Source organism: Arthrobacter sp. D1-29 (assembly GCF_054130585.1).
On sequence record NZ_CP096383.1, the window covers coordinates 396650 to 454320 of the forward strand.

Here is a 57671-nt window from a genome sequence, read left to right on the forward strand (position 1 = left end):
GCCGCGAGCTGGCCCGGAAACGCTCAGCCACGGCAATTTTCGTCGGCAACGACCAGATGGCCCTTGGGCTGTTTCGGGCCTTCAGCGAGGCCGGGATCAGTGTCCCCGGCGATGTCTCCGTGGTCGGTTTTGATGACACCCCTGAAGCGGCCTACTTCGTCCCGCCGCTGACTACTGTGCGCCAGGACTTTGAGGAACTCGGCAGGCGCTGTGTGGATGCCATGGTGGGGGAGATCGAGCAGGGCGCCGCGGTCAGCGGAATTGTGGTGACGCCGGAGTTGGTGGTCCGCGGCAGCACCGCGGCCATCTAACAAGAGGCGCAAACACAACAAGCGCGAACGGGCAGCTGATGCCCTCAAAATCCGAATCTGAGGGAATCTGCTGCCGGTTCGCGCTGTGGGGTGTGAGGTTATGCGGTGCGTCTGGTGAACAGCCGCTGCAGCAGGATGAAGACCAGCAGCAGGCCGCCGATCACAATCTTGGTCCACCAGGAGCTGAGCGTTCCGTCGTAGGCGATGAAGGTCTGGACGATCCCGAGAACCAGGACTCCGACAACCGAACCCAGCACGTAGCCAACCCCGCCAGTCAGCAGGGTTCCGCCGATGACCACAGCGGCGATGGCATCCAACTCCATGCCCTGGGCGGCCAGGCTGTAGCCGGACAGACTATAGAAGGAGAAGAGGATCCCGGCAACCGCCGAGCAAAGCCCGCTGACACAGTAGACCAGGACCTTGGTGCTCTTCACGGCAAGGCCCATCAGCATGGCTGAGTTCTCATTGCCGCCGATCGCGTAGACCGTCCGGCCGAACCTCGTGTGGTGAAGGACGAAGAACGCAAGGCCCACCACCACCAGGGCGATCAGTACGCCTGGGGAGATGAAGAGCTCCTCGGACAGCGGGATCCGCGCCTGCGCCATCCCCGTGAAGAAGGGGTCCGTGACCGGGATGGAGTCGAGGCTGATCACGTAGCACAGGCCGCGGGCCAGGAACATCCCGGCCAGGGTCACGATGAATGGCTGGATGTCGAAGTACTGGATGACCAGCCCCATCAGCAACCCGAGGCCGCCGCCAATGACCAGGACGGCCACTATGACGATGCCCGGGTTCCAGCCGTTTTGGAGCATGCTGGCGGTCACCATCATGGAAAGCGCGACGACGGCGCCAACGGACAGATCGATCCCGCCAGTAAGAATGACGAAGGTCATGCCCACCGCAAGGACGATCAGGAAGGTGTTGTCGATGAAGAGGTTCAGGAGCACCTGGCCCGAGAGGAAACTTGGGTACATGCCGGCGCCCACGATGAACATCAGGATGAAGAGGGCCAGGGTAGCCAGGGTGGGAGCGTAACGGGCACCGGTGCGCATCCGGTTCCGGACGGTAAAGGCCTTGCGGGGAGTGGGCGGGGCCACTGTGGAGAGGGGAGACATCAGACTGCCACCTTTTCCTTGGTGCGGAGCGGACTTGCCGGTTTGAGGTTCCTGAACAGGTTCCTGGCCTTTGGCGCCTGCAGGAGGCAGACGGTGAGAACCACGATGGCCTTGAACACCAGGGTGACCTCCGGGGGAATGCCCAGCGTGTAGACGGTGGTGGTCAGGGTCTGGATGATAAACGCTCCCACCACGGTGCCCACCAGGCTGTAGCGTCCGCCGGCAAGGGACGTGCCACCGATGACGACGGCGAGGATCGCGTCCATTTCAATGTACAGGCCGGCGTTGTTGGCGTCCGCCGCCGTGACGTTCGAGCTGATCATGAGTCCGGCAATCGCCGCACAGAATGCGCTGAAGATGTAGACGATCCAGATAATGTTGCGGGCCCGCAACCCCGCCAACCGGCTCGCCACCGGGTTGATGCCAACTGCCTCAATCAGTGTTCCGAGCGCTGTCCGGCGGGTCAGGACGGCCGCCAGGATGAACACCACGGCGGTGATAAGGATGGAGACCGGAAGTGTGAAGAGGTAGCCGGCGCCTATTGCTTTGTAGCTGTCGTTGGTCACCGACACGATCTGGCCGTCGGTGATGAGCTGGGCGATGCCGCGTCCGGCCGTCATCAGCACCAGCGTGGCAATGATGGGCTGGACCCCGATGGTGGAAACCAGGAATCCGTTCCAGACGCCCAGCACCAGGCCCGCCACCACGGCGATGACCACCGCCACGGCGGCGGTTGCCGGCGAAGCAGGTTCCGGAGAAGCCGCGATGTAGGCGCAGGAGGCGGCACCGGCAATGGCAACCACGGCACCCACCGAAAGGTCGATGCCCCTGGAAGCAATAACCAGGGTCATGCCGAGGGCTATCAGGATGGTGGGGGCACCATTGCGCATGATGTCGATGAGGCTGCCGTAGAGATGGCCGTCCTGCATCCGCAGGCTCAGGAAGTCTCCCCGGAAAATCTGGTTGACTGCCAGCAGCGCGACGAGGGCCAGGACCGGCCAGGCCAGCCGGTTCTTCAGGATGGATTTCACTGGGCGCCTCCGGCGATGACTGTCAGGACGTCTTCGACGGAAACGTCGTCGTTACTGATTTCGGCCACCATGGCCCTGTCTTTGATGATGGCGATGCGGTCGCTGAGCCGGAGCACTTCTTCCAGCTCCGAGGAGATGAAGAGGATGGACATTCCCTCTGAGGCAAGCTTGTTGACCAGTTTCTGGATCTGCGTCTTCGCTCCGATATCAATGCCTCGGGTTGGTTCGTCCAGGATCAGCAGATCCGGGGACGTCACCATCCAGCGGGCCAACAATACTTTTTGCTGGTTCCCGCCGCTGAGATTGCGGATGAGGGCATCCGGGTTTGCCGGCCGGATGTCGAGGGTCTTGATGAACTCGGCAACGAGTTCATCCTGCACGCGGCGCGGGATCCGCCGTGCCCAGCCTTTGGTTGCCTGCATGGCGAGCACCAGGTTGTCACGGACGGTGAGGTCGCCGATGAGGCCTTCCTCTTTGCGGTCTTCGGAACAGAAACCGATGCCATGGTCGATGGCGGTGCGTGGGGAACGCAATTTCAAGGGCTGGCCCTTGACCGTGAGGGAACCCTCATCCGACTTGTCGGCGCCAAAGAGGAGCCGTGCCGTCTCGGTGCGTCCGGCACCGAGGAGCCCGGCCAGTCCCACCACCTCGCCGGGATAGATGGACAGGTTGATACCGGAGACGGATCCTTTTCGGCCTAGCCCCTCGGTTTCCATAAACGGTTGGGCGTTCGCCGCGAGCCTGGCCTGTGACCGGGTGGACGCCTGATCAAGTTCCTCCAGGACCTCGAGGTCCTTGCCGATCATTTTGGAGATGAGGTTCATGCGGGAAAGGTCGCGGGTCATGTATTCGCCCACGAGCTTGCCGTTGCGGAGCACCGTCATGCGGTCTGAAAGTTCGTAGACCTGCTCGAGGAAGTGCGACACGAAAAGGATGGCAACGCCGCGGTCACGGAGGTCCCGGATCACCCGGAAAAGCTGGTTGACTTCATCTGCGTCCAGGCTCGACGTCGGCTCGTCAAGAATCAGGACCTTGGCGTTGACTTCGACGGAGCGGGCAATGGCGATCAATTGCTGGACCGCGATGGAGTGTTCGGAAAGCAAGGACCCGGGTTCCACATGTTCCAGGTGGAGCTGGGCCAGGACCTCACGGGTGCGGGCGCGTACGCCGCGCCAGTCAATGGAACCGCGCCGCCGTGGCTCCCGGCCCAGCATGACGTTCTCTTCGACCGTGAGGTTGGTGCAGAGGTTGACTTCCTGGTAAACCGTGCTGATACCGGCCGCCTGTGATTCGGCAGGCGTGGAGAAGTTCTGCTGCTGGCCCAGGACGGTGATCCGGCCGGAGTCGATGCTGTAGACGCCGGTCAATGCCTTGATAAGGGTGGACTTGCCCGCCCCGTTTTCGCCCATCAGGGCATGCACCTCGCCTTGGAAAAGACGGAAGCTGACGTCGTCAAGGGCTTTGACTCCGGGGAATCCGATGGCAATGTCGGTCATCTCGACGACCGGAACGAGTTCGTTCATCCTAGATATCTTTTCTGTGTTGATCCGTGCAGTGGCAGCGGCTGGCGCGTTTGCTGGTGCTGCCACTGCACGGACGATCAGGTGAGCGGTAACTCAGTACTGACGGGTAGGCAGGGCCTTGGTTGCCTGTTCCTGGGTGAAGGTGGTTTCTTCGGTGACCACGCGCTCGGGTACCGTTTCGCCGGCGAGGACCTTCTTGGCCAGGTCCATGAGCTGGGTGCCCAGCAGCGGGCTGCACTCAACGATGAAGTTGATCTTGCCGGCGCTCAGGGCGGTCATGCCGTCCTTGACGGCGTCGATGGTGATGATCTTGATGTCCTTGCCCGGTACCTTGCCGGCGGCTTCGATGGCTTCGATCGCGCCGAGGCCTTCGTCGTCGTTGTGGGCGAAGACGACGTCGATGTCCGGGTTGTTCTTCAGGAAGGCTTCCATGACCTGCTTGCCGCCGCTGCGGGTGAAGTCGCCGCTCTGGGAAGCGATGATCTTCAGTTTCGGGTCGGCCTTGATGGCAGCTTCGAAGCCTTCCTTGCGGTCGTTGGCGGGGGCTGAGCCGGTGGTGCCCTGGATTTCAACAATGTTGACGGTGTCCGTGGCCGCCTTGGATTCGGCTACCAGCCATTCGCCGGCCTTTTTGCCTTCGAGAACGAAGTCGGAGCCGAGGAAGGTCTTGTAGAGGGACTTGTCGGCCGAGTCCACTGCGCGGTCGGTGAGGATGACCGGGATCTTCGCGTCCTTGGCTTCCTTCAGCACGGTGTCCCAACCGGATTCAACCACCGGAGAGAAAGCGATGACGTCCACTTTCTGCTGGATGTAGGAGCGGATGGCCTTGATCTGGTTTTCCTGCTTCTGCTGGGCGTCTGAGAACTTCAGCTCGATCCCGGCTTCCTTGGCCGATTCCTGGACCGACTTGGTGTTCGCGCTGCGCCAGCCGCTTTCTGCGCCGACCTGGGCAAAGCCCATCACAATCTTCTTGTCAGCGTCGCCGCCGCTGCTGGCGGCCTGGGTGCCGCCGCCGCATGCGGTCAGGGCGAGGGCTGATGCGGCCATGACCGCGACTAAAGTTTTTTTGAACACGATGGTCCTCCCGGAAGCGTGAATTACAGGCTGGCGGGAGTTTCTGACACCGCCATTGCTGCAAGTGAGCTGCTGCTCTGCCAGCAAGTGTGAACGCTAACAATCAGCGCGTCAAGTGCCGTTGGTCACAATTTGGACACTGGACGCTAATCAGGCTTCGCCAGTTCTTGCTCATCGGGATGCATCGTCCTACTTTCCAGTAGTGCCTCGCCCTAACTTTCGGAACGTAACATTTGTTAGCGCTCACATGCAGTGGGGCACCCCGGACCGAAGGAAGCCCCGGAGAGCTTCCGCTGGCCGGGGCTTCCCTGCACGCTGGTGGGATGCTTACCGGGCGGCGGTGACCTCGACCTCGAACTTGCAGTCGCGGGCCAGGCTTGTGACACCAACGGTGGCTCGCACCGGTGGATTGGTAGGGAAAACTTCGCGGAAGACTTTCTCCATCTCAGCGAAGTCTGACCAATCGGTGAGGTAGCAGACGCACCGCACGGCGTCCTGGAGTCCGAGTCCGACGCCGGTCAGCAGCTTTTCGGCGCTGGCGAAGGTGGCGCGGACTTCTGCTTCGAAGTTGGCCGGGTAGGTTTCCGGGCGGCCGCCGATGCTTCCGACCTGGCCGGCGAGGAAGACGAGGCCGTTGGCCTCCACCACCTGGGAGTAGGAGTCGCCTCCGGGCTGGACGCCGTCGATGGCGGGGATGGTTTTAGGCATTATGTATTCCGATCTTTGTTGGGTTGGGTAAACGAAGGGTTGTCTTACTGGGAAAGGCCGTTCGCGTCAGCGGGGCGTCCGCGGGCTGTTTTGCGTGCCGGTGCTTCAGGGGGCCATGAGTGAGGCGAACTTTTCCAGGTCGATGTTTCCGCCGGTGGCGATTGCGGCTATGGTTCCGGTGCCGATCCGGGTGGAGTGCTCGAGGACGGCGGCGGCTGCGACGGCGCCGCTGGGTTCGACGATGAGCCTGCTGGTCTCGGCCAGCCATCGCATGGCCTCGACTATGGAATCTTCGGAGACCGTCACGACGTCATCCACGAGGGCCTGGATGTGTTCCCAGGGCAGGTCGCCCACCATGGTGGAGCGCAGGCCATCGGCGATCGTGCGCCCGGTCAGCTCTCTGGACCACCGCTTCCGCTCACCGGTAGCAATACTCTCGGCGAGGTCACCGGCCAGCTCGGGCTCAACTGCGATCACGCGGATGTTTGGCCGCAGGCTCTTGATGGCCGCAGCTACGCCGGAGATCAGGCCGCCGCCCCCAACAGGGACCAGGACTATCTCGAGGTCATCGAGCTGATCCAGCAGTTCGAGGCCAATGGTGCCCTGGCCGGCGATGATCATGGCGTCATCGTCCGGAGGCACCACAGTCAGGCCATGGGCCGCCGCCAGGTCTTTGGCATGAGTCATGGTCTCGGTCGGAGGGCGGAGGATCACGGTGGCCCCTTCCTCCCTCGTGCCCAGGATCTTCGTTGACGGCGCGGTCTCCGGCATCACCACCGTGGCCGCGATCCCGGCGAGCCTGGCGGCCCGGGCCAGGCCCCGGCCATGGTTACCGGCGGAGTAGCCGATGACGCCGGCGGCCTTCGCGCGGTCATCGAGTGCAGCCACCGCGTTGGTGGCGCCGCGAAGCTTGAAGGAACCCGTGTATTGCAGCGATTCTGCCTTGATCCAGAGGGGCCGGCCGCCGGCTGAATGAGGGGGCATCTGCAACACGGGCGTGCGCAGGCAGGTGGTGCCGATGTGTGATTGTGCCAAGTACAGGTCCTCGAGGGAGGTCAGGCTCGTCGGCAAGGTGATGGCCATGGTCAGTCCTTTGTGTTGGCAAGTTTGGAAGGTCGGTATCGATGCAGTGGCTGGCCAGTACCGCGACCGCGCCAACCACCAAAGATGGCGTTGACCCAGTACGGCCGAGCCTTGCGGTACGCCGACAGGGGAAGGGTGAAAGTTCGTTCTGCCCACTTTCGCAGAGAGGACAATGAAGGACAAGCGTTGATTGGTGGGCAATAGTGTGTAGAGATGCTTCATGATCACAAGTCGCCCGCTCCGGGATCTTGCAGCAAGTGGAGCGTCATGTTTTGGCCAAAGCGGTACATCGCAGCGATCACCTGGCAGCGGTACTGCGGTGGATGCGACCCGATTAGTTGATGGCGCTGGATCTGCATGCGGAACGGTGCCAGCTGCAACAGGCTTAGGGGCCGCGCTGGGCTTTCCCCAATGGATTGAATAAAATCCATTCACCAAGGACCATGGGTGTTCCGGCCGTTTCGGTGAGGCTGGAGGCCTCGTTGTCCGGGGAGTTAGTGGTGGCCTTGACGCTGCCCGTGTTAGCGTTCACAATTAGTACTAGTCCTTTCCTTTCCAACGTAAGTAAAAGAGGTCCCCGCCTCTTCCTTCGGAGGCATCTTATGCAAAGCAATACACCTGAAATTTCCCCCGAATCCGGTGCGGAGAACTACGTCATCGGCGTGGACTACGGCACCCTGTCCGGCCGGGCCCTGGTGGTTCGAGTACGGGACGGCAAGGAGCTGGGAAGCGGCGTTTACGACTACCCCCACGCCGTGGTCACAGACGCGTTGCCCGAGGATGTGGCTGGCGACGACGGAAAAGGCGTCCGGCTTCCCGGCGAATGGGCACTTCAGGTACCCAACGATTACCGGGACGTGCTTCGGTACGCAGTTCCGGCAGCGATCGCGGATGCAGGCATCGACCCCGCCGGCGTCGTCGGAATCGCCACGGACTTCACGGCCTGCACCATGGTGCCGGTGAAGTCGGACGGCACCCCGCTGAATGAGCTGGAGGGCTTCGCCAACCGGCCGCACGCCTACGTCAAACTGTGGCGCCACCACGCGGCGCAGCCCCAGGCCGACCGGATCAACACGCTGGCAGCGGAGCGCGGGGAGGACTGGCTGCCACGCTACGGCGGGCTCATTTCCTCTGAATGGGAGTTTGCCAAGGGCCTGCAGCTGCTGGAGGAGGACCCCGAAGCCTACGCCGAGATGGACCACTGGGTGGAGGCCGCGGACTGGATCGTGTGGCAGTTGTGCGGCAAGTACGTCCGCAACGCCTGCACCGCCGGCTATAAGGGCATCTACCAGGACGGCCGGTACCCCTCGGAGGATTTCCTGGCAGCACTCAACCCCCAGTTCAAGGACTTTGTCAGCACCAAACTGGAACACACCGTCGGCCGCCTTGGCGACGCCGCAGGCTACCTGACTGCGGAAGCGGCGGCATGGACCGGCCTGCCGGAAGGCATTGCCGTTGCCGTAGGCAACGTGGACGCGCATGTCACCGCCCCTGCCGCCCGCGCCGTTGACGCCGGCCAGCTGGTTGCCATCATGGGAACCTCCACCTGCCACGTCATGAACGGCACCGAACTGCATGAAGTTCCTGGCATGTGCGGGGTTGTTGACGGCGGCATCGTGGACGGGCTTTGGGGCTACGAAGCCGGCCAGTCCGGTGTAGGGGATATTTTTGGCTGGTTCACCAAGTACGGTGTGCCGCCGGAATACCACCAGGCCGCGGAAGCAGCAGGGCTGGGCATCCACGAATACCTCACCGAGCTGGCCTCCCACCAGGCAATTGGCGAACATGGCCTGATCGCACTGGACTGGCACTCGGGCAACCGCTCTGTGCTGGTGGACCACGAACTGTCGGGCATCGTTGTGGGCCAGACCCTGGCCACCCGCCCGGAGGACACCTACCGCGCGCTCCTGGAAGCCACGGCCTTTGGCACCCGCACCATCGTGGACGCGTTCCGGACTTCCGGTGTCCCGGTCAAGGAATTCATCGTGGCCGGCGGCCTGCTGAAGAACAAACTCCTGATGCAGATCTACGCGGACATCACCGGTCTCCAGCTCTCCACCATCGGCTCCACGCAGGGACCCGCCCTCGGTTCCGCCATCCACGCCGCGGTGGCTGCCGGCAAGTACGCCGACATCCGCGAAGCCGCCGAGGCCATGGGTTCAGAACCCGGCGCGGTCTACACTCCCATCCCGGAAAACGTTGCAGCGTATGACCAGCTCTTTACCGAATACCGCACACTGCACGATTACTTCGGGCGCGGCACCAACGACGTCATGCACCGGCTCAAGGCCATCCAGCGCAAGGCCAAGCCGCAAGTCACCGCATCCACATCGGATACGGTGGCAGCAGAGTCCGACGCCGCCGAACGAGTTGCAGGGGTGTCCGCATGAGCACGCTGGAAACCATCGCCCGCATCCGCGGCGAGGTCTGCGCACTGCACGCGGAACTGACCAGGTATGAACTGGTGGTGTGGACGGCAGGCAACGTCTCCGCGCGTGTGCCCGGCCAGGATCTGATGGTGATCAAGCCGTCAGGCGTTTCGTATGACGACCTGACCCCCGAACAGATGGTGGTCACGGACCTTTACGGGGTTCCCGTGGATGGGGACGCAACAGGTGAGTGGGGCAATCCGCCGCTCGCGCCGTCGTCGGACACCGCGGCACATGCATACGTTTACCGGCATATGCCGGAAGTGGGCGGTGTGGTGCACACCCACTCCACCTACGCCACGGCTTGGGCGGCGCGGGGGGAATCCATCCCGTGCGTCCTGACCATGATGAGCGACGAGTTCGGTGGCGCCATTCCGGTGGGACCCTTCGCGCTGATTGGCGATGACTCGATCGGCCAGGGCATCGTGGAAACCCTGAAGGATTCCCACTCACCAGCGGTCCTGATGCAGAACCACGGCCCCTTCACTATCGGCAAGGACGCCAGGTCCGCTGTCAAGGCTGCGGTGATGTGCGAGGAAGTGGCACGCACCGTGCATATTTCACGGCAGCTGGGCGAGCCGATTCCCATTGACCAGGGCCACATCGACTCCCTCTACGCGCGCTATCAGAACGTCTACGGCCAGTAACAGCCGCCGTCCGCCATCATGTACCCACTTCAGGAGAATCCCATGAACACCGCAGCAAACACCTCCCTCGACGGCTTTGAGGTCTGGTTCCTCACCGGAAGCCAGCACCTCTACGGCGAAGACGTCCTGAAGCAGGTGGCGGCGCAGTCCCAGGAGATCGCCAACCAGCTCAATGCTTCCTCCAGCGTTCCGGTCAAGATCGTCTGGAAGCCCGTCCTGACCGACTCGGACGCCATCCGCAGGACCGCCCTGGAAGCCAATTCCAACGATTCCGTCATCGGCGTCACCGCCTGGATGCACACTTTCTCGCCGGCCAAAATGTGGATCCAGGGCCTGGACCTGCTGCGTAAGCCCCTCCTGCACCTGCACACGCAGGCCAACGTGGAGCTGCCCTGGGCGGACATCGACTTCGACTTCATGAACCTGAACCAGGCCGCCCATGGTGACCGCGAATTCGGCTACATCCAGTCACGCCTCGGCATTGCCCGCAAGACCGTTGTAGGCCACGTCTCCAATCCGGAGGTGGCACGCCAGGTAGGTGTCTGGCAGCGCGCCGCCGCCGGCTGGACTGCTGTCCGCACGCTGAAGCTGACCCGCTTTGGCGACAACATGCGTAACGTCGCCGTCACCGAAGGCGACAAGACCGAAGCGGAACTCCGGTTCGGAGTGTCCGTCAACACCTGGTCCGTCAACGAACTCGCCGACGCCGTCCACGGCGCCGCTGACTCCGACGTCGATAACCTGGTCGCTGAGTACGAGGAACTTTACGACGTGGTTCCTGAGCTCCGCGCCGGCGCTTCCCGCCACGATTCCCTCCGCTACGGTGCGCGGATCGAGCTCGGCCTGCGCAGCTTCCTGGAAGCCAACGGGTCCGCCGCCTTCACCACCTCCTTTGAGGACCTGGGCGCGCTCCGGCAGCTCCCCGGCCTGGCGGTCCAGCGGCTTATGGCATCCGGCTATGGCTTCGGCGCCGAGGGTGACTGGAAGACCGCCATCCTGGTCCGCGCCGCCAAGGTGATGGGTTCCGGCCTGCCCGGCGGTGCCTCCCTGATGGAGGACTACACGTACCACCTGGAGCCCGGCGCCGAGAAGATCCTGGGTGCACACATGCTTGAGGTCTGCCCCTCCCTCACGGCCGGAAAGCCCCGCCTGGAAATCCACCCGCTGGGCATTGGCGGCAAGGAGGATCCCGTCCGCCTCGTATTCGACGCCGATGCCTCCCCTGGCGTGGTGGTGGCGCTTTCGGACATGCGCGACCGCTTCCGGCTGGTGGCTAACGCCGTGGACGTAGTGCCCCTTGACCAGCCGCTTCCGAACCTCCCGGTGGCCCGCGCGCTCTGGGAGCCGAAGCCTGATTTTGCCACGTCCGCAGCAGCCTGGCTCACGGCGGGTGCAGCACACCACACCGTCCTGTCCACCCAGGTGGGGATGGACGTCTTTGAGGACTTTGCCGAGATCACCCGGACCGAACTGCTCACCATCGACGAGGACACCACCATCCGCCAGTTCAAGAAGGACCTGAACTGGAACGCGGCGTACTACAAACTTGCAGGCGGGCTCTAAGCCCGGACCCTGACCGCCGAATCCGGGCGGCGCCGCAGTGAGCACGAGTGCCTGCGGTGCCGCCCGGCCCCACTTAATGCGCTAAGGCGGCGGCAGCCGTAACGCTAGTGGTCGAAGTGCGTGCGCGGGGTGCCGCCCGGAAGCCTGTCCAGGATGCCCTCGGCAATCTTGCGGAGCTTGATGTTCCGGTGGCTGGATGCCCTGGAGATGATGCCAATCGCGTCGTGGTAAGAGCACCTGTTCTGAGCCATGATGACCCCACACGCGATGTCGATGGACGTCCTGCTTTCCAGTGCTGACCGTAAATCGGAGGCCGCGGCCCGTGCAGCTTTCAGTTCCAAAACGAGTTTCAGGCTGCGTGAGGCGAGGTCTGCAAAGGCGAGGGCATCAGCCATGACCTGTACCGGAAACACGTCAGGATTCCGGGCAAAGAATGCGATGGCGGACTGTGACCCCTCACCGAGTTTCAGCGGGACGCTAAGGACGCTGCTGAAGCCGGCAGCCTTAAACCCTGCCCCGTACCGCGGCCAGCTGAACCCGGCGTTGCCGCAGTTCACAGCGATGGGAGAGTTTGCCCGGATCGCTTGCGTCAGGGGACCTTCAGCCAGTTTTTGATCCAGCCGCGCCAAAGACTCGGTTTCCTGATCCGTCCCGATCGCCTCCGTGGTGCGCTTGATGCGCTGCAGGATCAGAGCGCATTGGATGGGAGCCCCGGTGGTCCGGGCCATGGCCGCTGCTGCCTGGTTTACCAATGTTTGCAGTGAGTCGGTGACACACTCCGCGCCCGTCACCAGGTCAAGCACAATGCCGTTGGGCCGCAGGGCAGCGTAGACAGTGCGCGCCCCATCCGCAGCGCGAACGGACACTTCCGGCCCGCCCAATGCTGCCTCCGCAGAAGAGTAAGGGACATTCATGGCGGCCTCAGGCATGCGGGGCCGGACGGGTGGCCGGCATTCGGTGCTCGAAGTAAGCCTGGCGGCCGGAAACAAGGCTGGAAGTAAGAGGGCCGGCGACGGCTGGGGGAGAGGCCTCGGTCTCAAAGACCTCCTCGTCGCCGGCCCCGCTAGTTACCCGGTTCCTTGGAATCGGGAATTCGCAGATTGTGAGTCCTGAACGCATATCCGTCTCACACCCCCTAGTGAGCCATTCAGTCTTTCCCTGAGACGAACCTAGTTCAGAGGGCACCCCTGAAGTATGCGTAATCGGTACTCGCTTTTCAGATTAGGTACTACTTGGGCCGGCATTAGGGTACTCGTCTGGGTGCGTGCACCAGGCGCATCTGGAGAGGCAGAAAAACTGGTTGCCAACACTCCTTGACGCAGGCGCCGCGAACGCTAACAATTGATTTCTATAACGTTGTAAAAATAGAAACGAGGACGTTTTCGTGGCCCTTTCAGCTGCAGCAAAAATCACCATTGACCCTGCCTTCACGGTGGGACCGGTCCGGCGGCGCACCTTTGGTGCCTTCGTGGAACACCTGGGCCGCTGTGTGTACACCGGGATCTTCGAGCCCGAGCACCCGCAAGCTGATGCGGATGGTTTCCGCACTGACGTGCTGGGACTCACCCGGGAGCTGGGCGTCTCAACGGTCCGCTACCCGGGCGGAAACTTCGTCTCCGGCTACCGCTGGGAAGACGGTGTCGGACCCGTGGAGCAGCGGCCCATGCGGCTCGACCTGGCCTGGCACTCCTCGGATCCCAACCTGGTGGGCGTCGACGAGTTCGCCACATGGTGCGCCAAAGCCGGCGTCGAACCCATGATGGCAGTCAACCTGGGAACGCGCGGGACGCAGGAGGCGCTGGACCTCCTGGAATACTGCAACATCGACGGCGGCACGGCCTTCTCCGACCAGCGGAAGGCCAACGGTGCGCAGGAGGGCTACGGCATCAAGATGTGGTGCCTCGGGAACGAGATGGACGGCCCGTGGCAGATCGGCCACAAAAGCGCCCTCGAGTACGGCCGGCTCGCCGCTGACACCGCCCGAGGCATGCGCATGATCGATCCGGACCTCGAACTGGTGGCCTGTGGCAGCTCCTCGCCCGGCATGGACACCTTCGGAGAGTGGGAGCGTGTGGTCCTGTCAGAGACGTACGAACTGGTGGACCTCATTTCCGCCCACCAGTACTTTGAGGATTTCGGCGATCTGCAGGAACACCTGGCAGCTGGCCACAAGATGGAGTCCTTCATCGGGGACATCGTGAGCCACATCGATCACGTGAAGTCGGTGAAGAAGTCCAACAAGCAGGTCAACATCTCGTTCGACGAGTGGAACGTCTGGCACGGGAGCCGCGCGGAATCCAAGTCACCCAGCGGCAAGGACTGGCCGGTGGCCCCCGTCCTGCTGGAGGACCGCTACACGGTGGCGGACGCCGTCGTCGTCGGTGACCTGCTGATCACCCTGCTGCGCAATACTGACCGTGTCCACTCCGCAAGCCTGGCGCAGCTGGTCAACGTCATCGCTCCCATCATGACCGAACCGGGCGGGCGGGCCTGGAAGCAGACCACGTTCCACCCCTTCGCCCTGACCTCCCGGCACGCCGCCGGCACGGTTCTGCAGCTCGCCGTCGAGTCCCCGCTGGTCAGCGGCGGGAAAACCGCTGATTTCGGTGCGCTTTCAGCTGTGGCAACCTTCGACGCCGGGGCGGGCGAGGCTGTGGTGTTTGCCGTAAACCGCTCGGCTACCGACGCCCTTACGCTGGATGCGGCCGTGGCCGGGCTGGGTAACGTCAGGATTATTGAAGCCCTTACCTACACGAACAAGGACCCGTACTGGCAGGCCACCGCAGATGACTCCACCTCGGTCCTGCCGGCCGAGAACGTTACGGCAAAGGCCGACGGCGGCCGGCTCACCACCGAGCTCCCGGCAGTGTCCTGGTCCATGATCCGGCTGGCCGTGGAGTCCTAGCCGCACCACCCCACCAACCTCCCTCCCCCGGGAGAGTTTTTGTCCAGATGTGGCGACTTCAAGTGGGTCAAAGTCGCCACAAATGGACAAAAACTCCCGGGGTGGAGGGCTGCCTATGACGACGGCTGCGGCAGATGGAAGGATGGGGGCATGGAACTGCATATCACCGGGGATCCCGCTGCTGACAAACTTTTGGGCGATGACGCATTTGCGCTGCTGACCGGCATGCTGCTGGACCAGCAGGTGACCATGGAGTCCGCTTTTGCCGGGCCGGAGAAGATCCGTACCCGCATCGGGTCCATCAGCCCGTCCGCCGTTGCCTCCCAGGACCCCCAGGCTTTCATTGAGGTGTTCAAGGAGCGGCCGGCAGTACACCGCTTTCCCGGCTCCATGGCAGGGCGTGTCCAGGCTCTGGCAGAAACCGTTGAGCGTGACTGGGGCGGCGACGCAACCAGCATCTGGACCCAGGGAGACCCCGACGGCTCAGAGGTGCTGCGGCGTTTGAAGGAGCTGCCCGGGTTCGGGGAGCAGAAGGCGAAAATCTTCCTGGCACTGCTGGGCAAGCAGTGCGGGCTCCAGGCGCCCGGATGGCGCGAGGCTGCCGGCCACTACGGCCAGGAGAATGCCTTCCTTTCGGTCGCCGACATCGTTGACTCTGAATCACTGGCCAAAGTGCGGGCGAGCAAGCAGGCGGCGAAAGCTGCCGCGAAGGCCGCCAAAAGCTGAGGTTTCATAACGTCGGTTATTCCCCACGGGTAAATTTCTGCAACGATGTAGGGAAACGAACCACAAGGAGAATCGCGGACCAATGGCAGTCACCATGAACGACGTCGCACGGGCCGCCGGTGTCTCGCTGAAGACAGTATCGAATGTACTGAACGACTACGAGTTCATCCGCCCGGCCACCAAGCAGAAGGTCCACGACGCGATCGCGGCGCTGGGATACGAAGCGAACCTGACAGCGCGCAGCCTGCGCTCGGGCAAGACGCGCATGCTGGGCCTGGTGCTGTCCGATCTCTCCGCGCCGTATTACGCGGAGCTGGCATCAAAACTGATGACGGTGGCCTCCAGCCGGGGCTACCGCGTGCTGGTGGAACAGTCGGGGGGCACAACCGACAATGAGCTCAGTGCGCTGCAGGGACCGTTCCGGCAATTGACGGACGGACTGCTGTTCACGCCTTTGGGGATGGATGCCGACGCCGTCGCCTCCCGCCGCGGCACCAAGCCGGTGGTGCTGCTCGGGGAACACATCCTTGACCCACGGTTCGACCTGGTCACCATGAAAAACGAAGAGGCGGCGAAGGCCGCCACGGCCCACCTCCTGGCGGGAGGCCGCCGTCGGATAGCCGTGGTGGGCGCTTCTCCGGAGGAGACGGTAGGCTCGCCCGGCCTGAGGCTGAACGGTTACCGGAAAGCCTTGGACGAAGGGGGCGTCGCTTTTGATCCCGCCCTGGTGGCATCCGGGGAATGGCGCCGGGATGCAGGTGCGGCCGCCGTCGCCGGCCTGCTGGACAGCGGCGTCCACTTTGACGCCGTGTTCGGCCTGAATGACGCACTGGCCCTGGGTGCCATGCATGAACTGCTGATCCGCGGGATCAAGGTCCCTCAGGACGTCGCCGTGGTGGGCTTTGACGATATTGACGAGGCGCGGTTCGCGTCGCCGTCGCTCACCACTGTTTCGCCCGGAATGGACGAGATCGCCGAACGTTCCATCGGGCTCCTCATCGACAGGATCGACGGGACGGAGTCTGCAGAGGACAGCGTTCACATCGAGGCGGGCTTTGTCCTGAAAATCCGGGAATCGGCACCCTAGTTTTTCCGGAAGTGGTCTGTTCGAAAGGGAAACCAATGGTAGACGTGCAAACCGAGACCGTCATCAACCGCCCCCGCGCGGAGGTGGCAGGCTTTGCCGGGGACCCAAGCAACGCGCCCCAGTGGTACAGCAACATCAAGTCGGTCCGCTGGGAAACCGCGCCTCCCCTTTCGGTGGGTTCCCGGCTGGCGTTCGTGGCCGAGTTCCTTGGCAGGACGCTGGAGTACACCTACGAGTTCACCGAGCTGGCACCTGGTTCCTCCCTGACTATGCGGACTGCGCAGGGGCCCTTTCCCATGCAGACCACTTACACCTGGCAGGACGCCGGGGACAACGCCACGCGCATGACCCTTCGGAACACCGGCAGCCCGGCCGGATTCTCCCGTCTCGCCGGCCTGGTGATGGCCCCGATGATGCGCAGGGCAATGCGCAAGGACCTGGCACGGCTGAAGGAACTGCTGGAGGCCCGCTGAGCAGTGGGTTATGTTGACGGCGTATCCTGTACGGCACCGGCTTGTATTTGAGGGGTGGTCACATGATTGCGTTGCTGGTCATCGATATGCAGAACGCCTACTTTGAGGATCCGGCGCTCGCCGCGAGGCAGGAACGGATCGTGGACGCGTGCAACGAACTGCTGAAAGCCTTTTCCTCCAATGGCCATAAGGCGCTGCTGATTGGCACCGAGCACGAGCGGGACAAGTCCACTTGGTCCCTTAACATGCTCGACGACGGCCAAGGCTTCATTTTCCGGGGCACCGAACAGGCCGAATTTGTTCAGGGCCTGGCCACCGATGGCCTGCCCCAACTGGTCAAGACCCGGGACAGCGCGTTCGTGGGCACCAACCTCCTGGCCAGGCTCCGGAACTGGGACGTTGACGAGGTGGTGCTGGCCGGCGTCTCCACCCACAACTGCATCGCCCAGACAGCTGCCGACGCCTTCGCCCGGAACATCCGGGTCACCTATGCCAAGGACGCGGTGGGATCCGAGAATGACCAGGCGGCTGAGGACATGCTGCGGATCCTGACGGCCGAGTACCGGCAGGCTGTCCAGACCAATAAGGAGATCCTGGGCAGGTTAAACGGCGTGTGAGCCTGCGCCGCCCTTTGCGGCAACAACCAGACTGTCTGAAACGTTCCGGAAACCTCCACGGCCTACGCTGGTCACACGCCAATTCCAGCGGCCGTTGAAGGGAACCTGATGCATCTGATGCCCCGTGAGCAGGAAAAGCTCATGATCGTAGTGGCCGCCGATCTGGCCAGGCGCCGGCAGGCCAGGGGTTTGAAGCTGAACTTCCCGGAGGCCGTGGCCATCATCAGCTACGAACTGATTGAGGGGGCGCGGGACGGCCGGACGGTGGCGGACCTGATGAGCTACGGCACCACGCTGCTGACCCGCGAGGACGTCATGGAAGGTGTACCCGAAATGGTCCGCGACGTGCAGATCGAGGCAACCTTCCCTGACGGCACCAAGCTCGTCACCGTCCACGATCCCATCCGCTAGGGGCAGGCATGATTCCAGGAGAGTACATCCTTCGGTCCGAGCCCGTACCGGTAAACGCCGGGCGAAAGGCGATCGACGTCGTCGTGGTCAATACCGGTGACCGGCCCGTGCAGGTGGGCTCGCATTTCCACTTCGCGGAGGCGAACGGTGCGCTGACCTTCGACCGGGCGGCGGCGTATGGGCGGCGGCTGGACATCCCGGCCGGTACCGCGGCGCGCTTTGAACCTGGCGACAGCAAAACCATCAGGCTCATTGAACTGGCCGGAAGCCGCGAAGTGTACGGCCTCAGCAACGCCATCAACGGACCGCTCGACGGCAGCAATCCTGGCGGCGGTCCCGGTTCCGGCAAGGAGGGGACAGCATGAGCTTCGACCTTCCGCGCAGGCAATACGCTGACCTGTACGGCCCGACGACGGGTGACAAAATCCGCCTGGCCGACACCGAACTTTTCCTGGAGATCGAAAAGGACCTCACCGTTTACGGCGAGGAAGTGGTGTTCGGTGGCGGAAAGGTGATCCGCGACGGCATGGGCCAGAACGGCCAAGCCACCAGGGACGGGAACGTCCAGGGCGCAGACGTCCCGGACACCGTCATCACCAACGCGGTCATCCTGGACTACACCGGCATCTACAAGGCGGACGTCGCGCTCAAGGACGGCCACATCTTCAGGATCGGCAAGGCCGGCAACCCGCAGATTTCCGACGGCGTGGACATCGTCATCGGGGCCAGCACCGAAATCATCGCCGGGGAGCGCAGGATCCTCACGGCCGGCGGCGTGGACTCCCACATCCACTTCATCTCCCCGGACCAGGTACCCACGGCCCTCAGCAGCGGGATCACCACCATGGTGGGCGGTGGCACAGGTCCCGCCGAGGGCACCAAAGCCACCACTGTCACGCCGGGAAAATGGCACATCCAGCGCATGCTTCAGGCGGCGGAGGGCCTGCCCATCAACATCGGGCTGTTCGGCAAGGGGCACGCATCCGCCGTCGAACCTCTGGCCGAGCAGATCCGCGCCGGCGCCATCGGGCTTAAAGTCCATGAGGACTGGGGCTCCACCACCTCCTCGATCGACACCTCGCTGAAGGTGGCCGACGAATACGACGTCCAGGTGGCCATCCACACGGACACGCTGAACGAGTGCGGCTTTGTGGAGGACACCATCCGCGCCATTGACGGCCGCGTGATCCACACATTCCATACCGAGGGTGCCGGCGGCGGACACGCTCCGGACATCATCAGCATCGCCGGGCTGCCCAATGTCCTGCCCGCCTCCACCAACCCCACCCTTCCCTACACGCGCAACACCATCGAAGAGCACCTGGACATGCTGATGGTCTGCCACCACCTGAACCCGGACATCCCGGAGGACGTGGCCTTCGCTGATTCCCGCATCCGGGCCGAAACCATCGCCGCCGAGGATGTGCTGCAGGACCTGGGCATCTTCGCCATCACGTCCTCGGACTCGCAGGCGATGGGCCGCGTGGGCGAGGTGATCACACGCACCTGGCAGGTGGCAGACAAGATGAAGAAGCAGCGCGGGGTGTTGCAGGACCCCCGCGGGGAGAGTGCCGCCAGCATGCACGGCTCCGAGGACAGCGACAACTTCAGGCTCAAGCGCTACGTGGCCAAGTACACCATCAACCCCGCCATAGCGCAGGGGATGGCGGACTCCATTGGCTCGGTGGAGGAGGGGAAGTTCGCGGACCTCGTCCTCTGGGACCCGGCGTTCTTTGGGGTGAAGCCGGAGCTGGTCCTTAAGGGTGGCCAGATTGCCTACGCCCTGATGGGTGACGCCAACGCCTCCATCCCCACCCCGCAGCCGCGCACCATGCGGCCCATGTTCGCGGCGTTCGGCAAGGCGTTGCAGCAGTCCTCCATCACGTTCCTGTCCCAGGCCGCGATTGATGCCGGCGTCCCGGAGGAGCTGGGGCTGGAGAAAGTCATCCGGCCTGTGTCCGGCATCCGCTCGTTGACCAAGGCCGACCTGAAATACAACGACGCCACCCCTGACATCCAGGTGGACCCGGAGACATACCAGGTGACGGTGGATGGCGAAGACGTTACGTGTGAACCGTCCGACGTGCTGCCCATGGCCCAGCGCTACTTCCTCTTCTGACTCCCGAACCCTTGATCTCGCGACCCCCTGATCTCCCGAACCCTTGATTTTCCGACCCGTGATCTCCCGACCCGTGACTTCCCGAGCAAAGTAGCCTGACATGATCATCGAAAAAGTCCTTGGCAACCTCCACGAGCTGCCCACCGCAGACCTCGCCGCCTACACGGGCATGCACCGCGAAAAGGTGGTTCTTCCCAGTGCGGAGCTGGTCAAGCGCATCCAGCGTGTCACCACGGACCACGGCCAGGAGCTGGGCATCCGGCTCCCCTCCGGCTCGGACGACCTGCGGGACGGCGACATCCTGCACGTCGCCGGGACCAACATGATCGTGGTGGCTGTGCTCCCCACAGACGTGCTGGTGATCTCGCCCGGGTCCGTCTACGAGATGGGCGTGGTGGCGCACTCCCTGGGCAACCGCCATCTGCAGGCCCAGTTCTTCGACGCGTCCTCGGAGTACGGCGCCGACGTGATGGTCTGCGCCTACGACCACACCGTTGAGGACTACCTCAAACACGTCGGAGTGCCCTACGCCCGCCAGGAACGCGTGATGCCGGTGCCTTTCCGCCATGCCGAACACAGTCACTGATCCGGCTCCTGCGCCGGCCTACCAGTTGGCGTTGCAACAGCTCACTGACTCGGCGCTCCCCACGGGGGCCTTTGCGCATTCTCTTGGCTTTGAGACGTACATCGACCGGGGGCTCATTCATGATGAGGCTTCTTTTGGGATCTGGCTCAGTGTGTTCACAAGGCAGCAGCTGACCTACTCCGACGGGCTCGCCATCCGGTTTCTTTACGAAGGCACCCCCCTCACAGAGCTGGATGAGCTGTTGTCCGCGCAACTGCTTCCCCGGCAGCTGCGCGAAGCCAGCATCAAGATGGGCACCCGCCTGCTCGAGATCGGCTCGGAAGTCTTCCCTTCGCCTGAGCTGGAACTGTACCGGGACCTGGTGATCACGGGCCGCGCTGCAGGCCACCAGCCGCTGGCGTTCGCCGTCGTCGCCCGTTCACTGGGAGTGCCCCTGAACGGGGCGCTCGCCGCCTACCTTTTCGCCTGCGTCACCTCCCTGACGCAGAACGCCGTGCGCGCCATCCCGCTGGGCCAGAACGCCAGCCAGCGGCTGCTGCGGAAGGCGGCCGACGACGTCGCTGCCGCCGTCCGGCAGATCGCTCACCTGACGCCGGACGACTTCGGGGCTGTCAGCCCCGGACTGGAAATTTCGCAAATGCGGCACGAACACCAACGCGTCCGTATGTTCATGAGCTAGCTGTGCTTTGAATTCAAAGGAGAACAACGTGTCTGAACCCATCAGAATCGGCATCGGCGGCCCGGTGGGTGCCGGCAAAACCCAGTTGGTGGAGCGGCTCACCCGTCACATGAGCGGCGAGATTTCCATGGCCGCCATCACCAACGACATCTACACCATCGAGGATGCGAAGATCCTGGCGGCCAATGGCATCCTGCCCGTGGACCGGATCATCGGTGTGGAAACCGGCGGCTGCCCGCACACCGCCATCCGGGAGGACACGTCGATGAACACGGCGGCCATCGAGGAGCTGAAGAGCCGGCACCCGGACCTGCAGGTCATTTTTGTCGAATCCGGGGGCGATAACCTCTCCGCCACCTTCAGCCCCGAGCTGGTGGACTTCTCCATCTACATCATCGACGTCGCCCAGGGCGAAAAGATCCCCCGCAAAGCCGGCCAGGGCATGATCAAGTCCGATCTGTTCATCATCAACAAAACCGACCTCGCCCCGCACGTCGGCGCCGACCTCTCCGTCATGGAGCGGGATTCGCGAGAGTTCCGCGGTGCGAAACCCTTTTGCTTCACGAACCTCAAAACCGACGATGGACTCGACGCCGTCATCTCCTGGATGAGGCGCGACGTCCTGATGCTCGACCTCGCTCCATGAGCACGACGGTCGGGTCCAGCCCGGCGCCTTCACCGGATATTGGGGGCCGTGCCCGTCCCCAGGCGCTCCCAATCGTCACAAGCTCGGATCGGGGCCCTCGCGCCAGTGGGCCCCCCACGAGTGCCACCACGCCGCGGCCCCCAATATCCGGCTCCACCGCCTCTGCGCTTGACGCGCCTCGCGGTGTGCTTGAGCTCGTAATCAGTGAACGGGGCGGGAGATCCGTTGCGTCCCGGCAGTTCCATGAGGGCGCTCTTCGTGTTTTGCGGCCGCACTATCTGGATGACTCTGGGCAGGTTTGTTATGTCGTGGTGAATCCTGGCGGGGCTTATCTTGGGGCGGATCTCTTTGTTGTGGATCTTGAGGTGCGGGACGGGGCGGACCTGTTGCTCACTACCCAGTCGGCGACCAAGATTTACCGTACCCCCGGGTCTTTCGCGGAGCAGCGGATGGCGGTGCGGCTGGGGGAGGGAGCCCGGCTGGAGCTGATGCCTGACCAGCTCATTGCGTACCGGGAGGCCAGCTACCGGCAACGGACGCAGATCACGGTGCGGCCGTCGTCGAGCCTTGTGATGGCCGAAGTCATCACCCCGGGGTGGTCACCGGAGGGGACATCCTTTCGGTACGAGGAACTGCGGCTGCGGAACGAGATCCACGTCGACACCGACAGCGGGGTGGAGCTGCTCGCACTGGACAGCGTGCTGATCCGTCCCCCGCTCAACGATGTCACTGGCCTGGGATTCATGGAGGGCTTTAGCCACCTCGGTTCACTGATGGTGGTTGATGCCCGGGTGGACCAGGCGCTCGCCGACGAACTGCTCACGCTCACCAACGAACACAGGGCCTACACGGGCGTCTCCCTGACCAGGACTGTGGCCGGAACCACCGGTGTGGCGCTGCGATCGTTGTCCAACAGCACGGGGGAGCTGAACCGCCTGCTGGCTGCATGCACCGCACTTCTCCGCAAACGCTGGTCCAGGCAGGAACCGCTGAACCTGAGGAAGTACTGATGGGAGCACTCACCCGGTTGGCCATCATGTACCGCGGGCGGGAAAGGCTGCCGCTTCGGATCCGCCTGGCCTTCACGTTCGGCGCGGTGGCCGCACTGCATGCAGCCGCCGCCGGACTTCTGTTGGCCGGCGGCTCAAGTGGCGGGCACCCGCTGGCGTGGGGACTGGTGCTCACCGCCTATCTTGCCGGCGTCAAGCACAGCTACGACTGGGACCACCTCGCCGCGATCGACAAACTCCACCCGCGCGTTCGTGGCGCGGCGGCAGGACCCCGTGAGCGTGGGCTTCGCCTTCAGCCTGGGGCACAGCTCGGTGGTTGTCCTGGCCGGCGTCCTGGTGGTGGCCGGCGCCGGCGCGGTGGGGCAGCTGATGGAGGAAGGCACAGCGGGAAACCTGGCGCTTGGCCTGATCGGCAGCGGGGTCTCGGGACTCTTCCTGCTGGCCATGGGCACGTTCAACGGCTCGGCCTTTGTCCGCGCGGCGCGTCTTTACCGGACTGTTCGGAATGGCGGACGCGTGGCCGTCGAGGACCTTGAAGCAAAGGGATTTGTGGCCCGGCTCCTGGCCAGGCCGCTGTCCCGGGTCCGGCGGCCGCGCAACATCTACGTCATCGGGTTCCTGTTTGGGCTGGGTTTTGACACCGCCACCACCATCGGCCTGCTGGTGATGGCGACGGCGGCCTCGCTGGCCGGTGTTTCACCCCTCGCCCTGGTGGCGCTGCCGCTCGCATTCACGGCGGCGATGACCTTGTGCGATTCAGCCAACGGGGTGGCCATGATGCGGATGTACACGTCCGCACTGGAGGATCCGCGGCGGAAGCTCGGGTTTAATGCCGTGGTCACTGGCATCTCGGCGGCCTCGGCGCTGTTTATCGCCGTAATCACCCTCGCGGGTTTCTTCAACGCCGCCCTCGGGCTGCAGGATCCGCTGACCACGTGGCTGGGCGCCGTGGACCTCGGGGATGCCGGGCTTATTCTCGTGGCCCTGCTGCTGGGGATCTGGGGCGTTGCCTCCCTCAAAGGGCAGTTCCGGGCAGCGGCACCCTGAGCGCGTTGACTCCCTCACTGAGGCTTACATCACCGGCACTTGCCTCACTGACGCCTACATTTTCAGAGCTTCGCCTTCAGCCCGCCGATAATCACGTCCAGTCCGAAGTCGAAGGCATGCCCGCCGCGTTCCTCCGGTGGGCCCGCGTTGCCCACCGCCCGCTTGAGGGTGGGGTAGCCCTCGGCCGGCGGATCCCAGACAACCTCCGGAGCCGCCAGGTCCAGGGCGGCGCCCAGTGCGAAGCTGTCGATGGTTGAGATGCCGGCCACCACATCCCGCCCACGGAAGCCGGCACTTTCCAATGCCAAGGCCAGATCCTCGTAGAGGCCGATGACGTCCGGATCGGTGATGGACTGCAGCACCAGCAGCGGTGCCAGCCGCGGATGTCGGGCAAAGGCGTCCCTGTAGGCGCGGATCAGGACCCGCAATGCGGCCTCCCACTCCTTGTGGTCTACCGGCGGATACGGCTCCTCGGTGATGATCCTGTGACGCAGCAGTTCCAGGATCTCGTCCCTGCCGCTGACGTGGTTATAGATGGACGACTGGCTGACGCCGATCTTCTTCGCCAGCTTCGGGAAGCTGAAATCGCCGCTTTCGTCAACCAGCTCCAGGGCGGCAGACGTGAGGGCCTCCACGGATATCAGCGGGAGGAGCGGGCGCCCCATGGGTTCTCCTGACTGCAGCTTTTGAACATCCAACCCAGCCTAGCGGGGCGGACGCAAACCGGGCCAAAGATAACAGATTTTCCAAACCTATTGTGCTCTGTGCCACACATCTTCATAATAAAACGAAAGGCTTTCGTTTATGAGGGCTTCCATGAAAGGACGGACCAGTGCCGGATACGCAAACCAGACCACAGTCGTCGTCCGCGGACGGCGCCCTCAAGCGCAATGCCCTGGGGACCGGCGGCATCGCCTTCCTCGTTATCTCGGCAGCGGCTCCGCTGACCGTTATGGCCGGGGTCGCCCCCATAGCGATCGGCGTCGGAGGCATCGGCGCCCCCGCCGGCTATCTCCTCGCGGGCCTTGTCCTCACCCTCTTCGCCGTCTCCTTTATGGCCATGACGCGCCACGTCAAGGCCTCCGGCGGCTTCTATACCTACATTTCGCTGGCCATGGGCAGGACCATGGGCCTGGCCTCCGCCATCCTGGCGATCGTTTCCTACAACTGCCTCCAGATCGGCGTCTACGGCCTCTTCGCCGTCCAGACCCACGACATGCTCAAGGTCCTCTTCGGGCTGGAGGTGCCGTGGCCGGCCATCGCGCTCGCCGCCGTCGCCGCCGTGTGGTTCCTCGGCTACAGGGGGATCGACGTCGGCGCGAAAGTGCTGGGTGTGCTCCTGGTCGCAGAGACCGGGATCCTGGCCGTGATGGGCGTCGGCATCCTCAGCAGCGGCGGGGCAGACGGCATCGGCATGGCTTCCTTCAGCCCGGATCAGGCATTTAGCCCAGGTGTCCTGGCCATCCTGGGGATCTGCTTCGCGGCTTTTATGGGCTTCGAGTCCACCGTCCTGTACCGTTCGGAGGCTCGGAATCCGGACAGGTCAGTGCCGCGGGCCACGTACATCGCCGTGGGCTTTATGTCCGTTTTCTACGCCTTCATCGTCTGGACGGTCGTGCAGGCCTATGGCGAAGGCCGCGTGGTGGAAGCTGCCGGGGAACTGGCCGGCGGGATGTTCTTCCAGACCATCAACCAGTACGTGGGTCCCTGGGCGGAAGCGGTGATGTACGTCCTGATCGTCACCAGTGTCTACGCCTCCCAGCTGGCCTTCCACAACGCCATAAACCGATACGTCTACATGCTGGCGCGCGACGGCGTGCTGCCGGCCTTCCTTGCCCGCACCCACCCCAGGTTCCAGTCCCCGCATCGGGCAGGCCAGATCCAGACCCTCCTCGCCGCGGTGGTCATCAGCATCTGCGCGCTCCTGAACGCCGACCCGTACCAGCAGTTGCTGATCTGGGTAAACACTCCCGGAATCTTCGGCATCGTTGGGCTCCAGGGCCTGGTTTCGGTGGCAGCCTTCCTCTACCTTCGCCGCAATCCCGCTGCGGCCACCCACAGATTTCTCATTCCCGTCAGCCTGGCGTCCGCCATTCTGCTTTTCGGAGCAGTGCTGCTCATCGGCCTGAACATCGAGCTGCTCACCTTTGCTGACAGCATCACCAACACCATCCTCATCCTGGTCATGCCCGTGGTCTTCCTCGCCGGACTCCTCACGGCCCGCTGGGTACGCCGCCACCGTCCCGAAACCTTCGCGCAGATTGGAAGCTTCGAAACCCATGAATCCTGACCTGATCATCCTTGCCGGCACCATCCATACGATGGAAACCAGCTCCACGGCCAGCCCGGCCGGGACACCGCCCCAGGCCGTGGCTGTCAAGGACGGCGTGATTGCCGCCGTCGGAACACGGGCGGAAGCTGAAAGCTGGCGGGCCGCAGAGGTCATTGACTTTGGCCAAGCCGTCCTGACGCCCGGCCTGGTGGACTGCCACATGCACCCCGTCCTGGGGCTGGAACTCACCCGCGGCTGTGACTTGTCCGGTGCCTCCAGCCTCGGCGAGGTGCAGGCGATCTTGCGGACTGAAACGTCAGCAACCCCCGCCGGCGACTGGGTCAGGGGCTGGGGCCTGGATCCCAATCTGTTCGGCTCAGCTGCTGCCCACCGCGGGCTGATTGACGACGTCGTCCCAGGGCGGCCGTGCCTTGTCCGGCTTTTCGACGGGCATTCGGCGCTGGCAAACACCCTTGCGCTCGATATCACGGGCATCACTGGCCCCCGTTCGTTTGACCAGGCCTCCGAGGTGGTCTGCGATGCCGGCGGGACACCCACAGGGCTGCTGCTGGAGGCAGCCGCCGTCGAGCTGGTTGCCCGTGTGATGCCCGCCGAATCCTTCGCCGCGCGGAAGGAGCGTCTGGCGGAGCTCTTCACGCAATTTTCCAAGTCAGGGCTGACGGGCGCCCACGTTATGGACTGCGGGGAGGGCTCCCTGGAGCTCTACCGCGCGCTCGAAAACGACGGCGGAAGCACCGACGGCGGCAGCGCCGGAGGAAGGGACGGGTCCGACGGCGGCCTTCCGCTGCGCCTGCGGATCTCGCCGTGGTGCATGCCCGGCAGCAGCCGGACGGAGTGGCTCGGGCTCGCTGAGCGGGTGGGAACCCTGGCGGGGCGGCGCTGGGAGGTGGCCGGCATCAAACTGTTCGTTGATGGCACGGTGGACAACGGAACCGCCTGGCTGTTTGAACCTGACGTGTACGGGGAGTCGGTTCGCCCGTTCTGGCCACGGCCGGAAGAATACGCCCAGGCCGTTCGGTTCTTTGCCGGCCGGGGCATTCCCACAGCCACCCACGCCATCGGCGACGCCGGGGTGGCCGCCGTGCTGGACGCCTTTGAGGCACTGCCGCCGAGTACTCCGCCGGCAGTGCACCGGATTGAGCATCTCGAAACCGTCCCGGACGCGCTGGTGGACAGGTTTTCCCGTTCCGGCCTGGTGGCAAGCATGCAGCCTTCCCACTGCACGCACTACTCCCGGGCTGACCAAACTGACAACTGGTCCACACGGCTTGGTGCTGAGCGGGCCAACAACGCCTGGCGGTGCGGGGACCTTCGCGCTGCCGGAGCCACCCTTGCCCTCGGCTCGGACTGGCCGATCGCCCCGTTCGAACCCCTGCCCATTCTGGCCGATGCGCAATTGCGCCGGCGGGCCGGCCACCCTCATGACGAGCCGATCCTGCCGGGGCAGGCTCTCACAGCCCTGCAGGCTTTAGAAGGCTATACGTCCCATGCAGCCCGCGCGGCAGGGGAGTGGGCGGTCTCCGGTTCCGTCACAGTTGGCAAGCGCGCGGATTTCACGGTGTTTGAAGTCGATCCGCTTCTTGCTGCCCCGGACGAGCTGGCCGCCGCCCGGGCAGTGGCCACCTTTGTGGACGGCGTGCCGCAGCACCTGGCGGTGGGGTCCGCCAGGTAGCCGTCCAGGGCCGGACCTAGGCCGCCAGGCCGTGGTCCGGCCTGCGGGGCGGACGCTTCCCGGCCGGGCCGCGGCGCCGTCGGCTTGCCTCTGCCACTACCCGTCCCCGCTCGGGCACGGTGGTATCGGCATGCACGTGGGAGCCATGGCCGATCAGGGCGCCGGCTCCGATCCGTGAATGGCTTCCGATATGAACGCGGCTGCCGATGACAGATCCGTGGCCTACGTACACGCCGTCGCCGATGACCGTGCGGTCGCCCACCTTCGCCTCGCGGTCGATCCAGCTTCCACGCCCTACGCGTGCCCCGGGACCGACTTGTGCGCCGGGTTCCACGTAGGTCATTGAACCGATGCGCGCACTTTCAGCGACGTCGGCCCCTGGCCCAACAAAGCCCCCTCCGTTGGGGTGCCGCAGGTAGCGGGTGACCTTGCCGGCATCATCTTCTACAGATTCGAACTTCCTGCTCATTCCGTTCCTTATTCAGGGCACGGTGGAGTTTCCCGCGCCACTATTGTTAACGCCTGAATGGCCCTAAGGATTCCCGGGAATGTCCTCATGTTGGGCCCCCGGACATCCACAGCCGGACCTCCTCAGTTGTGGTCAGGGTGCCGTGGAAGAAGCACCTCTGCCAGAACGTGGGGACAGGACTCCTGACACTCCCTGGAGGGGGTCCGGAATGGGAAAATAGTGCTCCAGCTGCCAGCCCTGGGTAGCCAGGGCGGTACGGCTGGTGGGATGGGACCACGGCGGGTAGACACGCAAGGCGCGTTTGCCGCCGTCGAAATCCTTCGACACCACGCCCCCCAGGACCAGGGCAGCCTGAGGGAACACGAATTGCCCCAATTCCCCGCCACAGCGGGTACTGACCACAAAGATGTCAATGCCGTCGGAAGTATCGAAGGGGCGGATGGGCCTGGCGCCGGCTTCAGAGCGCTGCCAGAGCGTGACGAACTGGCCAATCTTCGTTGGCGTGGTCCTGGCACTGCGGAAGACGGCCGTTTGACCGTGGACGGCGAACGTGTGGGCCCCGTAATCAGCGCTCTCCGGCGCGGCAGTGGGTTCTGACCAGGCCAGGCCCAAGGCAGTGTATTCGGCGAGGGTCAGGACCAGGTCCGGCGGCAGCAGCATCCCCGGATTTTACCTCTGCACGGAAAACGTCCCTTTTGCCGGGAAAAACCCCGGGGTAAGCTGTGCTCACCGTCTCTGCAGTAGGCGGCCAAGCCTGGCTGGTCACACTTTCAGCCATGCTCTGTGTTCAGGGGGGAACCATGGTAGCTGCGAAAGTTTCGGAGAATGAAGTTTTTAAGGATGTTGCCCAGCGCCTTCAGGATCTTGTGTTGGACAGTCCTGAAGTGGGCCAGTTCCTTGAGGAACTGGCTGCATACTCTGCCGACCGGCTCAGCAGTCCGGGGCGTGAAGTGTCCTGCGGGATTACCGTTGTCAGGCATAAGAAGGCCACCACCGTGGCCAGCAGCAGCCCGTGCGCACGGGTGATGGACGAGCTGCAACACGAATATGGTGACGGGCCGTGCCTGACGGCCATGCGTGACATGGTCACGGTCCTGGTACCGGATCTCAGGCAGGAGCGGCGCTGGCCCGGCTATGTCGAGGCGATCACGGGCCTGGGGAACAGGTCCGTCATCGGGATTCCGCTGCCGTTGGAGGGCCAAAGCCGGGCAGTGCTGAACCTCTACAGCCGGTTGCCGCACGCGTTCAGCGGGGAGGACATCGCCAGTGCGGAAGCTTTTGCGGGGCAGGCATCCAAAGGCCTGCGGCTGGCGCTGCGGCTGGGGCAGCTGCAGGACACCCGGGACGACATGAGCGCCGCGATGAAATCCAGGACGGTCATTGACCTGGCCACCGGCGCCATCATGGCCCAGAACCGGTGCGGGCAAAGCGCTGCGTTCAAGGTCCTGGTGGAAGCATCCAACACCCGCAACATGAAGCTCCACCACGTGGCCGCCCGCGTCCTTTCGTCGCTCGCGGGCAGCGCCATCACGTCCACGTATTTCGACGAGTAGTCCCGTACTTCAGGCGACCGCGGGGGTTTTAGGCGACCGCGGGGCGACGGCGGCAGGCAACCTTTAGGCGACGGCGGCGGTTCCTGTCACCGCTGGCTCCGCCGCGGGTTCCGCCGCGAGTTCCGTTGCCGTTGGCGGGTTGGCGCCGGGCCTGCCTACCGTGATGGCGGCGGCCTTGGCCGCGGTCCGCCCGAGGCTATCCAGGACGTCGGCTGCGAGCCCTTCAGTCTTCCGTGCAAGCAGCCCGTAAATCAGCGCCGCCATGTAGGAATCGCCTGCCCCAATGGTGTCCGCCACTACGGCCCTGGTGGCTGGAACGTGTAGTGTGGTGGCCGCAGTGGCCAGAAGAGAGCCTTCGGAGCCCCGCGTCACCACGGCAAGCCCAGAGCCCAGCCCAAGGATCCTGGCCGCCACCTCTTCAAGGCTGTGGCCGGGGTAAAGCCAACCAGCATCCTCGTCGCTGAGCTTCACCACATCGGTCAGGGGAACCAGGTCCTCAAAAATGGACCGCGCCTCGGCCTTGCTTCCCAGCAGGGCGGGCCGGATATTGGGGTCGTACGTCACGATGCATTCCCGGTGCGCCTGCTCAAGCAGTGTCCTCACCGTGCCGGCACCCGGGGAGAGGAAAGTGGCGATGGATCCCGTGTGGAGCACCTTGGGAAGGTAAGCGGGAGTAACCGCTGCCAGCTCCCAGCTGATGTCGAATTCATAGCTGGCCGAGCCATCGGCTGCGATCGTTGCGGCGGCGGAGCTGGTCCGCCCCGCAGACCTGGAGCCGGGCAGGAGGTCGACGCCGGCACTCCGGAGATGCGCCTCGATCGCCTCGCCCCGGGCATCGTTCCCCAGCGACGTGAGCAACGCAGTGGGGACACCCAGCCGGCCCAGGCCGTAGGCAACGTTCATCGGCGACCCGCCAGGGTGCTCCACACTGACGTCGGCGGAGCTGACAATGTCCACCAGTGCCTCCCCGATAACAACGACATCGGGAGCGGCTGCAGGCAGGGGAGTGCCGGAGGCGGAAGGGGAATTCGTAAGCACGGTGCGCCTTTCAGGGAGCCGTCCGTGGGCCTCCTCACTTAGGCAAGTGGAAGGCCCGCGGACGGAATGGGTTGGACCGGATGGTGCTGCGGATTAGGCTGTGGCGGCACCGGTCATGATTGCCACTGCATCGGTCATGGTGTGTGATTCCGGCGTGATGGTTGCCGCACATTTGCCGAGGCGCTGGATGTGGATCCTGTCGGCCACATCAAACACGTGGGGCATGTTGTGGCTGATCAGGATCACCGGCAGCCCGCGGTCGCGGAGGTCCCTGACCAGCTGCAAAACCTGGTTGGATTCCCGGACGCCCAGCGCCGCCGTCGGCTCGTCCAGCACAACCACCTTTGAACCGAACGCAGCGGCACGGGCCACAGCGACCGCCTGGCGCTGGCCGCCTGAAAGGTTCTCCACCGGAACGGTGACGTCCTGGAGTGTGGAGATGCCCAGCCGGGTCAGCTCTTCCTTTGCCTTGCGGCGCATTCCCTTGATGTCCAGGACCCGGAAGATCTTGCCAAGCGGGCCGGCCAGCCGTTCTTCCCGGCCCAGGAACAGGTTGGAGGCAACGTCCAGTGCCGGTGAGACGGCAAGGTTCTGGTAGACCGTTTCGATCCCGTAGGCCCGGGCGTCCTGCGGACGCTTGAAGTGGACCGGCTGGCCGGACACTTTCAGTTCGCCCGAATCCGGGATTTCCGCACCTGTGAGGCATTTGATCAGGGTGGACTTTCCCGCGCCGTTGTCCCCGATGATCGCCAGGACTTCGCCCGGGTAGAGGTCAAGGCTGACACCGTCCAGGCCCACCACCCGGCCGTAGGTCTTGACGAGGTTCCTGGCCTGCATGATTGGCTGGCGGACTTCGGTCCCCGTGGACTCCTGATGCGTGGCGGTCATGATTTCACCTTTCGGATCCACTGGTCGATGGACACAGCGAGGATGATAAGGACGCCTACGGCGAGGGTCTGGTAGAGCACATCCAGTCCGGCCAGCGAGAGTCCGTTGCGGAACACACCCACGATCAGTGCGCCCAGGAGCGAACCCCAGACGGAACCGCGCCCGCCGAAGAGGCTTGTTCCGCCGATCACGACGGCGGTAATGGAGTCCAGGTTCAAGTCCACGCCGCCGTTGGGGCTGGCTGCGTTGGTCCGGCCGATCTGGATCCAGGCGCCGATGGCCAGTACGGCTCCGGCGGTGAGGTAGACGCTCATCAGGACGCGGTTGACCGGGATACCGGCAAGGCGCGCGGCCTCCTTGTCATCGCCCACTGCGTAGACATGCCTGCCCCAGGCTGTCTTGCCCAGGATGAATGCCATGGCGATGTAGAGCAGCAGCATCATCACCACGCCGGTGGAGATGCGGACCGGGCCCACCGGGAAGGTGCTGCCCATCCACGTCAGCACGTCGGGCATGCTGGAGCCGCGGACCGTGGAGCCGCCCGAATACAGCAGGGTCAGGGCGATAAAGATGTTCAGGGTTCCGAGCGTCACGATGAACGGTGGAAGCCTGAACCTCGTGACCAGGAAGCCGTTCAGCGCTCCCGCGCCGAGCCCCACCACCAGCCCTGCGAAGAGCGCCAGGGGAGCCGGCAGTCCGTTGCTGACCGAGAGTTGCGCCACCACCATGGAGGCCAGGATCATCACGGCGCCAACGGACAGGTCGATGCCGGCAGTGAGGATGATGAGGGTCTGGGCGATCGCCAGGGTACCCACCACCGACACCTGCTGGGTAATCAGGGAAAGGTTCTCAAACCGGAGGAACCTGTCATTGAGGAGCCCGAACACCACCACCGCGATAAGCAGCACGATCGCGGGGCTGAGGGCCGGATAACGGTGCAGGACGTTGCGGATGCGGCTAAGGGTTGTCTGCCGGTCGAGGAATTCCTCGGCCAGGTCTGCCTGCCCCGCTGCGGGCGGGCCTGCGGTCTGTTGCTGTGTCATGGTTGCTCCCGGGGTTCTTCCAGCGGCCTTTACTTGCCCCAGCAGATTTGGCTGGCTTCTGACGTGGTGATGCTCTTGACGCCATCGGCCGGGGTATCGGTCACCAGTTCAACTCCGGTGTTGAAGAAGTCCAGGCCTTCGGAGTTGGCAGGCTTCTTTCCGGTCTTGGCCAGTTCAACAATGGCCTTGACGCCCATCTCGGCCATTTTGACCGGGTACTGCTGGGCCGTGGCGCCAATGATGCCGGACTTGACGTTGTCAACGCCGGCGCAGCCGCCGTCCACCGACACGATCAGGACGTCCTTTTCCTTGCCGGCTGACTTCAGGGCCTCGTAGGCGCCTGCCGCGGCCGGCTCGTTGATGGTGTAGACAACGTTGATGTTCGGGTTCTTGGACAGCAGGTTCTCCATGCCGGTGCGGCCGCCGTCCTCGGCACCCTGGGAAGCCTGGCTGCCAACGATCTCGTAGTCGCCGCCCTTGCCGCCGGTGTACTTTCCGGTCTTCGCTTCGTCGCCGTTCTTCTTGGCATCCGCGGTGTCAATGCCCAGACCGGTCAGGAAGCCCTGGTCGCGGTTGTAGTCCACGGAAACAACCTTGTCGTCAAAAAGGTCCAGCAGGGCGATGGTGGCCTTCTTGCCGCCCAACTGCGCCGCGGTCCATTCGCCAATCAGTTCGCCGGCTGCGAAGTTGTCGGTAGCGAAGGTGATGTCGGCGGCGTCGGCCGGGTCCGGCGGGGTGTCCAGGGCGATAACAAAGAGGCCGGCATCCTTGGCCTTCTTCAGCGCGTCCACCACGGAAGGACCGTTCGGTGTGATCAGGATGCCCTTGTCTCCATTGGAGATGGCGTTTTCGATTGCCTGGATCTGGGTGTCCTCGTCGCCGTCGGCCTTGCCGGCTGCGAGCTTGAGATCCACGCCGTCCGCCTCGGCAGCCTTCTTGGCGCCGTCCTGCATGGAAACGAAGAACGGGTTGGACGTGGTCTTGACGATGAGCGAAACGCCCACCTTTTCTCCGGATTCGGTGCCGGAGGTTGCCGGGGAGCTGCCGCCGCAGGCCGTGAGGCTGAGGGTGGCGAGCGTCAGGACGGCGCCCGCGGCAGCCAGGCGGCGGGCGATGGTGCGCGGGGTCTTGGAAGTCAACATTGAATCTCCTGTGTTCGTGGCACATCCCGTGCCTGACAACGATGTCAGCCATCATGTAATCAGCGTCACACGCTATAGTCAAGGTAAATTCGATGATGAAGGACGAAGTCATGACAACGATGTCTAATCGTTACCAAGCGGCAACGGCAAAGGATCGGCCCACCATGCGGCATGTCGCCGCGCTCGCCGGCGTAGGTATCAAGACCGTTTCCCGCGTGATGAATGATGAACCGGGCGTCTCTGAGGCCACCCGGCAGCGTGTCCTCGGCGCATCGCAGCAGCTCAATTACCAGCTGGACCTGGCCGCCGGAAGCCTGCGCCGTGCGGGCCGGCAGACGCTGTCCATCGGGCTCCTGCTGCCCAGTGTGGCCAACCCGTTCAGCAGTGAAATCCACCGCGCGCTCGAGGATGCCCTGGCCACCCGCGGGATTGCCGTTTTCGCCGCCAGCCTGGACGACGACGCCGAACGGGAAAAGTCCCTGGTGGCCGCGTTCCTTGGCCGGCGCGTGGATGGGCTGGTCCTCACCCCCATTGCCAAAAGCCAGTCATACGTCATACCGGAGCATTCCCGAGATCTGCCCATGGTGTTTATTGACCGCGAACCCGTAGGGATTGAAGCAGACGCCGTGGTGACGGACAACGCCGTGGGAGCTGCCCGGGCGGCGGCCCACCTGATGGCGCACGGCCACACCAAACTTGCCTATCTGGGTGACCGCACTGACATCCAAACGGCCCGCGAACGGCGCCGCGGCTTCCTGGAGGAGCTGGGTAGGGCCGGCATCCCGACGTCGTCCGTGCCTGTCCGCGAAGGCCTTCACAACGAGGAATCAGCCCGGCAGGCGGCGCTGGAAGTCATGTCAGGAGAGGACCCGCCCACGGCCATTTTCTCCAGCCAGAACCTGGTCACGTTTGGAGCCATGCGCGCACTGAAGGAGCTCGGAGCCAGCCGGAGCACCGCGCTGGTGGGGTTCGACGACTTCACGCTCGCGGACATGATGGACCCCGGCATCACCGTGATTGCACAGCACCCCGAGAGGATCGGAAAACTGGCAGCGGAGCGGCTGCTTGCCAGGATCGACGGCGATGACCAGCCGGCGCAGACCTACATCGTTCCAACCGAGCTCATCCAGCGGGGTTCCGGGGAGCTCCCGCCCGTCCGTTGAACCGCAACCAACCAGCCAGAACCTAACCGAGGGGAAAGATCCATGACCAAAACGCTGTACGCCGAATTTACCGTCAAACCCGGCAGCGAGGCCCGGGTGGCCGAGATGATGCAGGAACTGACCGAGCATGTCCGCCGGGAGCCGGGCAACCAGCTGTTCCTGCCCTACACCCGGGAAACAAACCCCCGCGAGTACTTCGTCTTCGAGGTCTACCAGGACGACGCCGCGTTCCAGGAACACATCAGCGCCGACTACGGCGCACGGTTCAACGGTGAGCTCTCAGGCCACATCGAGGAGGACGGCTCCGTGCTGACCTGGCTCCAGCCGGTCGCCTGAGGCCCAAGCCCCAGACATAGGCTTGTCCGCGATTCCGCCCCATGAAGGCGGGGAATCGCGGACAAGCCCAGGATTGCTCCGGTGTTTGGGGCCTAGCGGTCCTTCACCGGCTTGGTCTGTCCGCTGAACATCGAAGAATCCAGCGGAGTAACAGTGATCGATTTCAACCGGGCTGTTCCGCCGTCGGCAAAGAGCGCCACCTGACGGGCGCCGGCTTCGGGAAAGACCTGATCGGTGATGGTCCGGAGGCCGCCCTGGGCGAAGACCTCAACGGAGGACCTGTCCACGTAGATCCGCAGCGTCACGTTGCCGTTGGCGTCGGGCGTCACGGGCGCCGAGTCCACCGAGGTGAACAGCGGGTGGAAGGCGGTGTTCCCGGAGTTCCGCCGGTCTACGTAAACCTCCCCTGCTGCCTGGTCGTAGCCGATCACCGTGGACGTGGTGCCGCTCCCCAGGACGGTGATTCCGGCTTTCGCGGCGGTGCCGGGAGCAAATGTCACATCAATTCGTTGTACCTGGCCGGAGGCAGCGGCCGGCAGCGCCGTGGTGCCCGGCACAATGTCCCGTGCCTGCTTTTCGGCGTAGCCCACCCTGGTCCCCAGGGAGTCAACCTGTTTCACCGCCTTCTGGGTCAGCCGCGGGCCGGCTGCCGTCTGGGTCAGTGCCACCTCGCGGGGAAGGGACATGGCGCTGCGCCATGGTGAGGTGGGGATGGTGTTGGCGTAGTCCCAGTTGTTCATCCAGCCGAGCATGATCCGCTTGTCCTGCGGCATGTTGGCGAAGGAGACGGAGGCGTAGTAATCCCGGCCGTAGTCCAGCCAGTCATAGCTCTGCAACCGGGGTGCCGCCGCGGTTGGCGAGGCAATGAATTCGTCAGCCAGGATGTGCCCCCAGCCGAAGCGGTTGTTGTCCACCACCCTGATGCTGGCCTGCCGACCCTTGAATTCAGCAACGTTCCACGAGGCCCAGTCCAGGACTTCACTGTTCGCGCCGGTTGCCGAGCGGACCACATCCCCGTCCACCACGAGGTTCACGGTGGTCTCGTCCGAGCGCGGGACGGCGGCCTGGTCGGTGAGCATCACGTGGTCCAGGGTCAGGTGGCCCCAGCCTCCGGTGGCCTGGTCCACGATCCGCAGCTGGGCGGTCTTTCCGGCAAACTCCGAAACATCCCACCCCTTCCAGTTGAGCTGGCCGGCGTCGTCCCCGGCCAGGCTGCGCACCACGCTGCCATCCACCAGGAGCTGGGCCTGCAGGGTCTGCCCGGTTTCCGCAGCCCTGTGCCCGCCGCCCACCAGCATGCTCATGAAGTTTTTGGACAACGTGAACGACGGCGATGTCAGGGTTCCCTGCCTGTCGTCGCCGGGAGCGCCCCCGGTTTCGAACGTATTGATGCGCTTGGCGCCGATGTAGTAGTCGCCTCCGGCGGTAGCTGGCTGGAATGCGGGCGCCAAATCGTCCGTTCCGGTCCAGCCGGCGTCGGCAAGTGTGGAACCGTCCGCACCTTCGAAGCCGTTGAAAAGCAGCTCGCCGGCCGGTGGTGTGTTGTCGAGCTTGTCCGAGACACGCGGATGCTGGCCGCCGCCCACCAGGAAGTTGAGGTAGTCGCTGGTGACGGTGAACGCCGGGGAGCTCATGGAGCCGAGCGGCCAGTCGCCGTCGTTGAATGAATTGATCAGCCCGGCTCCGGCAAAGCCGGTGACGGTGTTCTGCCCCGGGAGCGTTCCTGCCGCCGGAGCATCGCCGAAGGGGCCGTTCTTCCAGTTGCCCGGCTCGTTGTTGACCGTCCACCCGTTGTAGGTGCCGTCATTGAACCCGGCCAGGGGAGTCCCGGCAGGCAGGGTGTCACTGGGTTTGGTTGTTTCCGAGGTGAAGGTGGTCCCGTCGAAATTGCCCACGAAGTACTGGCCTGCCGATCCGCCTGCCACGCCGCCCGGGTTGATGTTGACCACCATGACCCACTTGACGTTCGCGGGATCGCCGTCCACTGCCAGCGGAAACAGGTCCGGGCATTCCCAGAGCCCGCCGGTTGCGTTGGCTGGCCCGAATTCGCTGAGCAGGGACCAGTCCTTGAGGTTGGCGGACTTGTAGAGGAGCACCTTGTGGTCTGTGGCCTCGACGACGGCCATGACCCAGTAGCCGCCACCGCCGGGAGTTTCGTACCAGAAGACTTTGGGGTCCCGGAAGTTCGCGGAATTGCGGTTGAGGACGGGGTTGGCACCGTACTTGGTCCAGGTCTGGCCATCGTCCAGGCTGTAGGCGAGTGACTGTGCCTGCAGGCCCTTGTAGGGGGAAGCGTCCTTGTAGGCGCTGGTGAAGATTGCCACCAGTGGAGGGTTTTCGGCCGTGCCGAAGCCGGTGGTGTTGTCCTTGTCCACCACCACGCTTCCGGAGAAGATGTCCTGCTGGTCATCGGTGGCGATGGCCAGCGGTTGCTCAGTCCAGTGCGTCAGGTCCGTGGACGTGGCGTGGCCCCAGGACATGTTGCCCCACGTATTGCCGGACGGATTGTGCTGGTAATACAGGTGATAGACACCCTTATGAAAGACCATCCCGTTCGGATCGTTCATCCAGTTCTTCTGGGGTGTGAAGTGGATGCCCGGCCGGTACTGCTCGCCCCCTGCCGTCTCTGTTCCGTTGAGTGCCACGTTGACGGGGTCAACCGGGGTTCTGGGCACGGCCAGTGCCTGGGATGGGCCGGCTCCCGCCAGAGCGGCGGCAAGGCTCAGGCCTGCCAGGGTGAGCGCAGAACACGCCCGGATTGTTGGAGATTTTTTGCTCCGCATATCGTTGGGGTCGCCCTTCATCGCGCGTGCCTACCGTAATAGACAACGTTGTCAGTGTGAGGAACCGTAGGTTATGTCCGCAAGACAAGTCAACGGACCTGAGCGCCCCTGCCGCGTCCCTGCAATAATCGGAACCAGCAGTTGTGCCGGAGTATGCCGGCGCCCGGTGCAACAGGCATCAGTGTAAGTTCGGGCCCATCACACCAGACGAGGCGGACATCCATGAAGGCTCCAGACCACCAGTACACGGAATTTCCCGGAATGCCGGGGGACGCTCCTGGCCAAGGTCCGGTGCCAGGTCCAGCGCCAAGTGAAGCCGCAGGTGAGGCGTCCGTGACAGGTCAGGGAGCGCCAGGTCAATCGTCCCTTGCGGGGGATGATTCCCTTGCAGGCCGCGCTTCCGTTCCAGCTCAGAGCCCTGTTGATAGCCACCTGCTCCAGCGGTTGGCAGATGCACATGGCGTCGGCACTTCGTTCCAGGGGTGGGATGGCCTTCCGCACAGCGTGGCCCCGGAGACCCTGATCAAAGTGCTTGCTGCGCTCGGCGTTCCGGCGCATACGAACGAACTCATTGAGGCTGCCCTGGCCGAGGCGGAACTGGCGCCGTGGCGGCGCATGCTGCCACCCGCCGTCGTGGTCCAGCAGGGGGAAATGGCGCTGGTCCCGGTCCATGTACGCGATGGCGCCACGGCAAAGCTCAGCATCCATCTGGAGGACGCAGCGGGCCCCGGGCAAAAGGCAGAGCCTCCAGTAGTGGAGGCCATCCAGCAGGATGTCTGGATTCAGCCCCAGGACGTGGATGGATTACTGACTGGCCGGGCCACCTTCGCGCTGCCGCAGGATCTGCCCCTGGGCTGGCATACCCTCTCAGCTGAGTCTGAGGGGAACACAGCGGAAGGAACGCTGGTGGTGGTGCCCGCCCGCCTGACCACGGCCACACCCCTTGAGCAGCGCCGCGGCTGGGGCCTGGCAACCCAGCTCTATTCCTTGCGCTCCAAGCGATCCTGGGGAATCGGCGACTTCGCGGATCTGGCCGATCTGGCCACACTGAGCGGGGAGCGCGGGGCCGACTACGTCCTGGTGAATCCGCTCCACGCCGCCGAGCCGGTTCCTCCTGTCCAACCCTCGCCTTATTCGCCCTCCACCAGGCGCTTTTTCAATCCCTTGTATATCCGCGTGGAAGACATTCCTGAACTGGCATATCTCAAGCCGCGGAGGCGTGCCGTTGTGGACAGGCTCCTGGAACAGGTCCAAGGGCTGAACAGGGACGGCGAGCGGCTGGACAGGAACACCGTTTATGCGGCAAAGCTGGAGGCCCTGGAACTCCTCTACCACGCCAGGCGGTCACCCACACGGCAGGCAGCGTTTGACGAATTCTGCCGGATGTCCGGCTCAGGACTTGACGATTTCGCCCTGTGGTCCGCCGTAAGGGAGGACATCGGACCGGAGGATCCCTTCTGGACGGATCCGGCGTTGGCCCTGGGGAAGCCCGAGGCTGAGGGCCTGCGGGAGAAGCTGTCGGACCGGATCGGCTTCCACCGCTGGCTGCAATGGATCTGCGACGAACAGCTGGAGAACGCCCAGCAGGCTGCCCTCCGGGCCGGAATGAGACTGGGGGTGGTCCACGATCTTGCGGTTGGAGTGGACCTGAGCAGCGCAGACGCCTGGACCCTCCGTGGAGTACTGGCGCCGGGAATCAGCGTGGGTGCCCCGCCGGACATGTACAACCAGCTGGGCCAGGACTGGAACCAGCCGCCGTGGCACCCTGGCCGGCTCGCCGAAGCCGGCTATGCGCCCTTCCGCAACATGCTTTCCACTGTTCTACGGCACGCCGGCGGCATCAGGGTGGACCATGTGCTTGGCCTTTTCCGTCTCTGGTGGGTGCCCGCCGGAAACTCCCCGCGGGACGGCGCCTATGTCCGCTATGACCATGAAGCCCTGATCGGCATCCTGGCTCTTGAGGCACAGTGCGCTGGTGCAGTGGTGATTGGCGAGGACCTGGGAACCTTTGAACCCTGGGTCCGTGACTACCTGGCCGCCCGAGGCATCCTGGGCACGTCCATCCTGTGGTTCGAGAACGACGGCGATTCGCCGCTCCCGCCGGAACGGTACCGGAAGCAGGCGCTTGCCAGCGTGAACACCCATGATCTGCCGCCCACGGCGGGATACCTGGCGGGCGACCACGTGGAGCTGCGCAGCCGCCTTGGCCTGCTGGAGCGCTCTGAAGAAGCCGAGCGGACCGAGCACCTGGCCACCCTGGAGAAGATGATGGGCCTGCTGCGGGAGCGCGGGCTGCTTCCTGAGGGCAGTGCGGCCTCCTCCCGCGGTCCAGGTGCCGGAGCAGTCTTGCCGGAAAGCGAGGAGCAAACGGTGGTGGCGCTTCACCGCCTGCTTGCCCAGACGCCGTCGGTCCTGCTGGGTGTTGCCCTGGTTGATGCCATGGGGGAGCGCCGTGTCCAGAACCAGCCGGGGACAACAGAAGCGCTGTACCCGAACTGGCAGGTGCCCCTGGGCGGCCCAGACGGCCGCCCGGTCTTGCTTGACGATCTTCCGAGGAACGCGCGGTTCAATACCCTCCTGGCCGCCGTGCAGGAAGCCTTAGGCTCGTGACGCGCGGCGTTCTGACCGCCTGGTGCCCAGCTCACGAGGGGCCGGTTCCTGGTTCTTGGGGTCAATGAGTTCAGCAAGGTGGCTGGAGGCGCCGTTGGAGTGGCTGTCCAGGATTTGCCGTACCTGCATGTGGCAGCTGAAGCCGTCCGTCAGGATGGGTGTGCCGTCGGCTGCACCGCGGAGGGCAGGGGCGAGTGACTGCTCGGCCACAGCCATGCTGACGTCGTAGTGCTGCGCTTCGAAGCCGAAGTTTCCGGCCACGCCGCAGCATCCCGTGGCTTCCTTGACGGTAGTGATGCCCAGGGCTGCCAGTGCATTGGCCTGCGTTCCAGAACCGAAGACGGCGTACTCATGGCAGTGGGTCTGGACGGTCACCGCAGACGGGACGTTGGCCGGTTGCCAGCCCGCCTTAGCCTGTTCGATGACTGCGGTGGCGAAGCTTTGGATCCGGCGGGAGACCCGGTGGGCAGCTTCCGTGGGAACCAGTTCGGGGAGGTCCTTGCGCAGGGCGGCCGCGCAGCTGGGTTCGATCACAACGATCGGCCTGTCCGTTCCGTCGTCAAGTGCCTCGGCGGTCCGGTTGAGCAGCTTTCGCGCTGTGTCCAGCTGGCCGGTTGAAATCCAGGTCAGGCCACAGCACAGGTCCGCGCTGCATTCCACGGTGCGCTGGGCATCCTCCAGGACCCTCTTTGCTGCGCCGGCCACCGAGGGGCGGAAACCGCGCGTAAAGCTGTCGATGAACAGGACCGTATCGGCCCGGCCCGACTTAGAAGCCTTGGCCTTTGCGGTGCCGCGGACCGTTTCGCCGCCGATCTCCTTCAGCAGCTGCTTGCGGGAGGCGAAGTCCGGCATCCTCCGGTGCGTGGTGATCCCGGAGATGCGGGCAATCAGGGGCCGCAGCGGGGAAGCCAGGGCCGCGTTGACAAGCGGTGCGATCCGGCCGGTGATCTTCAGCCAGGTGGGCAGCCAGCCCAGGGTGTAGTGGGCTATCGGGCGCAGGCGGCCTTCGTAGTAGTGATCGAAGAACTCGGATTTGTACGTGGCCATGTCCACGCCGGCCGGGCAGTCAGTGGAGCAGGCTTTGCAGGACAGGCAGAGGTCCAGTGACTCCCGCACATCCTCCGATTTCCAGCCTTCCTCGGCAGTGAGTGATCCGGTGACCATGTCCTGGAGGACGCGTGCCCGGGCTCGGGTGGAGTTCTTTTCGTCCCGAGTGGCGCGGTAGCTTGGGCACATCACGCCGACGCCGGAAGTGGTCCGGCACCGTCCCACGCCGATGCAGGTCTGGACTGCGTCCGTGAACCCTTCCCGGCCCGTGCCGGCGGCCGGCTCCAGAGCAAAGGACGTCCGGAAACCACGGGCAGGCGTTGCCGCCAGCGCGAGGTTGGACATAACAGGGGCAGGATCGGTGATGATGCCTGGATTCAGGATTCCGTCCCGGTCCCAGACTGCCTTGTATGCTGCGAAGGCTGCCAGTGCTGCCGGGCTGTACATTATGGGAAGAAGCGCGGACCGTGCCCGGCCGTCGCCGTGCTCGCCAGAGAGGGATCCGCCGTGGCGGGTGACCAGATCGGCGGCCGCGCGCAGGAAGTTGTCCATCACAGCCCTCCCGGATTCAGTCCGGGGGTCGAAAGTGATCCTGACGTGGGTGCAGCCGGCACCGAAGTGCCCGTACATCACGCCCCGTAGCTGATGCTCAGCCAGCAGGCTGGTGAAGTCGGCCAGGTAGGCGGCCAGGTTTTCGGGTGCCACCGCGGCGTCTTCCCAGCCTGCCCACGACTGGACACCGCCGGCCAGGCGGGAGGAAAGCCCTGCCCCGTCTTCCCGCACACGCCAGAGGTTGGCCCTTTCCACAGGATCAGACACCACCACGCCGTCCACCACGTTGCCCCGCTGCTTCAGGGTTTTCAGGAGGTCATCCGCCTTCGCCCGCACCTCGGCAGGATTGCTGCCGTCCAGGTCGACGTAGAGATAGGCGGTGCCGGCAGGCAACGCCCCCACAGCCCCGGGTCCACGCCGATCCAACACGGTCTGGACAATGGCGTCGTCGATCCCTTCGACGGCGGCAGGGTTAAAGCGGAGGATCTCCGGCACATCCGTCGCCGCGGCAACAACGTCGTTGTATCCCAGGCAAACGAGCAGTGCTGCAGCAGGAACGTCAACGAGCTTCACGGTGGCGGACACGATGACGGCGCAGGTTCCCTCGCTTCCGGCGAGGGCTTTGGCGGCATTGAAGCCGTTCTCCGGCAGCAGGTTGGCCAGCTGATAGCCAGAGACCTGGCGGGCAATGCGCCCGAACTCTGTGCGCAGGAGACCCAGATTGGAATCGGCCAGCTTCTTCAGGCCGGCATCGATCCGAGCGGCCTCTTCGACAGCTGCCGCGTCCGTCGGGTCAGCTGCCGTTACCCCTCCCGGCCCGGCGGTCACGTGGTGGCCTGATGCTGTGATCAATTCAAGGGAAACAACGTGGTCAACAGTCCGGCCGTACCTGACCGAGTGATTGCCGCAGGCATCGTTGCCGATGGCTCCCGCCACAGTAACCCGCCCCATGCTGGAGGGATCCGGAGCGAACGTCAGAGCGCCGTCGGTGGCGGCCAGGATCTCTTTTTGCAGGGTTGTCAGAATAATGCCTGGCTCAACCTTGACTGTCTTTGCGCCGGCATCCAGCTCGAGGAGCCGGTTCATATAGCGGGAGAAATCGATGACCACGCCGGTGCCGATTGCGTTCCCGGCCATGCTGGTTCCGCCGCCGCGGCTGGTGAGGGGAACGCCGTGCCGCCGGCAGGCGCGGATGACAGCGGCAACGTCCTGGCTGGTGCGGGGGAAGGCGACGGCTTGGGGACGCACCCTGTAGTTGGACGCGTCGTAAGAGTACTCCGACAGCCTGCGGCTGCTGGCGTCCACCTCCACGCCATCCTGCTCCAGATCCCGCACGACACTGTCTGCTCCGGCTCGGTTCATCGGGTCCATCTTTCGACTCAGGCGAGGCAGTCCAGGCGGCTTTGAGCCCGTCCGCATTGTGCTTGCTGTCCGACCAGTGTAGGAGTTAACAAGAAACTGAGAACGGCGATTTTCGCAAGGCATTGTTTCCCTATTTGAAAGAAGAAGGATCCCGTGGACCTGTCAACTGTGGATGATCTCGAATTCTTCGAAGAGATCTCACGATCAAAAAGCCTGACGGAGGCGGCCAGGAGTTGGGGAAAGTCCCTGCCTTCCGTCAGCAAAAGGCTGACCCAGCTTGAATCGAGGCTCGGCGCCCAGCTTGTCAGACGGAGTACGCGCAAACTCACGCTCACTCCGGAAGGGGAACAATATGCTGCGGGGGCACTGTCCATCCTTCAGCAGAAAATGGACCTTGAGGAAGGCATCTCGCAGAAATACGGTGAGCTTCGGGGGCGGATCGCCGTGCATACAACGGTTGGCCTGGGCCGGATCCATATCGCCCCGCTGCTGGGCGAGTTTGTTCGGGATCATCCTGGCGTCTCGGTTGACCTTCAGCTGTCCGCGCTTCCGCTGAACATTGCGGGCAGCAGCTTTGACCTGGGGATCCGGGTGGGGAGCCTGGAAGACTCCCAGCTCAAGTTCACGCGGCTTGCGGAAAGCCGGCGGGTGGTCTGCGCGTCCCCGCAGTACCTGGAGCGGATGGGTGCGCCCACCACAACAGCCGAGCTTGAACGGCACAACTGCATCATCCTGCGCCAGGACAACAGCGACTATGCCCTGTGGCGGTTTGGGGAGCAGGGCCGGGAACGGAACGTCCGGGTGAACGGCAATATGGTCAGCGATGACGGGGAAGTGGTGGCCGGGTGGTGCCTGCAGGGCCTGGGACTGATGATGCGCTCCACGTGGCATGTGAACCCCATGCTGCGGCAAGGGCTGCTGAGGCAGGTCCTTGAGGATGTTCCAACCCCGGCCGCGGACATTCACGCTGTTTACCCGGATGCGGTGCATACCCCACGGCGCGTGACCGCAGCCATCGATTACCTGCGGCGCGGTCTCGCGGAGCGGCTGGCGTAGTGGCTTAGGGAAAGCTCAGGGAGATAAAGCCCAGCCAGGCAAACAGGAGGGGAAACGTTGCTCCCCTCCTGTCCGAGGAGGGAATTAGCCGGCGGTGATGACGTGCGTGGCGTGGTCATAGCGGAAAGTGACCGGGCCGCCGTCGTGCTTGTAGGCAATATTGGCGCCGTTCGGCACCCCGTTTGCTCCATAATTCACGTTCCAGGAACGGTCCAGAGCGGCCTTGAACTCGTAGGTGCCGGCTGGAAGGCCTGCCACCTGCAACTTCCACACCAGGTCAGCCGGATCCAGCATCAGCTGCGCCTGGTCACATTCGGGCAGCCAGTCGTCCACGCAGCCCAGTTCCGATCCCAGGCTTCCGGCCACCGACACAGCCTGCGGCTGCTGGGAGGCGTAGACGGCACTCAGCAGGTGGGTGGAGTTGTCGTAGCGGAAGGTGACAGATCCGCCGGGGTGATCCAGCACAATGTTGGAGCCGTTGAAGACTCCGTCGGCCCCGTAGTTTTCGTCCCACCCGCCGTTCAGCGCCGCCTTGTACTCGTATCGGCCAGGCGGCAGGTCAACCGTGAGCCGCCAGATCTTGTCCACCGGTTCCAGGCTCATCATCGCCTGTGCGCAGGCAGGGCTCCACTCTCCACAACCCATGGGAATGTTGAGCGAACCCGCCACAGTGACCGAATCCGGCTGGGGAGCCTCACCCACAGTCACCGTCCGTGGTTCGCTGACCACGCTGAAGCCGGTACCGCTCATGGCAGCCCGGTACCGCACCTCGGTTCCGTCCGCCAGGTCCAGGCCGGACAGGTCATCCACAACGGAGTACACGGGGGAGGAATCGTCTGAACCCACCGCTGTCCATTCGCCGGAGGCAACGCTCCGCTCAAATGACACCACATGGCTTGCCTTCTCAGGGTCGGCGACGGCGCTGAGCTCCACGTTGCCGTTCACACTGCTGCCCTCTGTGGGTTTCTGGATGGTCAGGACCGGTGCCGGAACGGTTGCACTGCGGGTCTGGCTGCTGGCGGTATGGCCGCCGTTGTCCAGCACCGTGGCCCTGTATTCCAGCCCTGTCCCGGTATCCATCGCCGCAACATCATGGAACACCTGGTAGGGCGCGGTGTCATCGGTGCCGATCGGAACCCAGCCCCCACCTGCCGTCCTTGCCTCGAAGGTGACCTCGTAGAACGACGTACCGCCGACGTCGGCCGTCACCTTAACGCGGCCGTTGTCACCGGGCGCCGCGGCAGGTTCCTGAAGTTCGACGGCGGGGGCCGCCTGGGAGTGGGGGATGCGGCCCGACGATTGGTACACCACAGCCGAAAGCGGCGGAACCGTCACGCTGAGTTTGCCATCGCCGGCCGTCTTCACTTCATGGGCGGCACCTGTGTCCCCATAGATCTTTTTGTAAGTGCGTTTGTCGATATAGGTGGGAACCTCGGCGGACTGCGGCTCTTCACTGTTGTTCAGGGCCACCACATACTCGCGCTGATCCTCAGAGTCCGTGCGGGAGAAGGCGTAAATGCCCGGACCTTCGGAAGCGTACCGGTGCTGGTGGGCGCCGTCGCGCAGGGCCGGGTGTTCCCTGGTCAGCGATGCAAGCTCGCTGATCTTGGAGTACAGCGGGTGCCCAGGATTGAAGTTGTCCGTGGCGTGGGTGGCATCAGTGCCCAGCAGGTCGTCGTCGAGGTACTCCGGCACCTGGCTGGCGAACAGCGTCTGGCGGGCGTCCTGGTCGCCGCCGGGCCCGGTGAAGCCCTGCTCGTCGCCGTAGTAGATTACCGGGTTGCCGCGCGAGAGGTACATGAGTTCGTGGGCAAGTTCGTCGCGTGCCACCTGCTCGGCATCCGTTGAGCCGGGGTTATCCGCAGCGATGAAACTGCCGATCCGGCCCATGTCGTGGTTTCCCAGGAAAGTGGGCAGTTGGTAGACGTTGGAATCGGCGTCCGTGTACCAGTCGTCGCCGGCAAAGAAGGATTCAAGGGCACTGGTGTCCTGGCTCTTGGAGGCAAAGTTTCGGGCTGCGTCCTGGAACGGGAAATCCAGGACTGCCTGCATCTGGTTGCGGGTAGTGAACTGGGACGTAAAGCTCTTGGTGGTGTCAAAAACCTCACCGAACATAAAGAACTCGTCCTTGCCCTGTTCCTTGGCGAAGCTGAGGACCTCGGGGCCGAACTCCTGCCAGAACTCGTCGTTGACGTGCTTCATGGTGTCGATCCGGAAGCCGTCCACACCGAAGTCCGCGATCCATGCCTTGTAGATCTCCTTCATCCCGTCCACCACTTTGGGGTGCTCGGTGAAGAGGTCATCCAGGCCGAAGAAGTCGCCGTAGTAGGCATCCTCGCCCACAAAAGTGGTGTCGCCGCGGTTGTGGTAAAGCGTGGGATCGTTCAGCCAGGCGGGGACCTTCAGGTTCTCCTCGCCCTTGTCCAGCACGGGAACGTAGGGAAAGGAGGTGGCTGGACTAAGCGCCGGGAAGCTTGCGGAACCGGCGAAGTCACGGTCATCAAACTCGTTACCGTCTGCGGTCCTGTACGGCTCGGAGTCCTTGGAAACGTACGTCTTCCGGGCGCCTTCCTCATAGCCGATCACGTCCGCGGTGTGGTTGGTAATGATGTCAAAGTAGACCTTCATGCCGCGGGCGTGGGCCTCGTCAATGAGGGCCTTGAGCTCGTCATTCGTTCCCAGATGGGGATCGATCTGAGTGAAGTCCGTGATCCAGTAGCCGTGGTAACCCGCTGACTTGTCCTCCGGCTGGACCGCCTTGTTCTTGAAACTCGGCGTCAGCCAGATGGAGGTGGTGCCCAGGCCCTGGATGTAGTCGATCTTGTCCAGCAGGCCGGCCAGGTCTCCGCCGTTGTAGAAGCCCTTTCCGGTGGGATCGAACCCGGACACCATCGGATCGCTGCCCAGGCCGCCGTCGTCATTGGCAGCGTTGCCGTTGCTGAAGCGGTCTGCCATCACAAAATAGAAATTCTCGTCAGTCACGGGCGCCCTCAGTGAATGAAGGGCTGACGACGAATCGGGATTTTTGGGTTCAGGTACGGCCTGGGCAGGGAGTACTGCAGTGGAGACGGCGACCGCGGCAGTGAGCAATGCTGCGGCCGGGCCCCGTAGCGCCTGTCGGGTGGTTGGTTTGAGGGCTGCCGGCTTGCGGCTTCGGTGCGACGGTATGAGGCGTTGGGTGGAGCCTCCGGGGGTGCGGGCATTCACGTCAGGAGAGACCTTCCTGGTAGCGGCGTTGCTGAACAGGTGCACGTTCTTGCTTGGGTGCGGTGAGGGGCTGGTCCAGCAGGAGGTTGGTCGCCAGCTGTGAACCAAGTCACAACTGTAAGCGCTTGCACCGAATATTTCCAGTGTTTTGCGAAATGCCTTCGAGTACTAGTTGGCGGGCACCAAAGCAGTGGGCGAGGGGGTCTGCAACCTGTGCACAACGGGCCCGGGCAAGCCTGTTGACGCGTCCAAAGCGAAGGTGGCAACCTCGTCTGAACGCTCATGAGCCACGTGCAGCCAGGGGCCCCTGACCAGGTGATGCCGGGGCCAGTCCCCGCCGCTGGTGAAGTCGGCCAGGGGCGCAACCTCTGCGCCGTCGGCACCCACCAGGAGAACACTGATCAGGTTGGAGCCGCGCACACCGACATACGCGTGGTCCCCGCTCTGGCTGAGGCAGATCTCCGCGGCCGAATCGCCGGGAAGGCTACCGCCGGAGGTCGCCGGACCGCGGTTGATCAGCTCAAAGGTCCCGGCATCCGCCCTGAGCACGAAAACCTCGATGGAATACTCTGAGACCACAAAAACGCTCCCGCTGGTGTGCTGCACCAGGTGGCGTGGGCCGCTGCCGTAAGGGAGTGCAACCTCGTGGTCCGCAATCAGCCCGGTGCCGGGCTCAAACCGCCAGATGCGGAGTGTGTCGTGTCCGAGGTCCGTTGTCATGACGCGCCCGTCGGCGAGCATAAGACTTGCGTGGGCCCGGCTTTGCCGGGGCTCGCCCGGCGTCTGGCTTCCGTGCGGGTCAACCGATGCTGGCGCAGCAGACCGCCCGGTGATCCCGCCGTCGCGATCCAGTTCATAGAGCAGGACCTGGCCGTCCCCCCAACAGGTGACGGTGACGAAGCGCGCCAGCGGATCCACGGCAACGTGGCACGCGGCCTCCCCGGCCGGTTGGGGTTCGCCGAACTGTTCCAGGCCGAACTCCCCGGACCGGCGGTAAGCCTGGACCGTTCCGGCCTGCTCGGCGACGGCGTAGACCACGGGAAGGGTGGGGTGAACCGCAAGGAACGACGGCGAATCGGCCTTGGTTGCCGTACCCAGCCATTCGAGCGTCCCGTCGTTGCTGGCGGATATAGCACCAATCCCCTCTGCCCGGCCGCCGCCGTCCTGGGTATAAGTGCCGGTCCAGATCAGTGAGTGCCGCGCAGGAGAAGTCATGGCTTCTATCCTGCCAAGAGATTGCCTTCCTGGGGCTGCATTTCGGCTTCAGTTAGCATGGAGTTTCCAGCCATGGCAGAAGGAGGTGAGTCCCATTACCGCTGTATCAGTTTCGGGTACTCCCTCACGTTGCCGTCCAGGCCGCCAGGCCTAGATGCCAGGAGTGCCCATAGGCTCACCGAAAGGCGTTCCCGTGTCAGCACCTAAACAGGACTACTCTCCGATCCCCTCCCGCCAGCACCATTTCTCCGGGACCCTGGCTGCAGAAAATACCGCACGGCTTCGTGCTGCGGGCTGCGTATTCGCCGAGGAGGAGGCGCAACTTCTTCTCGACGCTTTTACGAACCCTGATGATCTCGCTCATGCTGTTGAGCGGCGGATTGCCGGGTATCCGGTGGAGCACATTCTTGGTTGGGCCCAGTTTTGTGGGGCCCGAATAGCCGTGGATCCAGGAGTGTTCGTTCCCCGCCGCCGTACCGAGCTGCTGGTTCATCTCGCTGCGGAACTGCTGGAGGGATCTGGGCTAGGGTCCAGGGGTGGAGCCATGGGAGTCAGCCGGCAAGGATCCAGGCGAGGAAGCCGGGCCGGCCTCGGCCTGCACTTGTCTGCGCATGATGAAGCAGTCGTCCTGGTTGATCTCTGCTGCGGTTCCGGCGCGGTGGGCGCGGCGCTTGCAAGTCGGGTAGGCGGGCTTGAGCTTCATGCCGCGGACATCGATTCGGCAGCAGTGAAGTGCGCCGCCCGTAACGTGGGGCTTCTGGGCGGGCAGGTTCACCATGGCGACCTGTACGAGGCCCTTCCACCGGCGCTCAAGGGAAACGTGACACTTCTGGCGGTGAATGCTCCATATGTTCCAACGGATGCCATCGCCACGATGCCGCCCGAAGCCCGGGAGCACGAGCCGCTCATCTCCCTCGACGGCGGTACTGACGGCCTGGACGTCCATCGCCGGGTGGCGGCTGGTGCCCGGGAATGGCTGGGTTCTGGCGGGCATATCCTCATCGAAACAAGTAGGAGGCAGGCCCTTGAGACTGCCGGCGTCCTTGCAGCGGCAGGACTGGAGACAAGGACTATCCACTCCGATGAGCTGGATGGCACAGTTGTGATCGGCACTGCTGCGATGGGCACGGCAGCATCTGGCGACGGCACTGCAGATACATTCGAATAGACACGCCAATAAAAAGCGGCTGGTAAAGCCGCAAGTGTTCAGTATGGGGGAGGGGTCCGACAGGAACGGGTTGTGCCCAATGGGGGACAGCTTTGAGCTGCGCAGACGGCTCCACCTGACCGCCAGCGGGAATAACCCGTTCCTCAAGCCCTGGGCTCCGCTGCGCTGCATCCAGGAAGCGGTCCTGCGGCTCCGGTGTTCCCGTCGCAGAGCTCCTGAAACCCTGGCCCTGTTTGTCTAAGGCGATGCTCCTATAGGCGTCAAATTTGTGCGCCGGAGTAGACATGACCCAAGAGTGGCTCCCCTAAACGAGTGCGTAACACCGTCAGCGAGATTAGGTCAACTGCAGTGGCCCGAAGGCCTGGCTCGCTGCAGGGCGGTAATCATCGCGGCCGTGCCAAGCCCACGATATTTCGCCCGGAGCTTGTCCGGCGCAGAAACGAGAAGACCCTTGAGTCGGTAAGACAGTGCAGCAAGGCACCTCAGTTTCCTGGTGGCACTGCAGACAGTGGGCGTGGGGCTGGTGGTGGCCATGCTGTTCATCCCCGGAGACACGGCATGAGCTGGCTCGAACATCCAGCGGATGAACCGGACGTTTCCACATCCATTGGCATCGCACAGCCATCGCTGATGTTAAATCGTGTCCAATAAGACTCGGCGCCGCCGCGGAGGACGGCGCCGAGCTCACCTTGTCGCTGCCCAGATAACCTAGGCCAGCCCCAGTTGCTCCTGCTGCGTCGCGAGGTCGTAGTAGCGGCGTTCCTCGACGATCTTCCCTGCTTCATCGAAGCGGCTGAAGAAGGCCATGGGGAACTCCAGCCGTCGACCCGTAGCCGGGATCTCCTCTCCACTGGGCAGTGGGAGCGGTCCGGTATTCGTGCCGGAGATTGTGCCCTCGCCGGCAGCCATACGACCCTCTACCAGAATGCTGGTTATCGAGAACTGGAGATCCGGAAATGCTTTAGTGAACACCCCCGCGTCCTGCTCGATTGCCGCCAGGCCACGTAGCGGTTCTGGGTACTGGGGATCTACCACGACGGCGTTGTCCGCATAGAAGCTGGCAAAAGCGTGGACATCATGGGCGTTCATCGCCTGACTCGACGCCTCGAGTGCCTGCCTGATGTCCAGGGGTCTGGCCTGAGCAGGGCCGCCTGCGCCGTAGCTCTGAGTGGTCATGGCTTGTTTCCTTTCACTTTTGGTCTCTCCGGCGGGATGCCATACTGACTGTCCCTTCCTAAGAGGCAAGAACTTCAATGACCGTGGATGTTTCCGGCCTTGCATACGGCTGGAGGTTCGACTCCAACCGGCGTCTGTCCCGTCCGGGGGCATCAGAAAGTGCGCAGTATGGGCGCGCCGCCGGAGTTGGTGGTGGCGAACGGGATGAAACTTGCGGATGGGGGGCAATGAAAATCGGAACCGATTGGCGGATGAACACGCGCGTGCTTCTTTGGTTGCGGGACGATGTTCTGTGCCAGTCCAGCCCATGGCATGGTGTGCGGGGCAGCCAGAAAAGTTGCAAAGCCTTTCGGGGCTTTCCGTGAGCCGGCTGCATCCAAGGCAGCAAGCCCATTTTAGGATGTGTGCAGATCCTTGGATAGGCCTCCGGGGCCTTCGTCGCTGCTTCCATAGCAAAGGCTGAACTGTTGGCTGGCGTGACGCTCCTCCTGCAGTAAGCCACGTGACGACTTTGAACGACAACTGCTGCGTATTGCAATTGCTGGGCATAGGCTTCCCCTCTGCACAAAGGGTCACTTCTGTTCGATATTCCTGTTCCCAAAAGAATGTTGGAGTACAGCTGGCTCGAACATCCAGCAAAAACGACCACGGGCACTGCAGTCCTCTAGCGACGGCCGATATCTCGACCAAGTGCATTTCACTGTTTCATCGGTCCCGCGGCAGCTTTCAGTCACGTCAGCCAGTCCGTGGAAGCGTCCGGTGGCCAGGGAAGCCGAATCATTTCATCCTGAACCGCCCTACGGGCAGGTGCTACCTAGGGCATGGAGGCCTTCAGCGCGGGGCGAGGGCAGGTTTATTTCTGTGGTGGTGGGGGTGGTTTGAAGTAGTTGTTTTGTTGGGGTTTTTGGTGGGGGTCGATGTGGGGTGGGGGTGTGTACCAGGGGGTGCCGTGGTGGGTGTGGATGGTCCATTGTTCTTTGTGGATGAGGTGGTGGTGGTGTGGGCAGAGGAGCGCGCCGTTGTTGGTGGTGGTGGGGCCGCCGTGTGACCAGTAGGTGATGTGGTGGGCTTCGCACCAGGGGGCGGGGATGGTGCAGTTGGGGAAGGTGCAGCCTTGGTCGCGGGCGGTAAGGGCGAGGCGTTGGGCGGTGGTGAAGAGGCGGGTTTTGCGGCCGAGGTCCAGGATTTCGCTGTTGGTGCCCAGGAGGGCGGGGATGATGTCGGCGTCGCAGGCGATTTTGCGCAGGGTGGTGGCGGCGACGGGTCCGGTGAAGGTGAAGTTCCCGGTCCCTGACTCTGCGCCGGTCCCCGTGCCTGGGCCCGTGCCTGTGGTGCGGTGGGTTGGGGGAGGTGGGGGAGGAGGTCCTGGTAGTTGATGGTGGCGAGGATTTGGGGTCTGTTGCCACCGGTGGTGGGCAGGGTGTTGGTGGTGAGGGCGGCTTTGATGGCGGTGATGATGCCGTCGAGTTGTTTTTGGGAGCGGGTGCGCCGGTCCAGGTCCACGTCCGCGTCCTGCCAGACCTGGAGAAGTCCGCCCGCGCCGTCACTCGTGCCAGTACCGGTTTCGGTGCTGGTGGGTGGGGTGGTGCTGCGGGGGTTGGTGGCAGTGTTCATGACGGTGAGGAAGTGTTCGTATTGGTCGGTGGTGGCGAAGATTTCGATGCGGTGGAGGCCGTGGCGGGGTTTGCGGATGAAGGCGCCTTGGGTGTGGCGGAGTGCTTCTTCGCTGGGTTCGGTGCCGTCGGCGTCGATGGTGTCTGACCAGCGGCGGGCGACGCGGGTGAGGAAGTCGGGGTCTGCGGTGGCTGCGGTGCCGGTGAGGTGCTGTTCGATCCGGGTGAGGGTGTCGGGGGTGGTGTGGTGCCGGAGCCGGTCCAGGGTGGTGGCGATGATGGTCCCGGCCCGGGAGGACACCACCGGGCTGCCCACGGTACCGGTGACAGCCAGTCCCGCCTCGGTGTCGGTTTGTTCTGTGTCGGCTTCTTCGGTGCCGGTTGCTGGTGCCAGTGCTGTGGCGAGGTGTTCCCGGGGTGGGGGTGTGGGGTCTCCGGTGAGGGTAGTGGCGGGAAGGGTGTCGTGGGCGAGGTGGAGCCGGCGGCGGGCCTCGCTGATGCCGATCCTGAGTCTGAGGCGCAGGAACTCGGCGGTGTTCCGGCATCCGTCATCGGCCGGGGACCGCGGCACTGACATTTCCGGTTTTGTGCTTGTGGGGCTGGTGGCGGGCCAGGCGGCGTCGGTCTCGGGGAGGGTTTCGGTTCCGCTGTCCCGGCCGGTGACCCAGCCGGTGGTGCCGGTGCTGGCTGATGCTGTGCTGGCGCTGGTGCGGCGGGTTCTGGTGTTGGCTTCGATGATGGCCTGGGTCCGCGTGCGGTCCACGGCGCCGGCGGAGAGGATTTGCAGGTAGTCCACGGTCCGAGAGAACTCTTCGACCAGGCCGGCGAAGTTTGAAGCCTCCACGTAGCCTGCCAGCGCCAGAGTTTCCGGAGCGGCAGCGGCGGCCCGGTTCAGAAGCGAAACAAGGCCGGCCAGCCCCATGGTCTCAGTTACGCCTGCGGCCTCAGCGGGCCCGGCCGCCCTGGCGCACGTGTCAGTCTCAGCCGTCCAGACTGGGTTGGCCGGGACGGCACGAAGGTGGGACAGCCCGCGCTCCCAGCCGCCGCCGTCGGACGCTTTAGTTGAATTTGAAAGGGCTGCTGCCGGGGTGCCTGCGGGTGTCAGGAGGGCAGCCCCGCCCTGCTCTGCAAGCTGTTCCCCGATGGCTTCCATAGGTCCACTCTGCCAAGGGGGTATGACATTAACAGGGTCACCGGATTTAGCGCCGTGATCCTGGAGGGAGCGGGCCCGATGGGCATCGCGGGACGCCCGGGAAAGCGTGGCTACGGTGGCGCCGTGCCCCCAAGCTGTTCCCCGATGGCTTCCATAGGTCCACTCTGCCAAGGGAGTGTGACATTTAACGGATCAGCAGATTTAGCGCAGCCAGAGTAGAACCAGTCAGCTCGGAATGGACATAACGGACGACATGACCGAGGACAGGAGCGCCGACATTTTGATGGTGGACACCACGGAGCTGAGAACGAAAACGCCAATGGTCACCCAGACGGGCAGCAGGCCGCGTCCGGGCGCAACCTTATGGACGATCACCGAGCGCCCAATGACATATACCGCGCTGTTGAGGAAACTCCATGCCCAGTGGAAGGGCCTGACCACCCCGTCCCGCTTGAGCCGTTCGCTGTCAAAGTACGCCAACAGCACAGAAGCGGCGTAGGTGAGGAAACCCGAAAAGACGAGAAGGAAATAGACGGGTGTGAAAACGGACAGCGGGTCGACAGCGGGCGTGTCCTGGCTTCCAATGCTGATGAAGCGCACTTCCGGGTTCCACAGCAGCAAAAGTATGACCGGCAGCAGTGGCAGCAGCGTAATGATCCAGATCAGGGGATTGTAGACGGGCGTTTCGCTGCTGATATGGGGGCGTTCGGGAATGTAGGGGGTAACCGGGTAAGGGGCACCGCCGGGTCCGGGTACTTGTGCAGCGGGTACATACGGTGTGCTGTATTGGCTTGTCCAGTTTGTGCCGTCCCACCACCTGAGCCGTCCGGTACCTGCGGGGTCGGGGTACCAGCCGGGAGGAACTGACGCGCCGGTATTGGAATTGCTCATCTGTATGCCCTCATTGTGTGCCGCCGCATATACCGCTGGCCGCCGCCACCCCAAAGGGTAGCGGCGGCCAGCACGGTTATTAAGTTACAGCAGACCGGTCAGCCCGGAGCCGCTAATTCAGTCCCGCTTGGGATCTACGTTCGTGGCCGCGCCGGCGGGGGTTGCGCCGCCTTCGTCCGACCAGTCCTGGCCCTGGCTGGCATTTCGTGCGGGGTCGGATTCAACATCCGACGTCCCCAGGTTGACCGTCTCCGGGTGCGTGCTGTGCGACGGAACGTGGTCGCCAACAGCTCCTGGCCCAAGGTCCGCGGCGGATGTTGCCATGCCCGCTCCGGTCCCAGCGGAGGCTGGGACCGTCATGCCGTCGTCGGAAGCCTTGGTCTGGCTGCTCTTGCCGGTGCCGTCGCCAGAGGCAGATTCATGGTGCATGGCGGACCCGATCACGGTGCCGGCCCGACGAGCGGCCTCGCCCAATTGGTCCGCTACTTCGGGTGCCTTTTCCTTGATGGCTTCGGTGGCCGCGGTGACCTTGTCCTGGACAGGCTTGCTGTCCCAGATGCCGGCTGCCTTGGCCTTGAGCTTGTCGTACGCTGCCCGGCCGGACCGGGATCCCAGGACGTAGCCTGCTGCGATGCCAACACCCAAAAGAAGTTTATTTTTCATGATGAACTCCTGCTCCGTGAGAAGGTTTCAAGCCCGGCCGCTTGGCCGGGAGATGAGGAAACCGGCCCAAGGAAGATGTCCCCGGGCCGGTTTCCTGGCCGCGCGCCGCAGTTAGCTGCGGACGCTCCGCTTGGTGATCATGCCGTAAACGAGCAGCACGATGATGGCGCCGCCGATCGCGAGCAGCCAGGTCTGCAGCGAGAAGAACTCCTGGAGCCCTTCGCCGAAGATCAGTCCGCCGATCCAGCCGCCGAGGAATGCTCCCACAACGCCCAGGAGCAAGGTGATGAAAATGCCGCCACCCTGCTTGCCCGGGAGGATCGCCTTAGCGATCGCGCCAGCAATGAGGCCCAGAATCAGAAATGCAAAAAAACCCATTTTGTCGTTTCCTTTTCTTCAATAAAGGAGGCACCCGGTATGCCGGGTACGCTTCGTCCTTCTGCCTCAATAGTAATCATGCTTACTATCTAATTGCCAACCCCACACGCTGCCGGCGGACCCGTAAAAGCCCATTTCAGTGACCGCTGACGTCTGAATCAATGCCGGCGTCCGGACCCTCGTCCAGGATGGAGATTTCCGCTAGATCCTGCGGATCCAGGGCGAAATCGAACACGTCCAGGTTCTCCTTCATCCGCTCCGGATCACCGGTCTTCGGAACAGTGACAAGTCCGTTCTGGATATGCCAGCGCAACACAAGCTGTCCGGGCGTTTTGCCGTACTTTTCGCCCAGCTGGACAAGTACCGGAGCATCCAGCAGGCTGGCCCCCGAACCGCCCAGGGGGCTGTAGGACTCGGTGACGATGCCGTGTTTTGCGTGGAATTCCCGCTCGGCCGTCCGGGTGATCGCAGGGCTGAGCTGGACCTGGTTCACCGCCGGCACCACCTCGCACTCGGCCATAAGCCGCTCAAGGTGGGCCGGCTTGAAGTTGGACACCCCGATGGACCGTACTTTTCCCTCCAGCTGGAGCCGCTCGAATGTCTTCCAGGTGGAGATGAACTCGTTCCGCTGAGGCAGCGGCCAGTGAATCAGCAGCAGGTCCACATAGTCCAGCTTCATCCGCCGCAGCGAACCCTCCAGCCCTTCGATGGCACGGTCCTGCCCCTGGAACTGGCCATCCAGCTTGGTGGTGACGAACATTTCGCTGCGGTCCACGCCGCTGGCGCGGATTCCGTTTCCCACCCCCTCCTCGTTACCGTATTTCACGGCGGTATCAATATGCCGGTACCCGGCTTCCACTGCATGTACGACGGCGGTAGCCACCTGATCGTCGTCCAGCGGCCAGGTGCCGAGGCCGATCTGCGGGATGCTGTGGCCATCATTGAGCTTGATGAGGGGTGCAAGTGTCATCTCAACAGTCTCTCCCGGATCGGCCCGTCCTAGCCCTTGAACGCCCGCAGAATATTTCCGGCGTTGTAGCCCAGGACGCTGCGGGCGGCTTCGGAAACGTTGTCAGGGTTCTTCTGCTGGCCAAGGAAGTCGACAAACCGCTGGATGGCCTGGCCGGCTTTGGCGCTGTCGCCGTCGGCAACGGCCTTCTGCGCCTGCTCCACACTGGCATTGAGCTGGCTGGCCACCGGCCCGGAAACATCGCCGGAGTCCGTCAGGTCTTCCAGGACATACTGCAGGGCCTTGACGCTGCCCGGGAGCCAGGCGGCCCGCAGCGGGACGTTGCCGAAGTCCATGTCGGATGCGAAGTAGAAGTCCGTGTAGGAGGGCTGGTTGTAGGTGGTGTTCTGCCGGGCGACTTCGGCACGGTACTGCGGATCGTGCATCAGCGTGTACAGCTT

Annotated in this window: 50 protein-coding genes and 2 pseudogenes (2 of these 52 running past the window's edge); 25 read left to right on the forward strand and 27 right to left on the reverse strand. The window is 63.9% G+C overall.

Features of this window, described 5'->3' with window-relative positions:
- A protein-coding gene (locus M1E17_RS01900; RefSeq protein WP_457965065.1) for a LacI family DNA-binding transcriptional regulator crosses the window boundary here: on the forward strand, positions 1-311 show its 3' end. Its footprint begins 700 nt before the window's first position; the window shows 311 of its 1011 coding nt (coding positions 701-1011); the start codon falls outside the window, past its left edge; its stop codon occupies positions 309-311.
- A gap of 98 nt (positions 312-409) precedes the next feature.
- On the opposite strand, the gene yjfF is transcribed toward M1E17_RS01900, so the two are convergent.
- The 7 genes from yjfF to M1E17_RS01935 form a co-directional block, all read right to left on the reverse strand.
- Positions 410-1426: a galactofuranose ABC transporter, permease protein YjfF gene (yjfF, locus tag M1E17_RS01905; RefSeq protein ID WP_457965067.1), complete on the reverse strand. Its 1017-nt coding sequence runs from the start codon at positions 1424-1426 to the stop codon at positions 410-412.
- On the reverse strand, positions 1426-2457 hold the full coding sequence (locus M1E17_RS01910) for an ABC transporter permease (RefSeq protein WP_457965068.1): 1032 nt from the start codon (positions 2455-2457) through the stop codon (positions 1426-1428). The genes yjfF and M1E17_RS01910 overlap by 1 nt, the downstream gene beginning before the upstream one ends.
- Positions 2454-3980, reverse strand: a complete 1527-nt coding sequence (locus M1E17_RS01915; RefSeq protein WP_457965069.1) for a sugar ABC transporter ATP-binding protein — start codon at positions 3978-3980, stop codon at positions 2454-2456. Before M1E17_RS01915 ends, M1E17_RS01910 begins: the two co-directional genes overlap by 4 nt.
- A 93-nt stretch (positions 3981-4073) precedes the next feature.
- Positions 4074-5027, reverse strand: a complete 954-nt coding sequence (locus M1E17_RS01920; protein WP_457965070.1) for an ABC transporter substrate-binding protein — start codon at positions 5025-5027, stop codon at positions 4074-4076.
- Between the two features lie 354 nt (positions 5028-5381).
- Entirely contained in the window at positions 5382-5762 is a 381-nt protein-coding gene (locus M1E17_RS01925; RefSeq protein ID WP_457965072.1) for a RidA family protein, read from the reverse strand.
- Between the two features lie 105 nt (positions 5763-5867).
- Positions 5868-6845: a threonine ammonia-lyase gene (locus M1E17_RS01930; protein WP_457965073.1), complete on the reverse strand. Its 978-nt coding sequence runs from the start codon at positions 6843-6845 to the stop codon at positions 5868-5870.
- A 385-nt stretch (positions 6846-7230) separates the two neighbouring features.
- A complete protein-coding gene (locus M1E17_RS01935; RefSeq protein ID WP_457965075.1) occupies positions 7231-7377 on the reverse strand; it encodes a hypothetical protein in 147 nt (48 codons plus the stop codon).
- 70 nt (positions 7378-7447) lie between these two features.
- Between M1E17_RS01935 and araB the strand changes: the two genes are divergently transcribed.
- The 3 genes from araB to araA are packed head-to-tail and all read left to right on the forward strand — an operon-like array spanning position 7448 to position 11484.
- Positions 7448-9235, forward strand: a complete 1788-nt coding sequence (gene araB / locus M1E17_RS01940; RefSeq protein ID WP_457965077.1) for a ribulokinase — start codon at positions 7448-7450, stop codon at positions 9233-9235.
- Entirely contained in the window at positions 9232-9921 is a 690-nt protein-coding gene (locus M1E17_RS01945) for an L-ribulose-5-phosphate 4-epimerase (RefSeq protein WP_457965079.1), read from the forward strand. Before araB ends, M1E17_RS01945 begins: the two co-directional genes overlap by 4 nt.
- Positions 9922-9963: 42 nt before the next feature.
- Complete coding sequence (araA, locus tag M1E17_RS01950; protein WP_457965081.1) at positions 9964-11484, forward strand: L-arabinose isomerase; 1521 nt, start codon at positions 9964-9966, stop codon at positions 11482-11484.
- Between the two features lie 104 nt (positions 11485-11588).
- Here the strand turns inward: araA and M1E17_RS01955 are convergent, their stop codons facing one another.
- Positions 11589-12398, reverse strand: coding sequence for a GAF and ANTAR domain-containing protein (locus M1E17_RS01955; protein WP_457965083.1), 810 nt, complete (start codon positions 12396-12398; stop codon positions 11589-11591).
- Positions 12399-12868: 470 nt separating this feature from the next.
- Between M1E17_RS01955 and arfA the strand changes: the two genes are divergently transcribed.
- The 13 genes and pseudogenes from arfA to M1E17_RS02020 all read left to right on the forward strand — a co-directional run bounded on the left by arfA (position 12869) and on the right by M1E17_RS02020 (position 23790).
- On the forward strand, positions 12869-14389 hold the full coding sequence (arfA, locus tag M1E17_RS01960) for an arabinosylfuranosidase ArfA (RefSeq protein ID WP_457965085.1): 1521 nt from the start codon (positions 12869-12871) through the stop codon (positions 14387-14389).
- A 150-nt stretch (positions 14390-14539) separates the two neighbouring features.
- Positions 14540-15115, forward strand: coding sequence for an HhH-GPD-type base excision DNA repair protein (locus M1E17_RS01965; protein WP_457965086.1), 576 nt, complete (start codon positions 14540-14542; stop codon positions 15113-15115).
- Between the two features lie 82 nt (positions 15116-15197).
- Entirely contained in the window at positions 15198-16202 is a 1005-nt protein-coding gene (locus M1E17_RS01970; RefSeq protein WP_457965088.1) for a LacI family DNA-binding transcriptional regulator, read from the forward strand.
- Between the two features lie 35 nt (positions 16203-16237).
- Positions 16238-16675, forward strand: a complete 438-nt coding sequence (locus M1E17_RS01975; RefSeq protein ID WP_457965090.1) for an SRPBCC family protein — start codon at positions 16238-16240, stop codon at positions 16673-16675.
- Positions 16676-16737: 62 nt separating this feature from the next.
- Positions 16738-17292 (forward strand): cysteine hydrolase family protein, encoded by a 555-nt coding sequence (locus tag M1E17_RS01980; RefSeq protein WP_457965091.1) that lies wholly within the window; start codon positions 16738-16740, stop codon positions 17290-17292.
- A gap of 108 nt (positions 17293-17400) precedes the next feature.
- Positions 17401-17703 (forward strand): urease subunit gamma, encoded by a 303-nt coding sequence (locus tag M1E17_RS01985; RefSeq protein WP_457965092.1) that lies wholly within the window; start codon positions 17401-17403, stop codon positions 17701-17703.
- Positions 17704-17711: 8 nt separating this feature from the next.
- Complete coding sequence (locus M1E17_RS01990) at positions 17712-18068, forward strand: urease subunit beta (RefSeq protein WP_457965093.1); 357 nt, start codon at positions 17712-17714, stop codon at positions 18066-18068.
- Positions 18065-19822 (forward strand): urease subunit alpha, encoded by a 1758-nt coding sequence (gene ureC, locus M1E17_RS01995; protein WP_457965094.1) that lies wholly within the window; start codon positions 18065-18067, stop codon positions 19820-19822. The genes M1E17_RS01990 and ureC overlap by 4 nt, the downstream gene beginning before the upstream one ends.
- 100 nt (positions 19823-19922) lie before the next feature.
- Complete coding sequence (gene ureE / locus M1E17_RS02000; RefSeq protein ID WP_457965096.1) at positions 19923-20408, forward strand: urease accessory protein UreE; 486 nt, start codon at positions 19923-19925, stop codon at positions 20406-20408.
- Complete coding sequence (locus M1E17_RS02005) at positions 20389-21087, forward strand: urease accessory protein UreF (RefSeq protein WP_457965097.1); 699 nt, start codon at positions 20389-20391, stop codon at positions 21085-21087. Before ureE ends, M1E17_RS02005 begins: the two co-directional genes overlap by 20 nt.
- Positions 21088-21115: 28 nt before the next feature.
- Positions 21116-21733, forward strand: a complete 618-nt coding sequence (gene ureG, locus M1E17_RS02010; protein ID WP_457965099.1) for an urease accessory protein UreG — start codon at positions 21116-21118, stop codon at positions 21731-21733.
- Positions 21730-22743, forward strand: a complete 1014-nt coding sequence (locus M1E17_RS02015; RefSeq protein WP_457965101.1) for an urease accessory protein UreD — start codon at positions 21730-21732, stop codon at positions 22741-22743. Before ureG ends, M1E17_RS02015 begins: the two co-directional genes overlap by 4 nt.
- Positions 22743-23790 (forward strand): annotated as a pseudogene (locus M1E17_RS02020) (HoxN/HupN/NixA family nickel/cobalt transporter). Before M1E17_RS02015 ends, M1E17_RS02020 begins: the two are co-directional and overlap by 1 nt.
- A 62-nt stretch (positions 23791-23852) precedes the next feature.
- Here M1E17_RS02020 and M1E17_RS02025 read toward each other — a convergent pair.
- A complete protein-coding gene (locus tag M1E17_RS02025; RefSeq protein ID WP_457965103.1) occupies positions 23853-24455 on the reverse strand; it encodes a TetR/AcrR family transcriptional regulator in 603 nt (200 codons plus the stop codon).
- Between the two features lie 167 nt (positions 24456-24622).
- On the opposite strand from M1E17_RS02025, the gene M1E17_RS02030 reads away from it, so the two are divergent.
- Both M1E17_RS02030 and M1E17_RS02035 read left to right on the forward strand, forming a co-directional pair.
- Entirely contained in the window at positions 24623-26080 is a 1458-nt protein-coding gene (locus M1E17_RS02030; protein ID WP_457965104.1) for an APC family permease, read from the forward strand.
- Positions 26070-27755, forward strand: a complete 1686-nt coding sequence (locus tag M1E17_RS02035; RefSeq protein WP_457965106.1) for an amidohydrolase — start codon at positions 26070-26072, stop codon at positions 27753-27755. Before M1E17_RS02030 ends, M1E17_RS02035 begins: the two co-directional genes overlap by 11 nt.
- 16 nt (positions 27756-27771) lie before the next feature.
- Here M1E17_RS02035 and M1E17_RS02040 read toward each other — a convergent pair whose 3' ends face one another.
- The gene (locus M1E17_RS02040; protein WP_457965107.1) at positions 27772-28224 is read right to left on the reverse strand and encodes a transferase; all 453 of its coding nucleotides are present in this window, start codon (positions 28222-28224) and stop codon (positions 27772-27774) included.
- 132 nt (positions 28225-28356) lie between these two features.
- Complete coding sequence (locus M1E17_RS02045) at positions 28357-28884, reverse strand: MepB family protein (RefSeq protein ID WP_457965109.1); 528 nt, start codon at positions 28882-28884, stop codon at positions 28357-28359.
- A gap of 140 nt (positions 28885-29024) precedes the next feature.
- On the opposite strand from M1E17_RS02045, the gene M1E17_RS02050 reads away from it, so the two are divergent.
- Positions 29025-29777: a GAF and ANTAR domain-containing protein gene (locus M1E17_RS02050; RefSeq protein WP_457965110.1), complete on the forward strand. Its 753-nt coding sequence runs from the start codon at positions 29025-29027 to the stop codon at positions 29775-29777.
- 63 nt (positions 29778-29840) lie between these two features.
- Here M1E17_RS02050 and M1E17_RS02055 read toward each other — a convergent pair whose 3' ends face one another.
- The 4 genes from M1E17_RS02055 to M1E17_RS02070 form a co-directional block, all read right to left on the reverse strand.
- Entirely contained in the window at positions 29841-30815 is a 975-nt protein-coding gene (locus tag M1E17_RS02055) for a carbohydrate kinase family protein (protein WP_457965112.1), read from the reverse strand.
- Between the two features lie 93 nt (positions 30816-30908).
- Positions 30909-31703, reverse strand: a complete 795-nt coding sequence (locus M1E17_RS02060) for an ATP-binding cassette domain-containing protein (protein WP_457965113.1) — start codon at positions 31701-31703, stop codon at positions 30909-30911.
- A complete protein-coding gene (locus tag M1E17_RS02065) occupies positions 31700-32746 on the reverse strand; it encodes an ABC transporter permease (protein ID WP_457965114.1) in 1047 nt (348 codons plus the stop codon). Before M1E17_RS02065 ends, M1E17_RS02060 begins: the two co-directional genes overlap by 4 nt.
- A gap of 29 nt (positions 32747-32775) precedes the next feature.
- Positions 32776-33888, reverse strand: coding sequence for a substrate-binding domain-containing protein (locus M1E17_RS02070; RefSeq protein ID WP_457965115.1), 1113 nt, complete (start codon positions 33886-33888; stop codon positions 32776-32778).
- Positions 33889-34052: 164 nt separating this feature from the next.
- On the opposite strand from M1E17_RS02070, the gene M1E17_RS02075 reads away from it, so the two are divergent.
- On the forward strand, positions 34053-35051 hold the full coding sequence (locus M1E17_RS02075) for a LacI family DNA-binding transcriptional regulator (protein WP_457967937.1): 999 nt from the start codon (positions 34053-34055) through the stop codon (positions 35049-35051).
- A gap of 42 nt (positions 35052-35093) precedes the next feature.
- On the forward strand, positions 35094-35387 hold the full coding sequence (locus M1E17_RS02080) for a putative quinol monooxygenase (protein WP_457965116.1): 294 nt from the start codon (positions 35094-35096) through the stop codon (positions 35385-35387).
- Between the two features lie 92 nt (positions 35388-35479).
- On the opposite strand, the gene M1E17_RS02085 is transcribed toward M1E17_RS02080, so the two are convergent.
- Entirely contained in the window at positions 35480-37954 is a 2475-nt protein-coding gene (locus M1E17_RS02085; RefSeq protein ID WP_457967938.1) for a GH32 C-terminal domain-containing protein, read from the reverse strand.
- Between the two features lie 438 nt (positions 37955-38392).
- On the opposite strand from M1E17_RS02085, the gene malQ reads away from it, so the two are divergent.
- The gene (gene malQ, locus M1E17_RS02090) at positions 38393-40780 is read left to right on the forward strand and encodes a 4-alpha-glucanotransferase (RefSeq protein ID WP_457965117.1); all 2388 of its coding nucleotides are present in this window, start codon (positions 38393-38395) and stop codon (positions 40778-40780) included.
- On the opposite strand, the gene M1E17_RS02095 is transcribed toward malQ, so the two are convergent.
- The gene (locus tag M1E17_RS02095) at positions 40769-43750 is read right to left on the reverse strand and encodes an FAD-binding and (Fe-S)-binding domain-containing protein (RefSeq protein ID WP_457965119.1); all 2982 of its coding nucleotides are present in this window, start codon (positions 43748-43750) and stop codon (positions 40769-40771) included. The genes malQ and M1E17_RS02095 overlap by 12 nt on opposite strands.
- Positions 43751-43894: 144 nt before the next feature.
- Between M1E17_RS02095 and M1E17_RS02100 the strand changes: the two genes are divergently transcribed.
- Positions 43895-44797 carry a LysR family transcriptional regulator gene (locus M1E17_RS02100; protein ID WP_457965120.1) on the forward strand — a complete coding sequence of 301 codons (903 nt, stop codon included), beginning with the start codon at positions 43895-43897 and terminating at the stop codon, positions 44795-44797.
- 84 nt (positions 44798-44881) lie between these two features.
- On the opposite strand, the gene M1E17_RS02105 is transcribed toward M1E17_RS02100, so the two are convergent.
- Both M1E17_RS02105 and M1E17_RS02110 read right to left on the reverse strand, forming a co-directional pair.
- The gene (locus M1E17_RS02105) at positions 44882-47779 is read right to left on the reverse strand and encodes an alpha-amylase family glycosyl hydrolase (RefSeq protein WP_457965122.1); all 2898 of its coding nucleotides are present in this window, start codon (positions 47777-47779) and stop codon (positions 44882-44884) included.
- 393 nt (positions 47780-48172) lie between these two features.
- On the reverse strand, positions 48173-49219 hold the full coding sequence (locus M1E17_RS02110; RefSeq protein ID WP_457965124.1) for a lactonase family protein: 1047 nt from the start codon (positions 49217-49219) through the stop codon (positions 48173-48175).
- 193 nt (positions 49220-49412) lie between these two features.
- On the opposite strand from M1E17_RS02110, the gene M1E17_RS02115 reads away from it, so the two are divergent.
- Complete coding sequence (locus tag M1E17_RS02115) at positions 49413-50387, forward strand: methyltransferase (protein ID WP_457965125.1); 975 nt, start codon at positions 49413-49415, stop codon at positions 50385-50387.
- 708 nt (positions 50388-51095) lie between these two features.
- Here M1E17_RS02115 and M1E17_RS02120 read toward each other — a convergent pair.
- The 8 genes and pseudogenes from M1E17_RS02120 to M1E17_RS02155 form a co-directional block, all read right to left on the reverse strand.
- The gene (locus M1E17_RS02120) at positions 51096-51563 is read right to left on the reverse strand and encodes an ester cyclase (RefSeq protein ID WP_457965127.1); all 468 of its coding nucleotides are present in this window, start codon (positions 51561-51563) and stop codon (positions 51096-51098) included.
- 853 nt (positions 51564-52416) lie between these two features.
- Positions 52417-53082 (reverse strand): HNH endonuclease signature motif containing protein, encoded by a 666-nt coding sequence (locus M1E17_RS02125; protein ID WP_457967940.1) that lies wholly within the window; start codon positions 53080-53082, stop codon positions 52417-52419.
- A pseudogene (locus M1E17_RS02130) lies at positions 52983-54329 on the reverse strand (DUF222 domain-containing protein); the annotation flags it as partial. The gene M1E17_RS02125 and the pseudogene M1E17_RS02130, both read right to left, overlap by 100 nt.
- Positions 54330-54554: 225 nt before the next feature.
- The gene (locus tag M1E17_RS02135; protein ID WP_457965129.1) at positions 54555-55220 is read right to left on the reverse strand and encodes a DUF2510 domain-containing protein; all 666 of its coding nucleotides are present in this window, start codon (positions 55218-55220) and stop codon (positions 54555-54557) included.
- A gap of 117 nt (positions 55221-55337) precedes the next feature.
- Positions 55338-55883, reverse strand: coding sequence for a hypothetical protein (locus M1E17_RS02140; protein WP_457965130.1), 546 nt, complete (start codon positions 55881-55883; stop codon positions 55338-55340).
- Between the two features lie 111 nt (positions 55884-55994).
- Positions 55995-56261, reverse strand: coding sequence for a GlsB/YeaQ/YmgE family stress response membrane protein (locus tag M1E17_RS02145; protein WP_267277437.1), 267 nt, complete (start codon positions 56259-56261; stop codon positions 55995-55997).
- A 136-nt stretch (positions 56262-56397) separates the two neighbouring features.
- On the reverse strand, positions 56398-57231 hold the full coding sequence (locus M1E17_RS02150; RefSeq protein WP_457965132.1) for an aldo/keto reductase: 834 nt from the start codon (positions 57229-57231) through the stop codon (positions 56398-56400).
- Positions 57232-57260: 29 nt separating this feature from the next.
- Positions 57261-57671, reverse strand: the end of a protein-coding gene (locus M1E17_RS02155; protein ID WP_457965134.1) for a rhamnogalacturonan lyase. 2139 nt of this gene lie beyond the right edge of the window; the window shows 411 of its 2550 coding nt (coding positions 2140-2550); its start codon lies beyond the right edge, outside the window — the gene reads right to left on this strand; the stop codon is at positions 57261-57263.

Bases quoted from the DNA above. Each gene is read 5' to 3' on its own strand.
- yjfF (WP_457965067.1), bottom strand. From the start codon at position 1,426: ATGTCTCCCCTCTCCACAGTGGCCCCGCCCACTCCCCGCAAGGCCTTT.
- M1E17_RS01915 (WP_457965069.1), bottom strand. From the start codon at position 3,980: ATGAACGAACTCGTTCCGGTCGTCGAGATGACCGACATTGCCATCGGA.
- M1E17_RS01920 (WP_457965070.1), bottom strand. From the start codon at position 5,027: ATGGCCGCATCAGCCCTCGCCCTGACCGCATGCGGCGGCGGCACCCAG.
- M1E17_RS01925 (WP_457965072.1), bottom strand. From the start codon at position 5,762: ATGCCTAAAACCATCCCCGCCATCGACGGCGTCCAGCCCGGAGGCGAC.
- M1E17_RS01930 (WP_457965073.1), bottom strand. From the start codon at position 6,845: ATGGCCATCACCTTGCCGACGAGCCTGACCTCCCTCGAGGACCTGTAC.
- araB (WP_457965077.1), top strand. From the start codon at position 7,448: ATGCAAAGCAATACACCTGAAATTTCCCCCGAATCCGGTGCGGAGAAC.
- M1E17_RS01945 (WP_457965079.1), top strand. From the start codon at position 9,232: ATGAGCACGCTGGAAACCATCGCCCGCATCCGCGGCGAGGTCTGCGCA.
- araA (WP_457965081.1), top strand. From the start codon at position 9,964: ATGAACACCGCAGCAAACACCTCCCTCGACGGCTTTGAGGTCTGGTTC.
- M1E17_RS01955 (WP_457965083.1), bottom strand. From the start codon at position 12,398: ATGAATGTCCCTTACTCTTCTGCGGAGGCAGCATTGGGCGGGCCGGAA.
- M1E17_RS01965 (WP_457965086.1), top strand. From the start codon at position 14,540: ATGGAACTGCATATCACCGGGGATCCCGCTGCTGACAAACTTTTGGGC.
- M1E17_RS01970 (WP_457965088.1), top strand. From the start codon at position 15,198: ATGGCAGTCACCATGAACGACGTCGCACGGGCCGCCGGTGTCTCGCTG.
- M1E17_RS01975 (WP_457965090.1), top strand. From the start codon at position 16,238: ATGGTAGACGTGCAAACCGAGACCGTCATCAACCGCCCCCGCGCGGAG.
- M1E17_RS01980 (WP_457965091.1), top strand. From the start codon at position 16,738: ATGATTGCGTTGCTGGTCATCGATATGCAGAACGCCTACTTTGAGGAT.
- M1E17_RS01985 (WP_457965092.1), top strand. From the start codon at position 17,401: ATGCATCTGATGCCCCGTGAGCAGGAAAAGCTCATGATCGTAGTGGCC.
- M1E17_RS01990 (WP_457965093.1), top strand. From the start codon at position 17,712: ATGATTCCAGGAGAGTACATCCTTCGGTCCGAGCCCGTACCGGTAAAC.
- ureC (WP_457965094.1), top strand. From the start codon at position 18,065: ATGAGCTTCGACCTTCCGCGCAGGCAATACGCTGACCTGTACGGCCCG.
- ureE (WP_457965096.1), top strand. From the start codon at position 19,923: ATGATCATCGAAAAAGTCCTTGGCAACCTCCACGAGCTGCCCACCGCA.
- M1E17_RS02005 (WP_457965097.1), top strand. From the start codon at position 20,389: ATGCCGAACACAGTCACTGATCCGGCTCCTGCGCCGGCCTACCAGTTG.
- M1E17_RS02015 (WP_457965101.1), top strand. From the start codon at position 21,730: ATGAGCACGACGGTCGGGTCCAGCCCGGCGCCTTCACCGGATATTGGG.
- M1E17_RS02025 (WP_457965103.1), bottom strand. From the start codon at position 24,455: ATGGGGCGCCCGCTCCTCCCGCTGATATCCGTGGAGGCCCTCACGTCT.
- M1E17_RS02035 (WP_457965106.1), top strand. From the start codon at position 26,070: ATGAATCCTGACCTGATCATCCTTGCCGGCACCATCCATACGATGGAA.
- M1E17_RS02040 (WP_457965107.1), bottom strand. From the start codon at position 28,224: ATGAGCAGGAAGTTCGAATCTGTAGAAGATGATGCCGGCAAGGTCACC.
- M1E17_RS02045 (WP_457965109.1), bottom strand. From the start codon at position 28,884: ATGCTGCTGCCGCCGGACCTGGTCCTGACCCTCGCCGAATACACTGCC.
- M1E17_RS02050 (WP_457965110.1), top strand. From the start codon at position 29,025: ATGGTAGCTGCGAAAGTTTCGGAGAATGAAGTTTTTAAGGATGTTGCC.
- M1E17_RS02060 (WP_457965113.1), bottom strand. From the start codon at position 31,703: ATGACCGCCACGCATCAGGAGTCCACGGGGACCGAAGTCCGCCAGCCA.
- M1E17_RS02065 (WP_457965114.1), bottom strand. From the start codon at position 32,746: ATGACACAGCAACAGACCGCAGGCCCGCCCGCAGCGGGGCAGGCAGAC.
- M1E17_RS02070 (WP_457965115.1), bottom strand. From the start codon at position 33,888: ATGTTGACTTCCAAGACCCCGCGCACCATCGCCCGCCGCCTGGCTGCC.
- M1E17_RS02075 (WP_457967937.1), top strand. From the start codon at position 34,053: ATGCGGCATGTCGCCGCGCTCGCCGGCGTAGGTATCAAGACCGTTTCC.
- M1E17_RS02080 (WP_457965116.1), top strand. From the start codon at position 35,094: ATGACCAAAACGCTGTACGCCGAATTTACCGTCAAACCCGGCAGCGAG.
- M1E17_RS02085 (WP_457967938.1), bottom strand. From the start codon at position 37,954: ATGAACGATCCGAACGGGATGGTCTTTCATAAGGGTGTCTATCACCTG.
- malQ (WP_457965117.1), top strand. From the start codon at position 38,393: ATGAAGGCTCCAGACCACCAGTACACGGAATTTCCCGGAATGCCGGGG.
- M1E17_RS02095 (WP_457965119.1), bottom strand. From the start codon at position 43,750: ATGGACCCGATGAACCGAGCCGGAGCAGACAGTGTCGTGCGGGATCTG.
- M1E17_RS02110 (WP_457965124.1), bottom strand. From the start codon at position 49,219: ATGACTTCTCCTGCGCGGCACTCACTGATCTGGACCGGCACTTATACC.
- M1E17_RS02120 (WP_457965127.1), bottom strand. From the start codon at position 51,563: ATGACCACTCAGAGCTACGGCGCAGGCGGCCCTGCTCAGGCCAGACCC.
- M1E17_RS02135 (WP_457965129.1), bottom strand. From the start codon at position 55,220: ATGAGCAATTCCAATACCGGCGCGTCAGTTCCTCCCGGCTGGTACCCC.
- M1E17_RS02140 (WP_457965130.1), bottom strand. From the start codon at position 55,883: ATGAAAAATAAACTTCTTTTGGGTGTTGGCATCGCAGCAGGCTACGTC.
- M1E17_RS02145 (WP_267277437.1), bottom strand. From the start codon at position 56,261: ATGGGTTTTTTTGCATTTCTGATTCTGGGCCTCATTGCTGGCGCGATC.
- M1E17_RS02150 (WP_457965132.1), bottom strand. From the start codon at position 57,231: ATGACACTTGCACCCCTCATCAAGCTCAATGATGGCCACAGCATCCCG.